Annotated in this window: 46 protein-coding genes and 2 pseudogenes; 23 read left to right on the top strand and 25 right to left on the bottom strand. The window is 68.3% G+C overall.

What is annotated here, in order from left to right; translation table 11 throughout:
- Positions 1–22: 22 nt before the first annotated feature.
- Positions 23–529, bottom strand: coding sequence for a hypothetical protein (locus tag D0D37_RS25215; protein WP_116203045.1), 507 nt, complete (start codon positions 527–529; stop codon positions 23–25).
- 382 nt (positions 530–911) lie between these two features.
- On the opposite strand from D0D37_RS25215, the gene D0D37_RS25210 reads away from it, so the two are divergent.
- From D0D37_RS25210 to D0D37_RS25200, 3 genes are all read left to right on the top strand, one after another.
- Positions 912–1871, top strand: a complete 960-nt coding sequence (locus tag D0D37_RS25210) for a hypothetical protein (protein ID WP_162834462.1) — start codon at positions 912–914, stop codon at positions 1869–1871.
- Positions 1872–1883: 12 nt separating this feature from the next.
- Positions 1884–2459: a hypothetical protein gene (locus D0D37_RS25205; protein ID WP_116203036.1), complete on the top strand. Its 576-nt coding sequence runs from the start codon at positions 1884–1886 to the stop codon at positions 2457–2459.
- 152 nt (positions 2460–2611) lie between these two features.
- Positions 2612–3634, top strand: coding sequence for a zinc-dependent alcohol dehydrogenase family protein (locus D0D37_RS25200; RefSeq protein WP_116203035.1), 1023 nt, complete (start codon positions 2612–2614; stop codon positions 3632–3634).
- A gap of 43 nt (positions 3635–3677) precedes the next feature.
- Here D0D37_RS25200 and D0D37_RS25195 read toward each other — a convergent pair whose 3' ends face one another.
- The 4 genes from D0D37_RS25195 to D0D37_RS25180 all read right to left on the bottom strand — a co-directional run bounded on the left by D0D37_RS25195 (position 3678) and on the right by D0D37_RS25180 (position 8761).
- Positions 3678–5750, bottom strand: a complete 2073-nt coding sequence (locus tag D0D37_RS25195) for a xanthine dehydrogenase family protein molybdopterin-binding subunit (protein ID WP_244223663.1) — start codon at positions 5748–5750, stop codon at positions 3678–3680.
- 112 nt (positions 5751–5862) lie between these two features.
- Entirely contained in the window at positions 5863–6843 is a 981-nt protein-coding gene (locus D0D37_RS25190; RefSeq protein ID WP_116203034.1) for an FAD binding domain-containing protein, read from the bottom strand.
- 9 nt (positions 6844–6852) lie between these two features.
- On the bottom strand, positions 6853–7479 hold the full coding sequence (locus tag D0D37_RS25185) for a (2Fe-2S)-binding protein (RefSeq protein WP_425266968.1): 627 nt from the start codon (positions 7477–7479) through the stop codon (positions 6853–6855).
- A 37-nt stretch (positions 7480–7516) separates the two neighbouring features.
- A complete protein-coding gene (locus D0D37_RS25180; protein WP_208720138.1) occupies positions 7517–8761 on the bottom strand; it encodes an MFS transporter in 1245 nt (414 codons plus the stop codon).
- Positions 8762–8934: 173 nt separating this feature from the next.
- On the opposite strand from D0D37_RS25180, the gene D0D37_RS25175 reads away from it, so the two are divergent.
- Positions 8935–9855, top strand: coding sequence for a helix-turn-helix transcriptional regulator (locus tag D0D37_RS25175; RefSeq protein ID WP_116203032.1), 921 nt, complete (start codon positions 8935–8937; stop codon positions 9853–9855).
- Between the two features lie 73 nt (positions 9856–9928).
- Here D0D37_RS25175 and D0D37_RS25170 read toward each other — a convergent pair.
- From D0D37_RS25170 to D0D37_RS25145, 4 genes and pseudogenes are all read right to left on the bottom strand, one after another.
- Positions 9929–10147: pseudogene (locus D0D37_RS25170) on the bottom strand (alcohol dehydrogenase); the annotation flags it as partial.
- A 61-nt stretch (positions 10148–10208) separates the two neighbouring features.
- Positions 10209–10873, bottom strand: a pseudogene (locus tag D0D37_RS48890) (DUF6192 family protein); the annotation flags it as partial.
- A gap of 1509 nt (positions 10874–12382) precedes the next feature.
- The gene (locus D0D37_RS25150; RefSeq protein WP_116203028.1) at positions 12383–13423 is read right to left on the bottom strand and encodes a tyrosine-type recombinase/integrase; all 1041 of its coding nucleotides are present in this window, start codon (positions 13421–13423) and stop codon (positions 12383–12385) included.
- Entirely contained in the window at positions 13420–13887 is a 468-nt protein-coding gene (locus D0D37_RS25145) for a hypothetical protein (protein WP_116203027.1), read from the bottom strand. The genes D0D37_RS25150 and D0D37_RS25145 overlap by 4 nt, the downstream gene beginning before the upstream one ends.
- Positions 13888–14102: 215 nt before the next feature.
- Here D0D37_RS25145 and D0D37_RS25140 point away from each other — a divergent pair, with 215 nt between their 5' ends.
- From D0D37_RS25140 to D0D37_RS25125, 4 genes are all read left to right on the top strand, one after another.
- Complete coding sequence (locus tag D0D37_RS25140) at positions 14103–14855, top strand: SDR family oxidoreductase (RefSeq protein ID WP_116203043.1); 753 nt, start codon at positions 14103–14105, stop codon at positions 14853–14855.
- A complete protein-coding gene (locus D0D37_RS25135; RefSeq protein ID WP_116203026.1) occupies positions 14852–15625 on the top strand; it encodes an SDR family oxidoreductase in 774 nt (257 codons plus the stop codon). The genes D0D37_RS25140 and D0D37_RS25135 overlap by 4 nt, the downstream gene beginning before the upstream one ends.
- Before the next feature lie 54 nt (positions 15626–15679).
- A complete protein-coding gene (locus tag D0D37_RS25130) occupies positions 15680–16990 on the top strand; it encodes an MFS transporter (RefSeq protein WP_116203025.1) in 1311 nt (436 codons plus the stop codon).
- A gap of 204 nt (positions 16991–17194) precedes the next feature.
- Positions 17195–18175, top strand: coding sequence for a chitinase (locus D0D37_RS25125; RefSeq protein ID WP_208720137.1), 981 nt, complete (start codon positions 17195–17197; stop codon positions 18173–18175).
- Positions 18176–19033: 858 nt separating this feature from the next.
- Here the strand turns inward: D0D37_RS25125 and D0D37_RS25120 are convergent.
- Genes D0D37_RS25120 through fabG form a run of 7 tightly spaced genes read right to left on the bottom strand, consistent with a single transcriptional unit; the run spans position 19034 to position 25390 of the window.
- Entirely contained in the window at positions 19034–19576 is a 543-nt protein-coding gene (locus D0D37_RS25120; RefSeq protein WP_116203024.1) for a GrpB family protein, read from the bottom strand.
- Positions 19577–19612: 36 nt separating this feature from the next.
- On the bottom strand, positions 19613–20707 hold the full coding sequence (locus D0D37_RS25115) for an acyl-CoA dehydrogenase family protein (RefSeq protein ID WP_116203023.1): 1095 nt from the start codon (positions 20705–20707) through the stop codon (positions 19613–19615).
- Positions 20704–21882 (bottom strand): acyl-CoA dehydrogenase family protein, encoded by a 1179-nt coding sequence (locus tag D0D37_RS25110; protein ID WP_116203022.1) that lies wholly within the window; start codon positions 21880–21882, stop codon positions 20704–20706. The genes D0D37_RS25115 and D0D37_RS25110 overlap by 4 nt, the downstream gene beginning before the upstream one ends.
- Positions 21879–23102 carry an acyl-CoA dehydrogenase family protein gene (locus D0D37_RS25105; RefSeq protein ID WP_116203021.1) on the bottom strand — a complete coding sequence of 408 codons (1224 nt, stop codon included), beginning with the start codon at positions 23100–23102 and terminating at the stop codon, positions 21879–21881. The genes D0D37_RS25110 and D0D37_RS25105 overlap by 4 nt, the downstream gene beginning before the upstream one ends.
- Positions 23102–24127, bottom strand: a complete 1026-nt coding sequence (locus tag D0D37_RS25100; protein WP_116203020.1) for a phosphotransferase family protein — start codon at positions 24125–24127, stop codon at positions 23102–23104. Before D0D37_RS25100 ends, D0D37_RS25105 begins: the two co-directional genes overlap by 1 nt.
- A 34-nt stretch (positions 24128–24161) precedes the next feature.
- Positions 24162–24614 (bottom strand): MaoC family dehydratase, encoded by a 453-nt coding sequence (locus D0D37_RS25095; RefSeq protein WP_116203019.1) that lies wholly within the window; start codon positions 24612–24614, stop codon positions 24162–24164.
- 5 nt (positions 24615–24619) lie between these two features.
- Complete coding sequence (gene fabG / locus D0D37_RS25090; protein WP_116203018.1) at positions 24620–25390, bottom strand: 3-oxoacyl-ACP reductase FabG; 771 nt, start codon at positions 25388–25390, stop codon at positions 24620–24622.
- A gap of 124 nt (positions 25391–25514) precedes the next feature.
- On the opposite strand from fabG, the gene D0D37_RS25085 reads away from it, so the two are divergent.
- The 3 genes from D0D37_RS25085 (at position 25515) to D0D37_RS25075 (ending at position 28627) form a co-directional block, all read left to right on the top strand.
- Positions 25515–26693 carry a sensor histidine kinase gene (locus tag D0D37_RS25085; protein WP_162834460.1) on the top strand — a complete coding sequence of 393 codons (1179 nt, stop codon included), beginning with the start codon at positions 25515–25517 and terminating at the stop codon, positions 26691–26693.
- Positions 26694–26703: 10 nt separating this feature from the next.
- The gene (locus tag D0D37_RS25080) at positions 26704–27366 is read left to right on the top strand and encodes a response regulator (RefSeq protein WP_116203016.1); all 663 of its coding nucleotides are present in this window, start codon (positions 26704–26706) and stop codon (positions 27364–27366) included.
- A gap of 103 nt (positions 27367–27469) precedes the next feature.
- A complete protein-coding gene (locus D0D37_RS25075) occupies positions 27470–28627 on the top strand; it encodes a glycosyltransferase 87 family protein (RefSeq protein ID WP_244223662.1) in 1158 nt (385 codons plus the stop codon).
- Here D0D37_RS25075 and D0D37_RS25070 read toward each other — a convergent pair.
- The 4 genes from D0D37_RS25070 to D0D37_RS25055 form a co-directional block, all read right to left on the bottom strand.
- The gene (locus tag D0D37_RS25070; protein ID WP_116203015.1) at positions 28548–29219 is read right to left on the bottom strand and encodes a DUF998 domain-containing protein; all 672 of its coding nucleotides are present in this window, start codon (positions 29217–29219) and stop codon (positions 28548–28550) included. The genes D0D37_RS25075 and D0D37_RS25070 overlap by 80 nt on opposite strands.
- Before the next feature lie 39 nt (positions 29220–29258).
- Positions 29259–30338: a J domain-containing protein gene (locus tag D0D37_RS25065; RefSeq protein WP_116203014.1), complete on the bottom strand. Its 1080-nt coding sequence runs from the start codon at positions 30336–30338 to the stop codon at positions 29259–29261.
- A gap of 102 nt (positions 30339–30440) precedes the next feature.
- On the bottom strand, positions 30441–30884 hold the full coding sequence (locus D0D37_RS25060) for a GNAT family N-acetyltransferase (protein WP_116203013.1): 444 nt from the start codon (positions 30882–30884) through the stop codon (positions 30441–30443).
- Between the two features lie 94 nt (positions 30885–30978).
- On the bottom strand, positions 30979–31515 hold the full coding sequence (locus tag D0D37_RS25055) for a GNAT family N-acetyltransferase (RefSeq protein WP_167493568.1): 537 nt from the start codon (positions 31513–31515) through the stop codon (positions 30979–30981).
- 484 nt (positions 31516–31999) lie between these two features.
- On the opposite strand from D0D37_RS25055, the gene D0D37_RS25050 reads away from it, so the two are divergent.
- From D0D37_RS25050 to D0D37_RS25035, 4 genes are all read left to right on the top strand, one after another.
- Positions 32000–33436 (top strand): APC family permease, encoded by a 1437-nt coding sequence (locus tag D0D37_RS25050; protein ID WP_116203011.1) that lies wholly within the window; start codon positions 32000–32002, stop codon positions 33434–33436.
- Entirely contained in the window at positions 33433–36309 is a 2877-nt protein-coding gene (locus tag D0D37_RS25045) for a glycosyl hydrolase 2 galactose-binding domain-containing protein (protein ID WP_116203010.1), read from the top strand. The genes D0D37_RS25050 and D0D37_RS25045 overlap by 4 nt, the downstream gene beginning before the upstream one ends.
- Entirely contained in the window at positions 36306–37196 is an 891-nt protein-coding gene (locus tag D0D37_RS25040) for an ROK family protein (RefSeq protein WP_116203009.1), read from the top strand. The genes D0D37_RS25045 and D0D37_RS25040 overlap by 4 nt, the downstream gene beginning before the upstream one ends.
- A 352-nt stretch (positions 37197–37548) precedes the next feature.
- Entirely contained in the window at positions 37549–38826 is a 1278-nt protein-coding gene (locus D0D37_RS25035) for a cytochrome P450 (RefSeq protein WP_162834459.1), read from the top strand.
- A gap of 582 nt (positions 38827–39408) precedes the next feature.
- Here D0D37_RS25035 and D0D37_RS25030 read toward each other — a convergent pair.
- Both D0D37_RS25030 and D0D37_RS25025 read right to left on the bottom strand, forming a co-directional pair.
- Complete coding sequence (locus D0D37_RS25030) at positions 39409–40035, bottom strand: alpha-ketoglutarate-dependent dioxygenase AlkB (protein WP_116203008.1); 627 nt, start codon at positions 40033–40035, stop codon at positions 39409–39411.
- Positions 40036–40076: 41 nt separating this feature from the next.
- Positions 40077–40655, bottom strand: coding sequence for an ArsR/SmtB family transcription factor (locus D0D37_RS25025; RefSeq protein WP_116203007.1), 579 nt, complete (start codon positions 40653–40655; stop codon positions 40077–40079).
- 137 nt (positions 40656–40792) lie between these two features.
- On the opposite strand from D0D37_RS25025, the gene D0D37_RS25020 reads away from it, so the two are divergent.
- Together D0D37_RS25020 and D0D37_RS25015 are read left to right on the top strand one after the other, a co-directional pair.
- A complete protein-coding gene (locus D0D37_RS25020) occupies positions 40793–41398 on the top strand; it encodes a polysaccharide lyase family 7 protein (RefSeq protein WP_162834458.1) in 606 nt (201 codons plus the stop codon).
- A gap of 86 nt (positions 41399–41484) precedes the next feature.
- On the top strand, positions 41485–42258 hold the full coding sequence (locus D0D37_RS25015) for a class I SAM-dependent methyltransferase (protein WP_116203006.1): 774 nt from the start codon (positions 41485–41487) through the stop codon (positions 42256–42258).
- Here D0D37_RS25015 and D0D37_RS25010 read toward each other — a convergent pair.
- Together D0D37_RS25010 and D0D37_RS25005 are read right to left on the bottom strand one after the other, a co-directional pair.
- Positions 42251–43180 carry an RluA family pseudouridine synthase gene (locus D0D37_RS25010; RefSeq protein ID WP_116203005.1) on the bottom strand — a complete coding sequence of 310 codons (930 nt, stop codon included), beginning with the start codon at positions 43178–43180 and terminating at the stop codon, positions 42251–42253. The two genes, D0D37_RS25015 and D0D37_RS25010, sit on opposite strands and share 8 nt — an antisense overlap.
- A gap of 12 nt (positions 43181–43192) precedes the next feature.
- Complete coding sequence (locus tag D0D37_RS25005; RefSeq protein WP_116203004.1) at positions 43193–43588, bottom strand: DUF5313 domain-containing protein; 396 nt, start codon at positions 43586–43588, stop codon at positions 43193–43195.
- Between the two features lie 105 nt (positions 43589–43693).
- On the opposite strand from D0D37_RS25005, the gene D0D37_RS25000 reads away from it, so the two are divergent.
- A complete protein-coding gene (locus tag D0D37_RS25000; RefSeq protein ID WP_116203003.1) occupies positions 43694–44137 on the top strand; it encodes a MarR family winged helix-turn-helix transcriptional regulator in 444 nt (147 codons plus the stop codon).
- Positions 44138–44201: 64 nt separating this feature from the next.
- Entirely contained in the window at positions 44202–45086 is an 885-nt protein-coding gene (locus D0D37_RS24995) for a TIGR03854 family LLM class F420-dependent oxidoreductase (protein WP_116203002.1), read from the top strand.
- On the opposite strand, the gene D0D37_RS24990 is transcribed toward D0D37_RS24995, so the two are convergent.
- The gene (locus tag D0D37_RS24990; RefSeq protein WP_116203038.1) at positions 45083–46609 is read right to left on the bottom strand and encodes an MDR family MFS transporter; all 1527 of its coding nucleotides are present in this window, start codon (positions 46607–46609) and stop codon (positions 45083–45085) included. The two genes, D0D37_RS24995 and D0D37_RS24990, sit on opposite strands and share 4 nt — an antisense overlap.
- A gap of 87 nt (positions 46610–46696) precedes the next feature.
- Between D0D37_RS24990 and D0D37_RS24985 the strand changes: the two genes are divergently transcribed.
- The 4 genes from D0D37_RS24985 (at position 46697) to D0D37_RS24970 (ending at position 50441) form a co-directional block, all read left to right on the top strand.
- Positions 46697–47833 carry a DUF1015 family protein gene (locus tag D0D37_RS24985; protein WP_116203001.1) on the top strand — a complete coding sequence of 379 codons (1137 nt, stop codon included), beginning with the start codon at positions 46697–46699 and terminating at the stop codon, positions 47831–47833.
- A 41-nt stretch (positions 47834–47874) separates the two neighbouring features.
- Positions 47875–48951 (top strand): ATP-dependent DNA ligase, encoded by a 1077-nt coding sequence (locus D0D37_RS24980; protein WP_208720136.1) that lies wholly within the window; start codon positions 47875–47877, stop codon positions 48949–48951.
- The gene (gene ligD, locus D0D37_RS24975) at positions 48948–49961 is read left to right on the top strand and encodes a non-homologous end-joining DNA ligase (RefSeq protein WP_116202999.1); all 1014 of its coding nucleotides are present in this window, start codon (positions 48948–48950) and stop codon (positions 49959–49961) included. Before D0D37_RS24980 ends, ligD begins: the two co-directional genes overlap by 4 nt.
- A 195-nt stretch (positions 49962–50156) precedes the next feature.
- Positions 50157–50441: a hypothetical protein gene (locus tag D0D37_RS24970; RefSeq protein ID WP_116202998.1), complete on the top strand. Its 285-nt coding sequence runs from the start codon at positions 50157–50159 to the stop codon at positions 50439–50441.
- The last annotated feature ends 43 nt before the right edge of the window (positions 50442–50484 follow it).

Genomic DNA, 50484 nt, shown 5'->3' with positions numbered 1-50484 from the left:
GGTTGGGTGGGGCAGGCACCGATCAGCGGTCGGCGCGCAAGGAATCCGGCCAGTCGAACTCCAGCGGGTTCGGGCTCGCTTGCCATTGCCCGTCGAGTTCGCGCAGAGCGTCGGTGGCGCGAGTGATGTCGGCGTCGGTCCACGGGAACGGGTCCTGCGCGAGTGCGCCCCAGCCCTCGCGGGCTTGCTCGAAGGGAGTCGCCAGCCGCCGCTCGACGGCTTCGTGGACGACCCCGGCCATCACTTCGGCGACCCCGATCGACCGTTTCGCTGTCCTCAGGACCTTGGCGCTGCGGGCCTTCGCATCGTGGCGGGGCCTGCCTTCGGCCACCCGCATGTTGTCGAACACCGCGCCGGCCGCGATGCAGCCGAACACCCCTCCGCCCAGGCGCAGCTCCCTTTCGACCGCCGCGTGCGCGAGGTCGTGCGGCACTCGCCACTTGCGCGAATACGACGGGAGGACGAGGACCACCCCGTCAGCGCGGTGGATCCACGCCGCGGACTCCCCGCGCGGGACGTGATGGAACATGATGCGCACATTCCGAGTATCTCCATCGGGCTGGCGGGATGGCCACCGAATATCCGCGGGGCTTGCCAGTCGCATCGGCAATCCGGAGCGCGTGAGCGTCATCGTGGCCCACAACCAACGCTCAGCCGGTCAGAAGAAGTGCTCAGCCACCTGCCGTAGTCGCGCATCGCTAAGCACCATGCCAACAAGCACTGGGACATGCCAACTATCGCCTGCCGTCACAGTCGTCCGGTTCCTCCGTGTGGGTGGTCAGCCTTGAATCACGATAGAACATGTGTTCGAATAAATGGGCTGAATGGTTGCCTCGGGGGTGTGGATCTTGACTGGAGTTGTCGAAGTGGATGACCCTCGGTCGTTGCGGAGAGCGACCGAGGGCGGGGAAATGACAACTTATGGCTACCGTGTCGCAGAATTGTTCATAACGCGGCCACGCAAGCAGACGCCGAGGATCGCACTGACTGAGCCGGAGGCGGCTGGCGGCCTGTATCAGGCGGTGTTCAAGGCGGCGAACGATGCTTTAGCTCGGGGCGAGAAGGATGAGGTTCGCCGGCATTACACCCGCATCTCGCAGGTCCGCGCGGACGCGTGGGGGATTCTGCTGACGGTCAAGGGCGGGGATTACGGGGAGCCCCGCGAGGTAATCGATGTCGACGCGGACGAGACCCTTGGCAATCCCCGCTCGATCGGGCAGAGCGACGCGGTGCTCAGCGCCTTCTATTCATTGCTGATCATTCCTCCGTACGGGGAGTCCGGCCTGCTGATCACCGAGGTGAAGGGGCGGTCGCACTTGCAGGGCGCGACGTTGCGCCAGCTGAACTACAAGCTTCGTGACCTGGGCGTTTTCTTGCGGATCACGTCCGACGCGGTGGACGGCCACGCCTGGAGCGAGTTTCTTGCCGATGATGCGGTCGGTGTCACGGGTGTGGAATTGGTGCAGTCCACTCCCTCGCCGGACCGCACTCGGTTCACCAGCGAAAACGTGCGTCGATCGTGGCTGCATCTGGACCTGGAGAATGGTTCGCAGCTCAAGGCGAAGGTGGTGAACGCGCTGCGCGCGATGATCGGCCAGCCGGACCGGCGACCGCGCCTTGTCGGATTGGTAGGGCTGCGCGATTTCGATGACGAAGACTTCGACGAGGAACGGATCATCACCGTTCGCGACGGTAAAGAACGCAAGCTCGACGTACGTTCTTCGTGGCCGCGGTTCACGTACCAGATCGACACGGAAGAACGGCTGACGGCCGCTGAATTCGTAGACGAAGTGGCATCGACGGCGCGAGATGCGCTGACGTTCCTGAACGTGGACGTGGCCGCGAACTGGCGCCCGGTAATCGACGATTGAGGGCCGGCCGGGATGGACAAGCTGCGCAGGTTCAATCCGTGGCCTATTTTTCTCTACAACAGCAAGGCGATGCGCGGACCGGACAGCGACCGGCTGACGTGGGCCGAGCGTGCCCTACTGTACGGTACTCCGACCGTCGGCCTGGTGCTTTTCCTGGCATTCCGTCTCCAGCTCGGCGGGATTGCCCAGCTCCTTTCGGCGACGTCGCTGCTGGTCGGAGCGATGCTCAGCACTTTTGTGTTCCTGGCCAATCTGCGGATCAAGATCCAAGAGGTGCCGGACTACCGTATTCGTTCGGGATTGAAAGAACTGGTCGCTTCGTCCGCAGTCGGTGCGTTGCACGTGTCGTTGATGGCGATGCTGCTGGCGCTCGGCTTGGCGCTGATGGCGTCGTGGCCGCTCCTGACTGCGGACGGGATCCCTGGCAACGTCGCCTCCAGCGTATGTGTCGCGCTGCTGATCCATCTCGTGATCTCGCTCGCCGCCGTCCTGCGCCGGCTGTTCGCTATCTACGAGGACTTGTTCAAGGGAGACTTCCTGGCCAAACCATCGCCGGAGGAACCGCAACCGCGCCGAGCGAAGGAATGAAGCTTGTCGGCAAACGCGTTGGGCGGCTTCTGAGAGTTTTGCCCGCAGTGCTCAGTCACTCTGTCGGGTGGCTTCGGTCTGCTGACCCTGGGTGCGGCGCAAGAAGCGCTTAGCGTCGTGGCCGAGCAGCCCAAGCAGGAGGGAGCGAGCGAATGCGTGGCGTGGTGCTGAACGCCCCTGGCGATGTGCGGGTGGAGACGCGAGAGGATCCGCGGATCGTCGAGCCGACCGACGCGGTCATCAAGGTCTCCGCGGCCTGTGTCTGCGGGTCGGATCTGTGGCCCTACCGCGGCATCGAGGACGTTTCCGGCCCGGCCCCGATGGGGCACGAGTACGTAGGCGTGGTCGAGGAGGTCGGCAGTGCCGTCGAGCAGGTGCGGCCGGGCCAGTTCGTGGTCGGGTCGTTCTTCGCTTCGGACAACACCTGCGAAATCTGCCAGGCCGGTTACCAGAGCCGCTGTGTGAACGCGGTGCCGATCGGAGGCATCGGGTCCCAGGCGGAGCGGCTCCGGGTGCCGTGGGCGGACGGCACCCTCGTCGCGACGCCCGGAAATCCCGAACCAGACCTGATCCCGAGTCTGCTCGCTGCGTCCGACGTGCTCGGGACCGGCTGGTTCGCAGCTGTGGCGGCGGAGGCTGGGCCGGGCAAGACGGTCGCTGTCGTCGGGGACGGCGCCGTCGGGCTGCTCGGCGTCCTGGCAGCCCGGGAACTCGGCGCGGAGCGAATCATCGCGATGAGCCGGCACTCGGACCGGCAGGCGCTCGCCCGCGAGTTCGGCGCGACGGACATCGTGGAGGAGCGCGGCGACGAGGGAGTTGCACGGATCAAGGAACTTACCGGCGGGCTGGGAGCGCACAGCGTGATCGAGGCGGTGGGCACGCAGGAGTCGATGATGCAGGCGATCCGTTCCGCCCGTGCGGGCGGTCATGTCGGGTATGTCGGTGTGTCGCACGACGTGGAGCTGCCTGGCGGAGAGTTGTTCTTTTCCGCAGTGCATCTGCACGGCGGGCCGGCCCCGGTGCGACGTTTCCTGCCGGAGCTGATCGATCTGATCTGGCAGCGACGCATCGATCCGGGCAAGGTGTTCGACCTCTCGGTGCCGCTCGCCGACGCGGCGGAGGCGTACCGGGCGATGGACGAACGCCGGGCGATCAAAGCCTTGCTGACCGTATGAGCGAGGGGCGGCGCATCCGGGACAGGATGCGCCGCCCCTCCGTTCAGAGCAGGGACTCAGCGGTGATCGGGAGGTTCCTGATCCGGCTTCCCGTCGCGTGGAATACCGCGTTGGCGATCGCCGGAGCGACGCCTACGTAGACAACTTCCCCGAGCCCTTTGACTCCGAGCGGGTCGGCTTGCGGGTCGTTGCCGTCGAGGTAGATCGCCCGAAGCTCGGGGACGTCGGCGTTGACGGCGACGAGGTAGTCGGCGAGGTTGGCGTTGACGATGCGGCCGTCGCGCGGATCGGTGACAGTGTGCTCCAGCAGCGCTGCGCTGATGCCGCCCACCATTCCGCCGATTGCCTGGCTTTCGGCGAGTTTCGGGCTGACGATCCGGCCGGCGTCGTAGACGCCGAGCATCCGGCGGACGCGGACGAGGCCCAGCCTGGCGTCCACGGCGACTTCCGCGAAGACCGCACCGTAAGCGTAGAAGGACGATCGGTTCTGCTCTGGCGGGGCGAATCCGCCGATGGCTTCGAGGTGCGGGCGGCCTTGGCGCGCGAGCAGTTCCTGGTAGGTCTCTCCTCGTGCGGGATTGTTCTTGACCGCCAATCGTCCATTGCGGACGATCACGTCAGCGGGATTAACCTGGTGCAGTGGCGAGCGGACGTCGTTGACTGCCAGTGTGATCGCTTGCGTGCGGACTTTGTCGCTGCCGTCGAGGACTGCTGAGCCGACGCTCGCCATGGTCATGGAGCCGCCGTGCGGCGGGGTGGGCGGCATGGCGGAATCGCCCAGCTGGAAGCGGACGGTGTCCATGGTGAGCCCCAGTGCGTCCGCAGCCGCCTGGGTCATCGAGGTGTATGTGCCGGGACCCATGTCGCTGGTGGCGGACTGGACGAGCGCGGTGCCTCGTGCATCGAGGCGGACGTAGGCCTGGGCGGTACCGCGCGCGGTGTCGTAGACCGCGGTGGCCATGCCGGTGCCGATCAGCAAGTCTCCGTCGCGAGTGGATCGCGGCGTCGGGTTGCGCTTGTCCCAGCCGAATTCCCGGGTGCCGGTGGTGTAGCACTCGCGCAGCCGGCGCGTGGAGAAGGGCAGCCCGGTCGACCCGTCGGCGGCCGGTTCGTTGCGCTGGCGTATGGCGATCGGGTCCAGACGCAGTTCGTGCGCGAGTTCGTCCACTGCGGACTCGATCGCGAACGACGCGGTCGCGTAGCCAGGACCGCGCATCCAGATCGGTGTGTTGACGTCGAGCGGGACAGTGCGGTAGTCGACTCGGACGTTGGGCATGCTGTACAGCATTTGCCCGGGTGCCATCGCGGCTTCGGTAAACGTCTCGTACGACGAGGTTTCCGCCGAGATGTCGTGGATCATCGCGTTCAGGCGACCTTGGCGGTCAGCACCTGCGCGGACGCGATAGTCATAACGGGGCCGGAATCCGGTGCTGGAGTACAACTGCCGGCGGGTGAGCACGAGCTTGACCGGTTTCCCGGCCAGCCGTGCCGCCAGCGCGCTGACGATCACGTGCGGCCAGGCACGCAGCCCGCTGCCGAAGGCACCGCCCACGAATGGGGAGAGAACCCGCACCGAGGTGTCCGGAATGCCGAATACCGCCGCGAGTTCGCGTTGTGTGCCGCCGATCCATTGGGTCTTGTCCCACACAGTCAGGCGGTTGCCGTCCCACTGGGCGATGGTCGCGTGCGGCTCCATCGGGTTGTGATGATTGCGCGCCATCTCGTAGGTCGTGTCCAGTTTGACCGGCGCAGCGGCGAACGCACGGTCAGCGTCTCCGCGCGCATAGCTGGTCGGGGCGGTCGCCTGGCCGGTGCGCAGGTCGGTGGCTGGTTGACGCGCCTCGTACTGCACTTTGACCATTCGTGCGCCGTGCTGCGCCGCCTCGAGCGTGCTGGCGAGGACTACGGCGACCGGCTGGCCGAAGAACCTGACCTGATCGTCCTGGAAGACGCGCAGCCGGTTGCCGTCCGGGTTGTTCGCGTTCGGACTGTCGCGATACGGCAGTTTCGGCGCGTTGCGGTGGCTGATGACGGTCTGCACGCCCGGTTGGGCGAGGGCGGCGCGGTCGTCGATCGACGTGATGCGTCCGGCACCGACGCTGGCGTTCACGATCACGGCGTGCAATGCATCTTGGACAGGGTGCTCAGCCGCGTAAGTGGCGCGCCCGGTGATCTTCAGCCGTCCGCCCGGGACGTCGGCGTGCCGACTGCGCGCTGTGGCTGGAGGCTCATCGTCCTTCTCCTACGATCCGGAGCTGCCGTTCGACCGTTCGTTTGAGCAGGTCGACCTTGAATCCGTTGTGCGCGAGCGGGCGTGCCCCGTCCGCTGAGCGCGCGGCCGCGTCGGCCCACAGCTGGGCGGACGGCTTCTTCCCGACGAGGAATTTCTCGACGGCGTCGAGTTTCCAGGGAACGGTGCCGACCCCGCCCGCGGCGACCTTGGCGGCGTTGATGGTCCCGCCTCGGATCGCCAGGGCGACCGCGGCCGAGGTGAGGGCGAATTCGTAGGACTGGCGGTCGCGGACCTTCAGGTATCCCGACCGCAACGGGCGCGGGTGCGCCGGAACCTCGACCGCGGTGATCAGCTCGCCGGGCGAGATCGCGTGCTCCCGATCAGGCGTAGTACCCGGTGGGAGGAGAAAGTCCCGCAGAGCAACGCTGCGTTCGCCCTGCGGGCCGAAGAGATGCACGGAGGCGTCGAGTGCCGAGAACGCGACAGCGACGTCCGAGAGGTGTGTGGCCACACAGTGGTCGGAATCGCCGAGGATCGCGTGGCTGCGGTTGATGCCTTCGAGCGCGGAGCAGCCAGAACCGGGGGAGCGCTTGTTGCACGCGGCAGTCACGTCGCGGAAGTACGTGCAGCGTGTGCGCTGCATGATGTTGCCGCCGATGGTGGCCATGTTCCGCAGCTGGGGCGACGCGCTGAGCTCCAGGGCCTGGGAGACCACCGGGAAGGTGGTGCGCACCCGAGGGTCAGCCGCGGCGTCCGACATGCTGACGAGCGCGCCGATGCGCAGCCCGCCGCCCGGCGTGACGGCGACATCGCGCAGGGACAGGCCGGCGATGTCGACGAGAGCACCGGGCCGTTCAACGGTTTCGCGCATGAGGTCGACCATCGTCGTGCCGCCGGCGATGTACCGGCCGCCGCGTTCCCCAGCGGCAATGGCCGCGTTGAGGCCGGCGGGTTTCGTGTAACTGAAAGGTTCCATGTCAAGCCCTCATTTACCGGATTTACCGGCGGCCTGCTGGACCGCGTCGACGATCTTGACGTACGCGCCGCAGCGGCAGATGTTGCCGCTCATCCACTCCCGGATCTCCTCGCGGGAGCCGGTGTGTCCTTCGCGGATGCAGCCGATGCCGGACATGATCTGGCCAGGCGTGCAGTACCCGCACTGGAACGCGTCGTGGTCGACGAAGGCTTGCTGCAGCGGGTGCAGCCGGTTGTTCTCACCCGGGGCGAGGCCTTCGGCCGTGGTGACTTCCGCGCCGTCGAGGCGCACCGCGAGGGTGAGGCATCCGTTCACGCGGCGGTCGTTGACCAGGACTGTGCAGGCACCGCAGGCACCGGCGTCGCATCCCTTCTTCGTGCCCGTGAGGCCGAGGTGCTCGCGCAGGAGATCGAGCAGGGAGGTGCGGTTGTCGACCGTGACAGTGCGGCGGTTTCCGTTGATGGTAAGGGAAACCTGGCTGCTGCCGGCGTTTGGGGCGGCGGCAGCCGATTCCGTGCCGAGCAGAGCCGGCCCGGCGACGGCCACCGCTCCGCCAAGCGCGGTGGCCGCTACGAAGGTGCGCCTGGTGACGGCGGTCGACGCGTCCTCGTCGGCGGAAGGCGCGGGGTCTTCCATGGACATGGCGGTTCTCCTCGGCAGGTAGGTGGGCGGGTTATGCGTGAACGTGGTCGCTCAGTTCCGGTCGGCCGTCCGGGTCTGGCGCGGCCGGGATACGGCAGCGTGCTGTAGTCGCGGCCAGCAGTCCGACCGGCAGCAGCGCAGACCCGGTGATCACTGCACCGAGCGCGGCGGGCCCGATCAGTCCCCACGAGGTCGACAGCGTGGCACCGGCGAGTGCTGCTCCGATGGCGGTGCCCAAGTTGAACGCGGCGGTCGCCAGAGACGACGCGAGCGTTGAGCTGTTCCCGGCCTGGCGCAGCGTCTGCGCGATCAGCACCGGGTTGGCACCGAGGCCGGTCGCGCCGAGCAGAACGACCAGCGCGACCACGATGGTGGAGTGACTGGCGGTCAAAGCCAAGGTGATCAGCGCGAGGGAACTGAGAGCGAATGCTGCGGCCACCGTCGTGAACGGTCGCTGTTCGCCGAGGCGGCCGCCGAGCATCGTGCCGCCCAGCGCGCCGATTCCGAAGCCGACCAGCACCAAGGGCACCAGAGCGGCGGGGATGCCTGCTCGCTCGGTCAGCAGCGGGCTGAGGTAGCTGTACGCCCCCAGGAATCCGGCCTGGGCCAGCATGATGGCGCCGAGCACGAGCCAGAGTCGCCAAGGCCGCAGCGTGGCGAGTTCCCTACGCACCGAGACGTCCGAACCGTGCGTGTCGAGTTTGCTCGGCATGATGCGCAGGAGCGGCACGATGGCCAGCAATGCGAGTACGGCCAGCATCCAGAAAGGCCCCCGCCAACCGGTGAATTGACCGACGAAGGTGCCGAGCGGAACGCCGGCGATCACCGCCAGGCTCAGGCCGCCCGACATGACCGACAGCGCGCGAGTGCTCGCCCCCGGCGGCCCTGCGATTGTGGTGGCGACCACCGCGCCGACCGCCCAGAAAGTTCCGGTGGCCAGCGCGGTGATTACACGGGAGATGGTCACGACCGCGAACGAGTCGCTCAACGCCGCGACGACGTGCCCGACGGCGAAGCCAACCAGCGAGAGAACCAGCGTGGCGCGCTGCGGCAGCCGCAGAGTGGCCAATGCCATGACGGGCGGCCCGATGATCATTCCCGCCGCGAAGGCGGACACCAGAAGCCCGGCCTGCGCTACGTTCACTCCCAGGTCCGCGGCCGCCTCCGGCAGCAATCCCGCGATCATGAACTCGGTGGTGCCCATCAGGAAGATGCCTGCCGCGATCACATAGACCAGGGTGGGCGTCCGCGTCCCGGCGGGCCGCGATGTACTCAACGTCTTTCGTCCTTCCGGCTGGTGTCCGTTCGGGTTCCGGTCCGGCTCCCGATGTCCGGTTTCCAGGGAACCCCGCGCGGCGCGCACGTGGGAGGCGAAGGTCAGAGGGGTGCTGTCAGCACCCCTCCCGCAATGCCTGGCAGCGCGGCTTCGCGTGTCGTAGCGTCGGCGGCATGGGCAAGCAGAGCCATGCGGAGATCGGCGAATTCCTGGCGTCGAGGCGTGCGAAGATCACTCCCGAACAGGTAGGCCTTCCCATCTACGACGCCGCCAAGCGGCGCGTGCCCGGGCTTCGCCGCCAGGAAGTCGCGACGCTGGCCGGGCTTTCGGTCGACTACTACACGCAGATCGAGCGCGGGAAAGTCAACTCGGTCTCCGAGAACGTGCTCGACGCCATCGCCCGTGCGCTTCAGCTTGACGACGCGGAACGGTCCCATCTGTTCGACCTGCACCGGCACGCGACGATGAGTCCGCAGCGATCCCGGCCGCGCCGGACCAAAACCACGCGCCCGATGCTGCAGCGAATGCTCGACTCCATGAGTGTGCCCGCGTTCGTGCGCAACGCACGCCACGACTTCGTCTGCGGCAACATGCTGGCCTACGCTTTCTATTCGCCGCTCTACCCGGATGAACAGCATCCCGACCCCAGGCAGCCGGTCAACTTCGTGCGGTTCTGCTTCCTGGATCCGCGCGCTCGCGATTTCTACCCGGACTGGGACGGCATGGCTGACAGCGCGGTGAACTTGCTGCGCACCGACGCCGGACGCGACCCTTACGATCGGGAGATCTCGGACCTGGTCGGGGAGTTGTCCACTCGCAGCGAGGAATTCCGGGCGCGCTGGGCCAAACACAACGTCCGCCTGCACTACACCGGGACCAAGACGTTTCACCATCCCGTGGTCGGCGACATCACCGTGGACTACGAGACAATGCCGTTGCCCGCGGATCCGGGCTTGGTGCTGACGGTCTACAGCCCGGAGCCCGGCAGTCCCTCCGCAGACGCGATGACGCTTCTCGCCGCCTGGGCGGCGACCAACCTCGCGGGCTCGGACGAGATGCCTGCCGAATCGGACGAGCGCCGACCTCGCGCCTGAACGCCGCTTCCGGCACCGCGTCGACGGCGGTGCCGGAAGCGGTCCGCCCTTGCCAGGCAAAGGGGGGGCAGCATTACGCGGCGAGAGTCGAGACGTCGATGACGAACCGGTGCCGCACGTCCGACGCGAGTACCCGCTCGTAGGCATTGTTGACCTTGTCCGTGCCGATGACCTCGATTTCCGCGCCCAGGCCGTGCTGGGCGCAGAAGTTCAGCATCTCCTGAGTCTCCCGGATGCCGCCGATCGCCGAGCCAGCGTAGGACTTGCGACCGAAGATCAAGGAAAACGCGTTGACCTTCGTCGAAGGACACGTCATCAGTGTCGGCGGCGGTCTCCAACCAGTCTGCGGTAGCCCGGACTCGTTCGAGATTCTTTTTGACAGCGGATCGCTCGCGTGCAGTGAAATGATGGCCCTGAAGGGACGGTAGCATCCGTCCGACCGTCGCTACGAAGCCGGCGCAAGCGCTGACAAGTTCAATGAAGTCCTGAGCGCTTTCCAACTGAGCGATGGCGGGGGTTCGGTGTCGAGCGACCTCGCTTGCGGTCTGCGCTCGCCGTACCTGAGCGCGATTCACAAGGTGCCTCGCGGTCGAATCGTCCATGACGGCGGACGCGACAGCAGGGCGATTCAGGAGGCCAACCGCGATTCTGGTCGCAACGTCGTCGTCCTTGGTCAATCAGTGACCCGGTTGATCTTCTCCTGCGGAGTGACCGGAACCAGCGGTTCCTGACCTGCGGCGCGCTTGGCGGAATCGATCGTCCAGCGGCGCTCACCGGTTCCTGGGAGCGGCGGCGGCTTTCCGATGATGCGGAACCGGTCGTCGCGTCCGGCGAGAATTTTGTGAATGTGATGAGATACGTCGGCGTTGCGTTTTTCCTTCGGCCACCGGGATGATACCCAGCGATAGGTGTTCAATGTTGTGAACGGAATTCCGATGTCGTCGGCATAGTGGCTCAAAGCTTCCTCGATGTGCACGTCCTGGGCTGACGCTGCCTGCGAGCCACCGCGCGAAGGCATGGGCTCGATCTCGAGCGCTGCGTCGCCGAGTTGGAATTGGATCTCGGACTTTTGCCGGATCAGTGTCCTGCCGGTTCGGACGAGTTCTCGGTATCGCTGTTTGGTGACGTCTCCGACCTTGCCTGCCATGTCGTCTCCTCACGCGGATGGTGTCCGGTCTCCGCACTTCGTCGTGCGGCGAGGGCGTGCACTGACGGGGCGGAAGGGTGTTCGGCGGCGTCAGTATGCACCTGTGCCGATGGCCTCGCAAGGAATGTTTTCGCAGGTCAGAGTGGGTATGATGATCCGTTGTCGGCAGGTGTCACCGTGACGTTTGAGGCGAACGGCTCCTGCGCCAAGCGCGCGTCCGGCAGCGATGCGAACAGTATTGTGCTCCGGTCCTGCGATCGAGTCCCGCAATCCAGGTCGATCCGCATTCGGGGCAAGTCTGCCGTTCGCGTTGCTCTTCGCGGAGCGCCGATACGCGTCGCCGGCTGCGTTGGGTCCAGCGCCAATGTCGGCCGCGGCACGCGTCGCTGCAGTAGACCGCGTCGCGGCGAGACGAGGCCAGGAGGATGCTGCCGCACGCGGGGCAGGGTCGCAATGGCCGCGCCTCGGCGGGTTTGGATGTTTCATGAGCAGGGGACGGACTGCGCACGGTATTAGGATACGCCACGGTGGCAATGAAATAGTCGAAGCTTGTCGGAAATTCTGGCCTCGCCGGTGATGCCGGTAAATTCTCGACGTGCTATTCGTGTTGCGATGTCGTCGGAAGTTCCTTGGCCGTTGACTGCTTCTGCATCGGTCAGGTCTTCTGTATGGAATTTTCAGTGCGGTTATGGCCGCTAGTTTACGTCAGGTCACCTGTTTGCATCTGCTTGCCCGTGTTCTGAGGATGCTTGCCTTTGGTTCAGAGCGCGTCCCCGACCCGGATCTTCCTGGCGGCTTCGTAGGCCCGTTCGGCGGCGGCGCTGGCTCCGTACCTCCGGCCATCTGTGCGGTCGTCCACCCGTTGAGCAGCATTAGGTCGCCTTCGCTGCCGCCGGACTTGAGGAAGGTGTGGGACTGGAAGTGCCGGCCGAGGTGCGCGTGAAGATTGCGGCCGACCACGCCGTGGGCGTCTGCGGCGTTGCCCCGCCTGCGGAGCATGATCTTGATGCCGTTCGGCGAGAGCGGCGTGCTTCGGCGATGGTTGCTGAGCCACAGTCTGGTAGTGGTGTCGGCATAGGGGCGGTGCGCGCGGACGCGGAGGCAGCGGCCGAGGGCTTTGCCGGTCGCGGTGCCCACTCGTTGATCGACGCCTACCAGGCCGGCGGGGCGAGAGTCAGGGCTCGGGTGCGCATGTGAAAATCCTCCAATAGGAGTGTCGCTGAGCGCTGTGCTAGCTCCCGGGCCGCGTCCGGCGGCACGAAAAAGGGCTGAACCCGCAGGTCCAGCCCCTATCGGTCGGGACAGGATTTGAACCTGCGACCCTCCGATCCCGTGTCGGAGGGTCGCAGGCGGGCCTGTGTCGGCCGTGCTTAACGCGCGCTACTGTGGTCCATTCGCCGCTAGCGGATGCGGTTCGCCGGTGAGTGCAACGAGTGCAGCCGCGACTTCCTCGATGGTTGCGCTGACATAGGTCAAGGTGTTGCCCGTTCGGGTGCTGGCTTGGACGTGGCCCGCGTAAGCAGCGGCCACGGCGTAGCCGAAGTTGCGTTCGACCCACGTGAGCGTCGTGTACCGGAGCCAGTGCGAGGTGACTCCCAAAGTCGAAACCCACGGAAGGATGTGGCCGATTCGCTTCCAGATCTGGTCGTAGTAGGTGATCGGAATCGGCCTTCCGTTGCGATGGCGGAGCAATTGTGCGGTCCTGTCGTGGTCTGGGGCCCGGTAGCGCTCGTGGGCAATGAGCGCGTCCATCAGGCTCGGCGATACTGGCTGGTCGCGCACGGTGTTTCCCTTCTCTCTCAGGCGGACGGTGAGTTGTTTGGCATCGAGGTCGCAGGGGCGCAAGGCTTTCGAACCGCCTCGCCGGCACGCGGTTTCGATGTGGAGCCGGATGATCAGCGTGGTCAATGCCGGGTCGACGCCGGTCGTGGCGGCGACCTCGTTGATTTCGGAAAGCTGCGCTGTTGTCAGCGGCCGTCGAGTGCTTTTCTGTTTTGCCGGCCGGCGCAGGTCTCGTGCCGGGTTATCCTCTTGGGGAATCAGGCGATCGGCGACAGCGCACCGGTAGAGGAATTTGATCGCATCGATGAAGTTCGCTCGTGCGCCGAGGCCGTCCCGTGAGTTGGGGCGAAGCGCCGATCGTTCCTGCACTTCGATCGAGAGATTCATGATTTCCGACGCAGTCGGCTCGTCGATGAGCCGAGTGGGCCACTCGGCTTTTGCGACGTCCAGGTAGACGGCCCACATTTCCCGGGAACTGGCTGATGCGGCTTTCAGAACCTTCGGCACGTATTGCGTGAAAGTCGGCATTTCCTTTGGTCTGGTGCCAAGGTCGGCGAGGTCCTTCGGCGAGACTCCCATGGTCGCCAAGAGCGCCTTTGCGGCAGTGACGATGTCGACGGAGCGGTCGGGCCCAGTCATGCCAGCTCCCCGGGGAAGAAGCGCTGATTCGTTTCGGAGAGAAGCTGTTCGACGAGCGGCATGGGATAGATCAGGAGCAGATCCGCGGAACGGCTGGCGGCCAGCAGCAGAGGATCGCCGGTGCGTATTTCGCACCGCGACCGCAACCCAGCGGGCACCTTCACGCGGGGCCCGCCGATTACGGCGAAAGCCCCCTCCGGGTCGCGGCGGACAACGACCGCCGTGTCGTCGCGCGACGCGACGGACAGCCTCGTGCCCGCACTCCACTCGAGCGTGTGCAGGAGCCTTCGCTCGGCGAGGCGCCCGGATCGGTCGATCCGGGCGATCGTGTAACTCCACGCGGCTTCGGGAAGACGAGCGTGGATCGTCGGCAGCGCTGCCGGTGACGGCGCAGAGGTTATGCCCGAGCCGGTCGCGCATGCCCTCGCGGGCGGGATCAGCGGAGTGAGTCGAGGCTCAGGCATCCGACCACCTGTGAGTCTGGCCTTGATGCCCAGCAGTGTTCGTCAGGCGTGCCCTGACGAACTTTCGTGAATACGCAGGGTTGGATCGGCGGCTACTCCGTGTGTTGTGACGGTCGAGGCAGCGGCTCGAGGTTGCGTGGGGACGTATCACCGATATTCTGCGGTAAGCAACCGCTTAGCGGTGGCTGTCCAGCGGCGGACAAGGAGACGGTGTGGTGGAGTCGTTCAAGGATCGCGTTGCCCTGGTCACCGGGGCCAGCCGGGGGATCGGGCTGGCTATCGCGAAGGGGCTTGTCGAGCGCGGGGCGAAGGTGGTCATCACGGCGCGCAAGCCGGAGCCGCTCGCTGAGGCCGTCGAGCTGCTCGGCGGGCCGGACGTCGCGGTCGCGGTGCCCGGCAAGGCCGACGACGCCGTGCACCAGCAGGAGGCGGTCGCCGCCGCGGTCGAGAAGTTCGGCAGTCTCGACATGCTGGTCAACAACACCGGCATCAACCCGGTTTACGGCCCGATGGTGGACATCGACCCGGCCGCGGCGAGCAAGATCTTCGCGGTCAACGTGGTCGCGCCGCTGTCGTGGATCCGCGTCGCGCGGGACGCGTGGATGGGCGAGCACGGCGGGTCGGTGGTCAACGTCGCGTCGATCGCGGGCATCCGCACCTCGCCGGGCATCGGCATGTACGGCGTCAGCAAGGCCGCGCTGATCCGGCTCACCCAGGAACTCGGCGGCGAACTCGGTCCGAAGATCCGGGTGAACGCGGTGGCTCCGGCGGTGGTCAAAACGCAGTTCGCGACCGCGCTTTACGAGGGTCGCGAGGAAGAAGTCGCGGCGGCGTATCCGATGAAGCGGCTCGGCGTGCCGGAGGACATCGCCGGTGCGGTGGCGTTCCTGCTGTCCAATGAGGCGGGCTGGATGACCGGGCAGACGGTCGTTCTCGACGGCGGCGTGACGCTCGGCGGCGGTCTGTGAGCGCCGGGGTCGTCATCACCGGTGGCGGCGGCGGGATCGGGGCGGCATTAGCGCGGCGGTTCGCAGCGGACGGTGCTCGCGTGGTCGTCGCGGATCTTGACGGTGACCGTGCGGCCGAAGTCGCGGCGGAGGTCGGCGGTACGGCGTTCGCTGGTGACGTGGCAAGCGAATCCGGCGTGGCTGACCTGATCGGCTCCGCCCGCGAAACGCTCGGTGAGATCGACGTTTTCTGTGCCAACGCCGGGGTCGCGCCGTTCGGTGACGCCAACGCGGACGAGGACGCGTGGTCGCTGGCGTGGGACGTGAACGTGATGGCGCATGTCCGCGCGGCCCGGTTGCTGCTGCCGGCGTGGCTGGAGCGCGGCGAGGGCCGGTTCGTCGCGACGGTGTCCGCGGCGGGCGTGCTCACCAGCCTCGGCTCGGCACCGTATTCGGTGACCAAACACGGCGCGCTGGCGTTCGCGGAATGGCTGTCGGCAACGTATCGGCACCGTGGGATCACCGTGCAGGCGATCTGCCCGCAGGGCGTCCGCACCGCGATGCTGGAGGAGACCGGTGAGCGCGGCAAACTGCTCATGGGCGCGACCGCGATCGACCCGCCGCAGGTGGCCGACGCGTTGTTCGCCGCCATGGCCGAGGACCGGTTCTTGGTGCTGCCGCACGCCGAGGTCGCCGACTTCTATGCCTTGCGCGCCACCGAAACCGACCGCTGGCTCGGCGGGATGAACAAGCTGCAGCGGAAAATGGAGGAGCTGCCCGGCGACGCGTGACCCGATATTCTCCCCTGGGCGGCACGGGGCCGCAGGGGAGAACAAGGAGCCGGAATGACCGCACCCGCGCGAGCCGACATGTCGCGCATCGCCACCGCCAGTTTCATCGGCACCGCCATCGAGTTCTACGATTTCTACATCTACGGGACCGCGGCGGCGCTGGTGTTCGGGAAGGTCTTCTTTCCGACGTTTTCCTCGACCGCCGGGGTGCTGGCCTCGCTCGGCACCTTCGCGGTGGGATTCGTCGCCCGTCCGGTCGGCGCGATCCTTTTCGGACACTGGGGCGACCGGATCGGCCGCAAGTCGATGCTGGTCACGTCGCTGCTGGTGATGGGACTGTCCACAGTGGCCGTCGGGCTGGTGCCGGACTACGGCACGCTCGGCCTCTGGTCGCCGATTCTGCTGGTGGTGCTGCGTTTCGTGCAGGGCATCGGCCTCGGCGGCGAATGGGGCGGCGCGGTGCTGATGTCGACGGAGTACGCGCCGCCGGGCAAACGCGGGCTGTACTCGGCGTTCCCGCAGCTCGGCCCGGCCATCGGGTTCGTGCTCGGCAACTTGCTGTTCCTGGTGCTGGACGCGGTGCTCCCGCCAGCCGCATTCCTTGCCTGGGGCTGGCGGCTGCCGTTCCTGTTCTCCGCGGTTCTGCTGGCAGTCGGGTTTTACATCCGGATCAAGATCGCCGAGACGCCGGTTTTCCAGGCTGCTTTGGACAAGGCCGAACAAGCGAAGGTTCCGTTGTTCGAACTTCTTCGGAAACAGCCACGAGTCTTGGTGCTGTCGACGTTGTCGTTCGTGCTCGCACACGCGCTTTTCTATACCGTCACGACGTTTTGTCTTTCGATGGCGACAACTGCGCTCGGCATCCCGCGCACGACTGTCCTGATCAGCCTCCTCATCGCGGCCACGGTAATGGGCGTGGCGACCTTGGTGTTCGCGATGAAGTCCGACCAATGGGGCCGCCGACGGCTGAGCGCGGCAGCCGCGGTGTCCGTTGTGGTGTGGGCGTTTCCGCTGTTCGCCTTGCTGCAGACGGGAAACCCGGTGCTGCTGACGCTCGGCTTCGTCGGCGGCTTGGCGTGTTTCGCGATGCTGTACGGGCCGATGGGGGCGTTTCTGCCGGAGCTGTTCCGGGTGCGGTACCGGTATTCGGGCGCGTCGATCGCGTACAGCGTCGCCGGGGTGATCGGCGGCGGGATCGTGCCGTTGATCTCGACCAACCTCTGGGCGTCGACCGGTTCGACGGTGCCGGTTTCCCTGGTCCTGGTCGTGCTCGGGATACTCAGTTTCCTGTGCGTCCTGGCGCTGCCGGAGACCCGGGACCACGACTTCTCCGACGGGCTCGGCGAGGAGGCCCGGCAGCCCTGATCCACTGTGCACCCCACCCGGGCGGGGGACAAACCTGGCCCGGGCGTGCCTTTTCCGGCCCGGTGCGCCGTTCGGGCTGCGGCTCTTGACACGCTGATTTGGTCTAGTCCAGTGTGTGACGGCACCCTTCCGGGTGCACTCCTCCCGGGTTGATCCCGCCGCCTCAAACCGGAGGTGTTCCGTGGTGCTCGTGGGAGGAACACGATGAAATCAGTGCGTCGGCTGGCCGCGCTCGCGGCGGCGGCAGGGGCGGCTCTCGCGACGGCGGCCGGGGTGGCCACCGCCGCGCCCGCGTCCGCCCCGCAGCTCGCGGCGGCTCCGGACCCGGTTCTCGCTTCGCCGTACCTGTACCAGTGGGCGGGGCAGACCAGCGCGTCGGCGGCGATGTCCGCGACCGGGATCAAGACGTTCACGCTCGCGTTCATGCTGTCGGACGGTTCGTGCAACCCGAAGTGGGACGGCGACCGTTCGCTGACCGGCTCGGACAAAACCCTGATCAAGAGCATCCGCGACGCGGGCGGCGACGTCGTCCCGTCCTTCGGCGGCTGGTCCGGCACGAAGCTGGGCGCGAAGTGCTCGTCGGCGACGGCGCTCGCGGGGGCGTACCAGAAGGTGATCGACGCGTACGGCCTGAAGGCGATCGACCTCGACATCGAGAACACCGACGAGTTCGAGAACGCGACCGTCCAGGACCGGATTCTGAACGCGGTCAAGATCACGAAGCAGAAAAACCCGGGTGTGCGCGTCGTGATCACGATCGGGACCGAAACGTCCGGCCCGAACGACTGGGGCAAGCGGCTGATCAAGCAGGCGAAGGCGATCGGCGCGCCGGTGGACGTGTGGTCGGTGATGCCGTTCGACTTCTCCAGCGGCGGCGACATGGCGGGCAAGACGAAGTCCGCGGTGGACGGTCTCGCGGGACAGTTGAAGTCGACGTTCGGCTGGGACAGCGCCACGGCGTACCGGCACGCGGGCCTGTCGTCGATGAACGGCAAGACGGACAACCCCGGCGAGGTCGTCTCGGTCGCGGACTTCACCGCGATCCGCGACTACGCAGCCGGCCACCACCTCGGCCGCTTCACCTTCTGGGCCGCGAACCGAGACTGCTCGGGCGGCGGAGAGTGCAGCGGAATCTCCCAGCCGAAGTACGCGTTCACGAAGATCGTGGCCGGATATCACGGCTGATTCGGCCGGACCTGACTGGGCTGACGGGACCGGGACCGGGCTGACTGGACCGGGACCGGGCTGACGGGACCAGACCGGGCCGACCGGGCGGGGACCGGGCCGACCGGACCGGACTGGGCTGACCGGACGGGGACCGGGCCGACTGGACCGGACTGGGCTGACCGGACCGGGACCGGGCCGACTGGACCGGACTGGGCTGACCGGACGGGGACCGGGCTGACGGGACCGGACTGGGCTGACCGGACCGGGACCGGGCTGACGGGACCAGACCGGGCCGACGGGACCAGACCGGGCCGACCGGACTGGACCGGGCTGGACCGGGCTGACCGGGCCGGTCTGGGCCGTCCTGGCGGGGGACTGATCTGACCCGGCCTGAGTCCGCGCTCGAGCTTGGCGACGAGGCCGCCGTTCCGAGGGGTGCGGCCTCGTCGCCACCTGCCGCGCGACCGGGCGCTGCGCTGCAGGGGAGCCTCGAACGAGGCAGGGGCGGATCCGGGAGCGAGTCGGGTCTGAGCCGGATCGGTGGGTCTCGTCGGGCCAGGCCGATCCGGGTAGCGCCGTCGGTCCAGGGGAGTGATCCATGGCTGGGTTGGTGCCGTCAGGCCGCGGCGATTGCCGAGAGTTCCAGACCCCGGTGGAGAGCCGGGGTCTGGGTACGCAGAGGCCGGGCACGGTCGCGTGGTGGGGGAGCGACCGCGCCCGGTTTCACTGCGGCCGGAGCGACAAGGCCGGTTCTTGATGCTCGGCGCAGGGAAGCAACCAGCCGGACCCGCGCGGCCGCGTCGACCCGGTAACTGGCCGACGGGATTCTCGATCTCTGGCACCGGATCATTCGTCCCGAAACGTCAGGCTCAGACGTCACCCGCCCAGCACTCGCCGTACGAAGTCCGTTTTCCCCGCCGTGTACTCCTCCCGATCAGTCACCTCCCGAGCCAGCCGTCGCTTCACCTCGGCGTACTCCGCCGCCAACCCAGGATCCGCCCGTAGCGCGTCCCGGAACTGCAACTGCGCCCGCCACCGTGGATGTCCCTCCGGCAGCAGATGCAGATGCGCCACCCGACGCTGCCCCTCCGCATCCGGCAGCACGAAAAACCGTCGCCAAGGTGCCGCAACATCCAGCTCCGGCGGCACGAAACACCACCCACGCGCGGAAAGCACCGGCACCACCGCCGAGACCGTCTCCGTGGACAGATCCCGCATCGGTGCCATCACGTCGAGCACCGGTTTGGCTGCCAAACTGGGCACCGCCGTCGAGCCGACGTGCTCTACTTCCCCACGGGCGAGCCACGGCGCGAGCAGTCGCGAGAGTTCCGCGCACAGTGCGGAGCCCCGCGACGCCCACGTCGGATCCGGGGGCTGGATTTCCGGCCGTTCATCGGCCCAATCCGGGGTGACGGACATGCCAGCCACCGTAACCCCGGCCACCGACAAAAAACCTCAAGCAGGCAGATCCACCAGATCAGCCAGCCGAGCCCGATGCCGCCCCGGCGTGCCGAAAGCGATCTGGTCGCTCTTGGCCCGCTTGAGATAAAGATGCGCCGGGTGTTCCCACGTCATCCCGATCCCGCCGTGCAGCTGCACCGCTTCCTCCGCCGCGTGCACCGCGATCGGCGACACCCGCGCCTGCGCGACCGCCACCGCGATCGGCACGTCGTTCCCGGTCGCCAGCGCATCCGCCGCGTACCGAGCCGTCGCCCGTGCGTTCACCAGTTCCGTGTACAGATTCGCCAGCCGGTGCTTCAGCGACTGAAAACCCCCGACCGGACGGCCGAATTGGTACCGCCCCTTCAGGTACGTCACGGTCTCGGTCAGCGCCCACTCGGTGATCCCGGTCTGCTCCGAAGCCAGCAACCCAGCGGCGGTGGTCAAAGCAGACTCCAACGCCTCCGCAGCGGCCGAACCAGTGCAAATCACCTGTGCCGCAGCGGAATCCAGCGTCACGTCGGCAACCCGGCGCGTCAGGTCCAGCGACACGGCCTCGGTCACGGTCGCCGCGGAAGCGTCCACGGCGTAAAGGCCAGGGCCATCAGGACCGACAGCCGGAACGATCAGCAGATCGGCGACCGAAGCATCGACCACTGTGGACACTCGCCCGGTCAATGTTCCGTCAAGAAACTCAACAGTGGCAGGGAAAGCGGAACCCGGAGCAGTCGACAACGGCACCGCCAAAGCGCCGATGACCGAACCCGAAGCCAGCTGGGGGAGCAGGTCCGAGCCCGCGGCGAGCAAGGCGGCAGTCGCGAGTACTGCACTGCCCAGGTAAGGCACCGGCGCGACGCTCCGGCCCAGTTCCTCCATGACGACCGCGACCTCGCGCGTCGAAGCCCCGTGTCCGCCAAGGGATTCCGGCACCATCAGCCCAGCGGTGCCGAGGTCGGCGGCCAAGGTCTTCCACAGCGCAAGGTCGTACGGCGTGTCCGTCTCGACCCGCGCAAGCAGGGCAGTCGGCCCGGCCCGGTCGGTCAGCAGGGCCCGCACCGAGGACCGCAGATCCTCTTCCACGTCCGAGTACAGCAGGTCCGGCGTGCTCATCGCGGCAGGTCCTTCCAGGCGACGTCCTTGTCCACCCGCGGCTCGGACGGCAGCCCCAGCACGCGTTCGGAGATGATGTTCCGCAGCACCTCCGAGGTACCGCCCTCGATCGAGTTTCCCTTGGCGCGCAAGTACCGGTACCCGGCGTCGCGGCCGAAGAAGTCGACCTGTTCCGGACGGCGCATCGTCCAGTCCTCGTAGCGCAGGCCCTCTTCGCCGAGCAGTTCCAGCTCAAGGCCGGACAGCTCCTGGTTCAGCTCGGCGAACGCCACCTTCATCGCCGAACCCTCCGGACCGGGCGCGCCCACCGCGAGCTGCTGCCGCTGCCGTTCTCCGGCCAGCCGCAGCGATTCGGCTTCGACCCAGTGCTGCACGAGCCGGTCGCGCAGTTCCGGCGTGCGCAGTTCGGGACGGTCCCGCCAGGTCTTCGCGACGAGCCCGATCATGCCGCCCTCGCGCGGCATCGCGGTGCCGCCGATCGCGACGCGCTCGTTCATCAGCGTGGTCTGCGCGACCTTCCAGCCCTCGCCGACCGCGCCGATCCGCTGCGAGTCCGGAATCCGCACCTCGGTCAGGAAAACCTCGTTGAACTCCGCCTCGCCGGTGATCTGCCGCAGCGGCCGGACCTCGACGCCGGGCGCCGTCATGTCGCACAGGAAGTACGTCATGCCCTGGTGTTTCGGCACGTCCGGGTCGGTGCGGGTGACGAGGATGGCCCATTGCGCGAGATGCGCGCTGGACGTCCACACCTTCTGCCCGGTCACGACCCAGTCGTCGCCGTCGCGGACCGCGCGGGTGGCCAGCGCGGCGAGGTCGGAGCCGGCGCCCGGTTCGCTGAACAGCTGGCACCACACCTCCTCGCCGGTCCACAGTGGACGGAGGTAGCGCTTCTTCTGCTCGTCGGTGCCGAACGCGAGGATCGTCGGCGCGGCCATGCCGAGCCCGATCAGGATGCGGCGCGGGTTGTTGTCCGGCGCGCCGGCCGCGGCGAAAGCGGCCTCGACCTCGCCCTGCAGCGCACGCGGAGCACCCTGTCCGCCAAGGCCTTCGGGGAAGTGCACCCAGGCGAGCCCGGCGTCGAAGCGAGCCCGCAGAAAGTCCAAAGTGGACAACTCCGCCGGGTCGTGCGAGGCAAGGAAAGCGGCGACCTGCGCCCGCAGTTCCTCGGCGGTCACTTGCCCGCCTCCGTCCGGTACTTCTTCAGCTCGCGCCGCGCCAGCGAACGCTTGTGCACCTCGTCCGGACCGTCGGCGAGCCGCAGCGTGCGCACCCCGGCCCAAATCTCCGCCAGCGGGAAGTCCTGCGAAACGCCGCCCGCGCCGTGGGCCTGGATCGCCTTGTCCAGAATCCATTCGACGGCCAGCGGAGTCGAAATCTTGATCGCCTGGATTTCGGTGTGCGCGCCCTGGTTGCCGACGGTGTCCATCAGCCACGCGGTCTTCAGCACCAGCAACCGCTGCTGCTCGATCCGCACGCGCGCCTCGGCGATCCAGTCCTGCACCACGCCGGCGTCGGCGATCGGACGGCCGAACGTCTCGCGCGACAACGTGCGGCGGCACATCGCCTCCAGCGCGCGCTCCGCCATGCCGATCGCGCGCATGCAGTGGTGGATGCGGCCGGGGCCGAGGCGGGCCTGCGCGATGGCGAACCCGGAACCCTCGTCGGCGATCAGGTTCTCCGCGGGGACCCGCACGTCCTCGAACAGCACCTCGGCGTGCCCGCCGTGGTCGCCGTCGGCGTAGCCGAACACCTGCATGCCGCGCACGACGGTCAGCCCCGGCGTGTCGCGCGGGACCAGGATCATGCTCTGCTGCTTGTGCGCGGGCGCGTCCGGATCGGTCTTGCCCATCACGATGAAGATCTTGCAGTTCGGGTTCATCGCGCCGGTGATGTACCACTTGCGCCCGTTGACGACGTACTCGTCGCCCTCGCGGCGGATGCTCGTCGCGATGTTGCGCGCGTCCGAGGACGCCACGTCGGGTTCGGTCATCGCGAACGCGGAGCGGATCTCCCCGGCCAGCAACGGTTCCAGCCACTGCTTCTTCTGCTGCTCGGTGCCGAACATGGTCAGCACTTCCATGTTCCCGGTGTCCGGCGCGGCGCAGTTCACCGCGGCGGGCGCGAGATGCGGGCTGCGGCCGGTGATCTCGGCGAGCGGCGCGTACTGCAGGTTGGTGAGCCCCGCGCCGTGGTCGCCGGGCAGGAAGAAGTTCCACAGCCCGCGCTTGCGTGCTTCGGCCTTCAGCTCGTCGACGATCGGCGGCGGGGACCACGGATCGGTGCGCGCGGCCAGTTGCTCGTGGAAAACGGCCTCGGCGGGGTAGACGTGCGAATCCATGAATTCGAGCAGCTGCCCGCGCAGTTCCTCGGTACGGGCGTCGAACGCGAAGTCCATCAGTTCTCCTTGGTGAGCGTCTTGCTGCCCTGCTCGATCAGGGGGGCGACGGCGGCGCCGATCTGGTCGAAGCCCTCGCCGACGGTTTTGCCTTGCTGGAAACGGAAGTAGATGCCCTCGAGGATCACCGCGAGCTTGAAGTACGCGAAGCTCACGTACCAGTTCAACGCGGACAGATCGCGGCCGGAACGCTGTGCGTAGCGGGCGATCGTCTCGTCGGTGTCCGGGTAGCCGGGCGCGCTGCTGGCGTTGGACACCATTGGCAGCGACAGCTGGTCCCGCTGCGCGTAGGTGATCATCAGGCCGAGGTCGGTGAGCGGATCGCCGAGCGTGGACATCTCCCAGTCCAGCACCGCGGTGATCCGGTCTTCGCCGTCGACGAGCACGTTGTCCAGCCGGTAGTCGCCGTGCACGATCGCGGGCGGGCCGGACGTCGGGATCGCCGCGGCGAGCTGGTCGTGCAGCCGGTCCGCGCCCGGGAGGTCGCGGCTGCGCGAACCGTCGAGCTGCTTCTTCCACCGCCGCAGCTGCCGTTCCAGAAAGCCGTCCGGACGGCCGAAATCGCCGAGCCCGACCGCTTCCGGATCGACCGCGTGCAGGTCGACGAGCGTGTCCACCAGCGAATCGGCGATCGCCCTCGTCCGCCGCGGGCCGAGCTGCTCCAGCTCCTCCGCGGTCCGGTACGGCGTGCCCTCGACGAACTCCATCACGTAGAACTGCGCGCCGAGCACGTCCGCGTCCTCGCACAGCAGAACGGTTTCCGGCACCGGCACCGGAGTTCCGGCCAGCCCGCTCATCACGCGGAACTCGCGCCGCATGTCGTGCGCGGTCGGCAGGACGTGCCCGAGCGGCGGACGGCGCACGACCCAGCGCCGCGTGCCGTCGGTGACGAGATAGGTGAGGTTGGACCGCCCGCCCTGCACCACGTCCGCGGCGAGCGCGCCGGAGACGAGCCCGGGCCGCTCGCGGTCGAGATGGGCGCGCAGCCTCGCGAGATCGAGGCCGGGCGGGTCGGTTTCGGTCATCGGAAGGACTCCAGTTCATGCGGGGTCAAGGGGTTCAGAGGATGAGCCGGGAAACCATCTCGGCGACGCAGGCGGGTTTGTCCTCGCCCTCGATCTCGACGGTCCAGCGCACGACGGCCTGCTTGCCGCCGGGCACGTCGGTCAGTTCGACCAGATCGGCGGTCCCGCGCACCCGCGAGCCCACCTTCACCGGCTGCGGGAAGCGCACCTTGTTGAGGCCGTAGTTGATGCCCATCTTCAAGCCGTCGACCCGGTAGATCTCCGGCAGGAACGCCGGGATCAGCGACAGCGTGAGGAACCCGTGCGCGATCGTCGTGCCGAACGGGCCCGCGGCGGCCTTTTCGGCGTCGAGGTGGATCCACTGGTGGTCGCCGGTGGCGTCGGCGAACAGCTGCACCTGCTCCTGGGAGACGGTGTGCCATTCGCTCGTGCCCAGGGGCTTGCCGACCGCTTCGGCGAGTTCGGCGACATCGGAGAACACGCGCATCGCGATCAGTCCTTCGGTCCGCCGGCGACGTAGATGACCTGGCCGGACACGAATCCCGCGCCCTCGCTGACCAGGAACGACGCGACGTTCGCGATGTCCTCGGGCGTGCCGACGCGCTGCACCGGGATCTGCGACGCGGCCGCGGCCTTGAAGTCCTCGAAGCTCATGCCGACGCGCTCGGCGGTCGCCGCGGTCATGTCGGTGGCGATGAACCCGGGCGCGATCGCGTTGGCGGTGACGCCGAACTTGCCCAGTTCGATCGCCAGCGTCTTGGTGAAGCCCTGCATGCCCGCCTTGGCCGCGGAGTAGTTGACCTGCCCGCGGTTGCCCAGCGCCGAGGTGCTGGACAGGTTGACGATCCGGCCCCACTTCTCCTGCGTCTGGTACTTCTGCACCTCGCGGGTCATCAGGAACGAACCGCGCAGGTGCACGTTCAGCACCGAGTCCCAGTCCTGTTCGGTCATCTTGAACAGCAGGTTGTCGCGGGTGATGCCGGCGTTGTTGATCAGCACGGTCGGCGCGCCGAGTTCCTCGGCCACGCGGGTGACCGCGGCTTCGACCTGCCCGGCGTCGCTGACGTCCAGCGCGACGCCGACCGCGCGGCCGCCGTCGGCGACGATCGCCTCCGCGCCTTGTTTCACCCCGGCCTCGTCGAGGTCCAGCAGGCCGACGGCGAACCCGTCGGAAGCGAGGCGGCGGGCTACGGCGGCGCCGATGCCACGGCCGGCGCCGGTCACGATGGCCACACGGGAAGCGGTCACGGGGGATCTCCTCATCGTCGAGAAAGCGGTTCGGCAGCGCGCTAAGCGTACGCTTAGTACGAGAATTTCGCGAGACCTCGGAAGGGCGGTTCGCCGCGTGCGGCCGGAATGTCGGCCCGGACGAGTAGGATCGCCGCCGATGAAGAGCACGAGCGCGCATTTCGCCGCGGCGGGACGCGCGCTGGGTCAGGCGGTCGCCGGAGGCGGCGGCCCGGTTGTCGCGCCCGGCCGCACGCACCAGGCGCTGATCGGGTTCGCGGCGGTCGTCGCCGGAGTGCTCGCGTTCTTTCCCGCCGACCGCGCGAACGAGGGCGCGCGGGTGCTGGCGGCCGCGTTGACCATGTTCGCGGTCGGGCTCACCCTGGTCCGTCCGCTGTGGGCCTGGCGGGTGCTGATCGTCGTCGTGGGCTGCGCGGATCAGCTTTACGGGATCCACGCCCGGTTCGGCTGGCCGTGGAGCGAAGGCCTCGCGTTCGCGGCGATCCCGGTGCTCGCCGCGGTCGGCCGCAACCACCGGCCGGGCGTGCTGGCGTGGGTCTGGCTGATCTCCACCGGGGTCAGCGCCCTGCTGGCGAACGTGGGCGGCGAACTGGTCGTGATCTCCGTGCTGCTCGCGGTGCCGCTGGCGTTCGGCTGGCTGGTTTCGCGGCTGCGCGGCGCCGAACGCGACCTCGAGGCGGAGTCCACCCGCCGGGCGGTGCTGGAGGAGAGGACCCGGATCGCCCGCGAGCTGCACGACGTGGTCGCGCACCACATGTCGGTGCTGGCCATGCGCGCGGACTCCGCCCGCTACCGGTTCCCCGGCCTCGACGACGGGCTGCGCGAGGAGTTCCAGTCGATCCAGGACACCGCCCGCAACGGGATGACCGAAATGCGCAGGCTGCTCGGCCTGCTGCGCGCCGGGCAGACCGGCAGCGAAACCGAGCCCCAGCCCGGAGCCGAGCAGATCGGACAGCTGGTGGAACGGGTCCGCGCGGCGGGCACCGACGTGCGGTTCGAACTGCGCGGGGATTGTCGACGCTTGCCCGAGGGAGTCGGGTTGTCGGCCTACCGGATCGTCCAGGAAGGGCTCAGCAACGCGGTGCGGCACGCTCCCGGCGCGCCGATCGAGGTTGCCGTGCACGTCGATCCGGGACAGCTGCGGCTCGTCGTGCAGGACACCGGTGCCGTCGCGAGCGCCCCGGAGGACACGGCGGGCCGGGAGAAACACGGGCTGCTCGGGATGCGGGAACGCGCGGCAGCGCTCGGCGGTACGTTTTCCGCGGGACGAAGGGACGGCGGCGGGTTCGCCGTCGTCGTGACCGTTCCGCTCGACTAGGGGGAAAGCCATGGCGGTGACGGTGGTGATCGCCGACGACCAGACCATGGTCCGGCAGAGCTTTCGCGCGGTGCTGGACGCCCAGCCGGACATCGAGGTGACCGGCGAAGCGGCCACCGGGACCGAGGCGGTGGCCGCGTGCCGTGCGCTGCGCCCGGACCTGGTGCTGATGGACATCCGGATGCCGGACCTCGACGGGCTGGCCGCGACCCGGCTCATCCTCGGCGACGGCCGGGACCCCGGGCCGCGGGTGCTCGTGCTGACCACGTTCGACGCGGACGAGTACGTCTACGGCGCGCTCGGCGCCGGCGCCAGCGGATTCCTGTTGAAGGACTCCCCGCTGGACGACCTGGTCGTCGCGGTCCGGATGGTGGCCGCGGGCAACGCGCTGTTCGCGCCCGCGGTGACCCGCCGGGTGATCGAGGGGTTCGCCGGGACGCGGCCGCCGGCCCAGGACGTCGGCAGGCTGTCCGAGCTGACCGCGCGCGAACTCGAAGTGCTGCGGCTGATCGCGCGCGGACTGTCCAACGCGGACATCGCGAGGCAGCTGGTGATCGCGGAGCAGACCGCCAAGACGCACGTCAGCCGGGTGCTGGGCAAGCTCGGGGTCCGCGACCGCGCACAGGCGGTGGTGCTGGCCTACGAGGCGAAGTTCGTGGTGCCGGGCCAGTGATACGCCGGTAGCACCCGCCGCGCGGGCACGCTACCGGGGGAGCAGGCGAAGACCGCTCCGCGGACCGACGATTCCGAGGCGCCGGTCTCCCTAGTTTTCCCTGGTGCGCCAAGAGAAAAAGATTGTCCTGGGGCTGGCGGCGGCGATCGCCGCGCTGACCGGGATTGCCGTCGTCCGCTGGGTCGGCGGCGCACCGCTCGGGGTGGACAGTGCCGTGTACCGCGCCGGTGCGCTGGCCGTGCTGCGCGGACAGCCGCTCTACGAGCCCTTGCTGGCGCTCGACCCGAAGTCCGCGCTGGAACTGCCTTTCACGTACCCGCCGAGCGCGGCGTTGCTGTTCCTGCCGCTGGCCGCGCTTCCGGCGCACTTCGCGTGGTTGCTGCTCGCGGTCGGCTCGGTGCTCGCGCTCTGGTCGGTGTCGCGTCGCTTCGCCCGCGAGCGCCCACTCCTGACGCTCTGTCTCCTGCCGGTGCTGGAACCCGTATGGCGGATGATTTCGCTGGGCCAGATCAACGGCGTGCTGATGGCCCTGGTGGTGCTGGACGCGCTGCCGGTCCGCGACCGCAGATCCGGCGGGATGCTGATCGGACTGGCCGCGGCGGTGAAGCTGACCCCGCTGATTTTCGTCCCGTACCTGTTCCTGACCGGCCGCCGCGCCGACGCGTGGCGCGCGCTGGCGACCTTCCTCGGGGCGAGCGCGGCCGGGGCGCTGATCCTGCCGGGGGACTCGATCCGGTACTGGACCTCGGCCATGCTGGACAACCGCAACGCCGGAGCCGTCGACTGGGTGCTCGACCAGTCCCTGCACGGGATGTTCGCGAGGTTCGGCGCGACCTCGCTCGGCTGGTACGCGGCGGCGGCCGCGCTGTGCCTGCTGGCGGGTGCGCTGCTGGTCCGCGACTTCCACCGGCGCGGCGACCCGCGAGCCGCGCTCCTCGTGACGGCTGGGTGCGGGCTACTGGTAAGCCCGCTTTCGTGGACGCACCACTGGATTTGGGCAGTGCCGCTGGTCGGTCTCCTTTCCGGCAGACGGGTCGCGTTGATCTGCGCCGGAGCGGTTTTCAGCGGAGTCGCGCTGGCCGTGGTTCCCGAGGGCGGGCACCGAGAACTGTCGTGGAATCCGGTGGAGACGGTGCTCGGCAACGCCTATGTGCTGAGCGCGTTGGCCGTAGGCGCGGTGCTCATCGTCCGGCTGGCTCGGGGACGGGGGCCGCTTGCCGTGCGGGAGCGGCTAGTGCGGCCAGCGCGACAAGTTCGGTGAGCGCCATCCCGCGTTCGACAAGGCCGAGCGGAATGAGCAGCCACCAGCGTTGGTCAGTCAGCGTGGCGACAGCGACCGCGCCGAGGATCACCGCGAACCACGCGAGCGACGCCACGGCGAGCGCGCGGGCGAGGAACCGGCGGCGCGGTGCGTCCGGAAAGGCCGTGCGCGCCGAGATGAGCACTGCGAGCGGGAGGCAGACGAAGGCGACGACACTGGCGATCCGGTGCAGCGTGCCGCCCGCTCCGGAAGCCGCTGCGTTGGCCCAGTCGGTCTTCGGGAACGCGACGATCACCAGCAAACCGCCTGTCCAGAACGCTCCGAACACCGCCGCGAGCACCGGCAGCCGTCCCTGCAGCCGCAGCACCGCGAGCGTGACCGCCGAACCGGCCGCGACCAGCACGACAGCCAGATCGAACACCCACTTGTGGTCCGACAGCCCGTATTCGCTGATGGTCCGCCAGGTCGCGCTGATCTCGTCGGTCGGCGGCACCACCTGCAACAGCAGCATCAGCACGGCGCCGAGAGCGAGCGCGGTGATCCCGGCGAGCGCGAACACGGCGGGGCGGCGGTCCGCGGACACGGTTGTCATGTACTCAGAGTGACACGCGCCGGATATGTCCCCGGTGAGTCAGGCCGCCCGGCCGGACCCGGTGACCTGCGCGCGCACCGTGCGCAGCGCGTTGTGGTCCACAGTGGACGGTTCGGCGGACAGCCAGCCGCCGATCTCGTGCAGGAACTGCTCCGGCGTCATCGGCGGACCGGGTTCGCCGTCCGGTTCGGCGGTGGTGACCTCGCCGTCGCGGCTGGGGTACACGATCATCGCGCCGCGCAGCGCGACGCCGGGCAGCAGTTCGCGGTAGCGGTCGAGGCTTTCTTCCAGCCGGGTGCCGCCGCCGCGGAACGGGCGCCCGTTGCGCAGCAGCCGGCCGTCCTCGGCGGTCTCGTAATGCCCGGGCAGCCACAGCTTCGACTCGACCAGCACCAGGCGTTTCCCGCACAGCACCGCGTGGTCGACGTCGGCGAACACCGAACCGGGCCACGCGAGACCATGGAAGATGCGCGCGCCGGGCAACCGGGTCAGGTACCGCTCCAGCAGGTCGGCGGTGAGCCGTTCGGCCAGCTCGTCGGACTCGGCGCCGGGGGAGCCGAACACCGCGCTGCCGCCGAATTCCTCGGCGAACTCGTGCCGGGCGCGGCGGGCGGACAGGAAGCCGCGGGCGAGCCGGTGCACGAGCAGCGCGGTGCCCGAGGTGAGCGCGAGCCAGACGATCAGCACCGGCGGCGTGAAGTCGACCCCGGCGAGCAGCGGCAACAACACGAACACCGCGCCGGCGATCGCCGCGACGACCGGCGTATGCCCTGGCCCGCGCCGCCGCCCGTGCCGCATCCGCGGGTCCGCCGCGGCGAACGACCACCACTCCAGGCTTTCCGGATCGATGTCCGGCGCTTCCGGGCAGTAGCCGGGCTGCTCGCCGAATCGCCGTCGCGGCCGGGGTTTGGGCACCGAAGCAGCAGGAACGCCGGCGTCGTAACGAGCGCGTTCGTTGGGGTCGGCGAGGGTGTCGTAGGCCTCGCGCAACAGCTGGAAGGTGCCGACCGTGCCGCCCGCGTCCGGGTGCAGCGTCTTGGCCAGCCGACGGTAGGCGGCCTTGATCTCCGTGGGGGACGCGGTTTTCCCCACGCCGAGTACCGCGTAGTAGTCGGGCACGGTTCGGGTTCCACCTCCGGACGGCTGCCCGCGCAACGATATGGGGTCGCCGGGGCGGACTGCCATCCGCCTCCGCGGCGCGCCGGAGTGAACGTGTTTCCGCTAGTTTCGGGCTAGCCACTCCTCGCGGCCGACGGCGTACTCGACGGCGTGGCGGTCGTCGCCGGGCGCGAAGTAGTCGGGGTTGTCGTCGGCGATGAAGTCGCGGATGTGCCGGAGCCCGATGGAGGCCATCGTCGCCTGGGAGGCTTTGTTGCCCGCTACAGTCCCGGCGAAGATGCGGTCGAGGCCGACCTCGCGGAACCCGTGCCGGAGCAGTTCGAGCGAGCCTTCCTTAGCGAGTCCTTTGCGCCAGTACCGGCGAAGCAGCCGGTACCCCAATTCGGCCTCTCCCGGTGCGTCGCCGGGGCGCAGGGCCCAGTAACCGGCGAAACCGGCTTCGACGAACCCGGCCCAGCAGCCGATGCCCGGAGCGGTGTTCGCGAGCAGCTTCCGAAGCGCTTCAGCCGACTGCTCCCGGGTGCGCACGCCGCCCAGGTAACGCATCACTTCCGGGTCGGCGGAAAGTTCGACCTCGTGCTCGAGCTGTCCGCGGACAACGGGACCAGCCGGAGGCGCTCAGATCGGTTGGGACATCACGCTAACTCTTCGCCAGCCACTCTTCGCGGCCGACGGCGTACTCAACCGCGTGCAGGTCGTCTCCCGGGGCGAAGTACTCAGGATCGGCGATGAAGTCCCGCACGTGCTTGAGCCCGATGGAAGCCATCGTCGCCTGGGAGACTGTGTTGCGGGCTGCCGTCCTCGCGTAGATGCGGTCGAGGCCGACGTCGCGGAACCCGTGCCGGAGCATTTCCCGCGCGCCCTCCTTGCCGAGTCCCTTGCGCCAAAAGCCGCGAAGCATCCGGTATCCCAATTCGGCCTCTCCCGGTGCGTCGCCGGGGCGCAGGGACCAGAAACCGGCGAAAGCGGCATCGACGAAGCCAGCCCAGCAACCGATCCCGCCACCGGCGTACGCGAGGGTCCGCCGAAGCTCGTCCGCCGCCTGCTCCCGGGTCAGCACCCCGGCCAGATAACGCATGACCTCCGGGTCGGCGGAGAGTTCGACCAGGTGCTCGAGATGTCCGGCGGACAACGGGGCCAGCCGGAGGCGCTCGGTGCGCAAGATCGGTTGGGACATCAGGCGAAGGCTCCCGGCCAGGTGGACGATGGGAAGCAGTCTCGCAGCCGGGCGGGCCGCCCGTCAGCCGGTTTTCGGCGGTGCCTCCCGGTCCGTGGCGCCATCTCATGCCGGGGACTCAAGGCGGCGCTGCGGGATCCGGCTGTCCGTGAGGGGAACCCTGAGGGACTCTGAGTCCCTCAGGGTTCCCCTCACGGACACGAGCAAGCGGCCACGAGGCATGGGGCGGGCGTTTCGGCGAGGTTGGCGTCCTTGTGGACGGTGGGCAATGCCGAGGCCGCACGGCCTGAGTCCCTGGCATTGGTGGTGCCGTCCGGCGGGAACGCCCGCCCGCGCCGGGAGATGCCCGGTCCGCCGGACCCGCGCCCCACCGTCCCCTTCTCCCACTCCCGCACCGGTTTCGGCAACTTTCCGGACGCAGCCCTTCCGCACCCCGTTCTTCTTATGTTAAGAAGCTTTACTAACTATTGGATGGAGGCACGACGTGAGCTCACCCACCCGCCCGGGGGACTCCGCGACCCTTCCGGGGAACGGTCTCGAACGCCGGATCGGGCCGCTGCAGGCGACCGCGATCAACATGACGCAGATGTGCGGGATCGGCCCGTTCGTCACCATTCCCGCGATGGTCGCGACCATGGGCGGCCCGCAGGCGATGTTCGGCTGGATCATCGGCGCGATCATCGCGCTCGCCGACGGGCTGGTGTGGGCCGAGCTGGGCGCCCCGCTGCCCGGGGCCGGCGGCACCTACATCTACCTGCGCGAAGCGTTCCAGTACCGCTCGGGCCGGCTGATGCCGTTCCTCTTCGCCTGGAGCGCGGTGCTCTTCATCCCGCTCATCATGTCCACCGGCATCATCGGGCTGGTCCAGTACCTGGGCTATCTGGTGCCGGGCGTGACCGACGCGGGCGGCGTCACCCCGCTGGGCAAGGTCATCGGCATCGGCCTCGTCGTGCTGATCGTGCTCGCGCTGTTCCGCCGGATCGGCCAGATCAGCAAGCTCACCACGGCGCTGTTCCTGATCATGCTGTTCGCCGTTCTCGCGGTGATCATCGCGGCCTTCACGCACTTCGACGCGCACCAGGCGTTCGACTTCACCCCGGGAGCCTTCAACTGGGGCGGCTCGTTCTGGTCCGGCCTCGGCGCGGGCCTGGTCATCGCCGTCTACGACTACCTCGGCTACAACACGAGCGCGTACCTCGGCGGCGAGGTCCGCAACCCGGGCCGCACGATCCCGCGTTCGATCATCTTCTCCATCCTCGGCATCATGACGCTCTACTTCCTGCTCCAGGTGGGCGTGCTCGGCTCGCAGCCGCTGGAGTCGATCAAGAACGCGACGTCGGTGGCGTCCTCGGTGCTGGAGCAGGCGTGGGGTTCGGTCACCGCCAAGATCGTCACCGTCTTCATCGTGATCGCCGCGGTCGGTTCGGTGTTCGCCGGTCTGCTCGGCGGGTCGCGAGTGCCGTTCGAGGCTGCGCGCGACAAGGTGTTCCTGCCGGTGTTCGGCAAACTGCACCCGAAGCTGAACCTCCCGACCGCGGGCGTGCTCGCGATGGGTGCGATCACCGCGATCGGTTCGCTGTTCACCTTGACTGACGTGATCAACGCGGCCGTCACCGTGCTGGTGATCATCCAGTCGCTCGCGCAGGTCGCGGCGATCGTCGTGCTGCGCCGCCGTCAGCCGCACCTCAAGCGGCCTTACCGGCAGGTGCTGTACCCGGTGCCGACGATCATCGCGTGCCTCGGCTGGGTTTATGTGTACGTATCGGCCAGCTGGCTTTCGATCTGGCTCTCGATCGGCTGGATCGCCCTCGGGGTCGTCGCCTTCCTGATCTACGCCTCGAAGGAAAAGGTGTGGCCGTTCGGTCCCAAGGAAATCCGCGAAGCGTTCGCGGCCCAGCCGGTCTCGGGGGTGGAGTCGTGAGGAAACCGCTGATCGCCGGGATCACCGCGCTCGTCCTCGTTCCCGGTGTGGTCACCGCGGTGTCGACCACCGCTTCCGCGCAGCAGCCGGAAACGGCGGCGTCTCGTCCGCAAGGGCCGTCGACGATCGGCCTCGGCGGCTGGCAGGTGCTGACGACCGCGCAGGTCAAGGACGGCGGCACAGCGGTGTCGAAGCCCGGTTACCCGACGCGCGGCTGGCTGAAGGTGAAGCCGGACGACGCAGGCGCACCGGGCACCGAGATCAACGCGCTGGTGCAAAACGGCAAGTGCGCCAACGTCTTCTATTCGGACAACATGCGCAAATGCTTCGGCTACCAGACGAAGCGCGGGCCGGTCACCACGAAGCAGTTCATGGACCCGTGGTGGTTCCGCACCGATTTCGACCCCGGTTTCCGGCCGGGCAAGAATGCGAAGCTGACCATCCCGGGCGTCGTCGGCGAGGGCGACGTGTGGGTGAACGGCACGCTCGTCGCGGGCAAGGACGTGGTGAGCGGCGCGTACGCGGGCCACACCTTCGACGTCACGAAGCTCCTGCGGCCGGGCAGGAACACGCTCGCGGTCAAGATGTACCCGAACGACCCGAACTCGATGTACACGCTCGACCAGGCCGACTGGGCGCAGATCGTGCCGGACAACAACACCGGCCTGCAGTATCCGCCCACGTTGCAGTTGTCGGACGCGCTGAGCGGCGACAACGCGCACGTCGTGCAGGACAACGCGGCGGATCTGTCGACGTCCTCGCTGACCGCGAAGGTCGACGTCACCAATGACGCGGGCACGCCGCAGACCGGCGAGGTCACCGCGACTGTCACGCCGCCCGGCCGCGGCGCGCCGATCGTGGTCAAGCAGAACGTCACGATTCCCGCGCACGCCAAGCAAACCGTGACGTTCACGCCCGCGAAGTTCCCGCAGTTGAAGATCGTCAAGCCGCAAGTGTGGTGGCCGTACTCGATGGGTGCACAGCCGTTGTACACCTTGGGTACGACAGTTTCGCAGGGCGGCGTGGTATCGACGTCGTCATCGGACACGTTCGGGATCCGGACGGTGACGTCGAAGCTGATCGGCAAGTCCCCGGCGCTGCCGGACGGCGCGCGGAAGTTCGCGGTCAACGGCCACGACTTCGTGTTCCGCGGCGGCGGTTTCGCGCCGGACCTGTTCCTGCGCTACGACAAGGCCGACATCGCACATCAGCTCGCGCTGATCAAGAACCTGGGCCTGTCCGGCGTCCGGCTCGAAGGCCACGACATGCCCGCGGACTTCTACGAGCAGGCCGACCGCGCCGGACTGCTGGTGCTCGGCGGATTCCTTTGCTGCGACGCCTGGCAGCCGGAACATCCGGAGAAACTGACCGACCGCGACTACCGGATCATGCACGATTCCGCGTACTCGATCGCGCAGGCCGAACGCAGCCACCCCAGCGTGATCACCTACGGTTGGAGCGACAACGAGCCGATCCCGCGGCAGGAAACCGAGACGCTGAGCGCGTTCAAGGCCGCCGACTGGGACGTGCCGGTGATCGCGTCGGCGGAGTACAAGAGCACCAAGACGCTCGGCCCGTCAGGGGAGAAGGAAGGCCCGTACGACTGGGTCCCGCCGACCTACTGGTACGACTCGTCGACCTTCGACAAGACCGACTCGAGCCGCACGAACGCGGGCGGTGCCTGGGGTTTCGCCAGCGAGCAGAGCGCCGGGCACACCGTGCCGACGCTGGATTCGCTCCGGCGGTTCCTGTCGCCGGAGGAGCAGGCGAAGCTGTGGCAGGACCCGGCGTACAACCAGTACCACGCGAACTACGAGTCCGGGCACGGTGGCTACAAGTTCGGCACGCTGTACACCCTGGACGAGTCGATCGCCCGCCGGTACGGCAAATGGGATTCGCTGGAGTCCTATGTGGAGTCCGCGCAGATCGCGAACTACGAGAACACCCGTTCCCAGTTCGAAGCGTTCCTCGCGCACGCCAACGACAAGAAGAACCCGTCGACCGGCGTGGTGTACTGGCAGCTGAACAAGGGCTGGCCGACGCTGCTGTGGTCGCTGTACAACAACGACGGCGACCAGCCGGGCGCGTATTTCGGTGCGCAGAAGGCGAATAAACCGCTGCACGCGTTGTACACCTATGACACCGGCACGGTCGCGCTGTCCAACCTGGGCGCTGCGCGGCAGCACGGAATTTCGGTACAGGCCAAGGTGTACGACACTGCTGGCAAGGTGCTCGACGACCAGACCGCACCGGCGGTTTCGCTGGACAGCCAAGGCGTCGCGACCGGATTGCTGAAGCCGAAGGTCCCGGCGGAGACGAAGGCACCGGCGAAGGCGCAGGTGTATTTCGTGGAGCTGCAGGTGCGGCAGGCCGGGAAGGTCGTGGACCGCAACGTCTACTGGATGTCCACGCAGAAGGACGTCGTGGACTGGGCGAAGACGCTGCAGAATCCGCAGGCGACGATGAGCCAGTACAGCGACCTCACCGCACTGCGCGATCTGCCGAAGTCGCAGGTCAACGTGACCGCCTCGACGCGTCCGTCGCGTGGACCGGACGGCACGGACACCGCGACGACAGTCACGGTCGCCAACCCGTCGAAGACGTCCGCGGTCAGTTTCTTCCTGCGCGCGGACCTGCGCCGCTCGACCGACGGGTCGCAGCTGCCAGCCGCGACCTGGGACGACAACGACATCACGTTGTGGCCGGGCCAGTCGCAGACGCTGACCGTCCGCTACCGGGCCGCCGACCTCCGCGGCGCGGCCCCGACCGTCAGCGTCGACGGGTTCAACACCGGCCGGGTCGTGGTACCGGCCGGTCCGCACCGGGACAGCCAGGGCGCTGTCCCGCCGGTCATCGAGGGGACCCGCGAGTGACATCGGAAGACCTGATCCTGGGCATCGACTTCGGCGGCACGAAAGTGGCGCTGGGTCTGTCCGACCGGACCGGCACGCTGCGGGCCACCCGCCGCCTGGACACCGACGCCGAAGCGGGTGCCGAACAGGTGGTCACCCGGGCGCTGGCCGCTGCGACCGAACTGGTCGGTGACGCCCGGATCGCCGCGATCGGGGTAGTGAGCCCGGGAATCGTGCTGCCGGACCGGATCCTGCTGGCCCCGAACGTGCCCGGCTGGGAAGAACTCCACCTGGCCGAACTGGTGTCGGCGGCCTTCCCGGCCGTTCCGGTGGCCGTGGGCACGGACGCGAAAGCCGCTGCCCTGGCGGAATGGACCTGGGGAACGTTGAAGGGCGCGGACCCGGCGGTCTTCTTGTCGCTGGGCACCGGCATCGCCGCCGCGGTCCTGGTCGGAGGCCGGTTGCTGACCGGTGCGAACGGGGCGGCCGGGGAGATCGGATACAACCTGCGCACCCCCCAAGACGCCGACGGATTCGCCAGCGGAGCGGCGCCGCTGGAAGAAGCCGTCGGAGGCCGGTGGCTGGGCACGCGGGCGACCGCGCTGCTCGGCCGCCCGGTCACCGCGGGGGAGTTGTTCGCCCTGGCGCGGGAGAACCCCGACGCCAAGGAACTCGTCGCTTCGGCGTTGGACGAGCTTTCCATGCACGTGGCCAACCTGGCGATCGCCTACGACCCTTCGCGAATCGCGGTGGGCGGCGGGTTGGTCCGGTCGGCAGATGTGCTGCTGCCCGCGCTGCGAGAACGGCTGACGGCCGCGGTGCCGTTCCCACCGGAACTGGTGCCCGCGCGGTTCGATCAGGACGCCGCGCTGCTGGGCGCGGTGGCGCTGGCGTTGCGGGAAGAATGAGACTCCGTGACCGGCGGGGTTGTTGCGACGCTTCGCCGGTCACGGGCACCAAGTATTTGCCGCGGTTCTTGCGGGCCCCGGCCCGATCCTGGCGTGGGGCGACGGCGGCTTGGCGCGATCGCCCGCGATGCGTCTGCCAGCGTATGTCCTTGGCGACTTCCTCCTGCGCAGCCGCGATTTCCTCGGCCGTGGACCCAGCGAGGTCGCTGTCCGTGGCGTATTCCTATCGGGACAGCAGGTCGCGAGCGCCTGTTCTGCGCAGGGTGCGTGATGGGCACCGGCGCTGGTCACAGGGTGACGGGCGTCTCCGCCGAGGACCGGTGCGCGGGGTGCTTGCGGTACTGTCGCCGGCATGGGGAGTCTCCGTTCGCGCGTCCTCGCTTGGGCCGGCCGCCGGTACATCGCCCGCCAGCAGAAGCGCGGTTTCGATCTCGAGAAGATGGCGCTGCTGCCGGACTCGGCCCTGGAGCCGCTGCGCCGCCAGGGTCTCGACCCGGTCCCGGACCTCGGCCGGCTGCGCGGCGAGGCGCCGATCAGCAAGCTGGACCTGCCGTTCGGGATGAACGCCTGGCTCGTGACCGGGTACGAGGAGGCCAAGGCCGTCCTCGGGAAGGGCACGGAGTTCAGCAACGACTTCACGAACCTCGTCGGCAACGCGGGCGTCACGGAGGACCAGAACCCGGGCGGTCTCGGATTCGCCGATCCGCCGGTCCACACCCGGCTGCGGAAGCTGCTGACGCCGGAGTTCACGATGCGCCGGCTGTCCCGGCTCACGCCGCGGATCGACGAGATTGTGGCGGGCCAATTGGACGCGATGGCCGCCGCCGACGGTCCGGTCGATCTGTGGGAGCAGTTCGCGCTGCCGATCCCGTCGCTCACGATCTGCGAGCTGCTCGGCGTGTCCTATGAGGACCGCGCGGACTTCCAGCGGCTGAGCACCGCGCGATTTGACCTGTTCAGCGGCGCGGGCGCGTCGCTGGGCGCGATCTCGGAGTCGCTGGGATACCTGCTGGAAATCGTGCGCAAGCAGCGCGAACAGCCCGGCGACGGCCTGCTCGGCATGCTGATCAAGGAGCACGGCGACGAGATCGACGACCGCGAACTCGCCGGTCTCGCGGACGGCATCCTGACCGGCGGCCTCGAGACCACGGCGAGCATGCTGGCGCTGGGCGCGCTGGTGGTGCTGCGCGACCCGGCCGCGTTCGAGGCGGTCCGGGGCGACGACGATTCGGTGCACCGGTTCGTCGAGGAGCTGCTGCGGTACCTGACGGTGGTGCAGATGGCGTTCCCGCGGTTCGCGAAGCAGGACCTGGACGTCGCCGGCGTGCACATCAGCGAAGGCGACATCGTGCTGGTGTCGCTGTCGGTCGCGGACCGCGACCCGGTGCTCGGCAAGGGCGACATGGACCGCTTCGACCCGACCCGCGACCCGTCCTCGCACCTGGCGTTCGGGTACGGCATCCACCGCTGCATCGGCGCGGAACTGGGCCGGATGGAACTGCGGGCGGCCTATCCGGCGCTGGTCCGGCGGTTCCCCAACCTGCGGCTGGCGGTGCAGCCGGAGGAACTGGCGTTCCGGAAGGTGTCGATCGTGTACGGGCTCGACTCGCTGCCGGTGCTGGTGGACTGACGCTCGATCCCGGGGCCGCCAAGGGGGCCGCCTCGGGCAGGCCGGAGACTGGTGGCGCGCAGGATTCGAGCACGGCTGCGGCGGGGTTGCGGGATCGAACCCCGACCGCCGGATGCTATGGATATGCCCAGCGGACGGCTTGGGACAGCGGCAACACCGACCGCGATGACAACCGCGCGATGACAACCGCGCGATGACAACCGCGCGATGACAACCGCGCGATGACAACCGCGCGATGACAACCGCGCGATGACAACCGCGCGATGACAACCGCGCGATGACAACCGCGCGATGACAACCGCGCGATGACAACCGCGCGATGACAACCGCGCGATGACAACCGCGGGAAGACCGACAGCGCGATTACAACTGCCCGATGACGACAGCGGGAAGACCGACAGCGCGATCACCGACAGCGGCAATGCCGACAGCTCGCCCACCTCGACGGCGCGCTCGCAGCGCACACGACGGGCACGCTCGAATCGACGGTGTCACGCTCGGAACCCATCAACTCGAACCGGGCCAACTCAGCGCCCGGCACCGCGCCCCTCTCCCAGCAGCTCCCTCGCCGCACCTCTCACCTCATCGCACTCCTCTCGGCCGGAACTGCACGCTGATCCGCGGCCCCACCGAACGGGCCGTCTTCGGGATCGCGTGTTCCCACGTCCTCTGGCACGACCCGCCCATCACGATCAAGTCCCCGTGTCCCAGCGGGTACCGCAGCGAGTCCCCGCCGCCCCTCGGCCGCAGCGCCAGATGCCGGGCCGCGCCGACGGACAGGATCGCCACCATGGTGTCCTCGGTCCGGCCGCGGCCTAGGTCGTCGCCGTGCCAGGCGACGCTGTCCTGGCCGTCGCGGTAGTAGCAGAGCCCGGCCGTGCGGAACGGTTCGCCCAGTTCAGCCGCGTAATGCGCGGACAGCGCCTCCCGCGCCTCGGTCAGGACCGGATGCGGCAGCGGCGCGTGCTCCCGGTAGAAGCACAGCAGCCGAGGGACGGCGACGACCCGGTCGTACATCTGCCGCCGCTCCGCGTACCACGGGACCTCGGCCGCCAGGTGCTCGTACAGCTCGTCCGAGCCGTCGAGCCATCCCGGCAGCACGTCGATCCACGCGCCTTGCCCGAGTTCGGTGCGCTGCACGGTGGACAGCGGGCCCACCGTGGCCGGCCCGCTGGCACCGAACAGCGAGCCCTGAAATGCCTGACTCATGCCTCCAAGCTACACGACGATCGAACACCTGTTCGGATGAACTACTCGGCGGGCTTGGGATGCGCGGTGACGACGAGCCGGTGCAGGCGGGCGTCGGGGGCGGATTCGTTGTGGTAGCGGGACACAAGGTCGGTGATCAGAGTGGTCAGTTCGTCGGTGAACGACGAACGGTCACGGGCGGAGGCGAAGGCGATTTCCGTGTCCAAAGTCAGCGTCGAGAGCGGCTTGCCCGCGCGAGCCGCGCGTCGGGCCAGTCCGGCGACCTCGCGCAGGGTCCGACCGGCGACGGCCAGCAGGTAGCTCACCGAAAGGCGGTCCGGCGTTACCTGGGCGGCTCCGGCCGCGCCGAGAGCGGCGGGGGAGACCAAGTAGGCACCGGCGGTGGCGGCGAAGAGCCGTTCGGTGAGGCCGCCCCACTGCCGGGTCCCGGCGGGTTCGACCAGGCCGTGCGATTCGAGCGCGCGCAGGTGGTAGTTGACCTTTTGCCTGGTCAGGCCCACCTTGGCGGCCAGTGCCGCGGCGGACGCCGGTTCGGTCAGCGCGGCCAGCAGGCGGGCGCGCACCGGGTCCAGCGCGGCCGCCGCGACGGCGGGGTCCTCGATCACTTCGACGTCCTGCATCCCTTGAGCCAAGCAGTGACAAACAAAGTCGTCAAGGGACGGGCTCTTGTCCGCGACCGGCCGGGGACTTAGAGTGAGCACCCAGTGGTCTGGACCTGTACCGCTACCGCCGCCCTGAGTTCCACGGAGGTTGGCACGTGCGCACGAGAACCCGGATCGGCGGAGTCCTGGCGGCGGCGGTGTGCGGGCTCGCGATTCTCGCCCCGGTCGCGGACGCCCAGGTCGGCGGCGGCACCTGGAAACCCTGGTCGCCGGGGTACAAGGAGCAGCAGAAGGGCTGCGGCCAGGTCAGCGGGCTCACCTTCAAGCTGACCTGCTCCGACGGCAGCGGCGAGCAGCGGGCCGAACGCCGCTACGACACCTACACCGGCGGCACGCACCAGTTCGAGGGGTCTTTCAAGATCACCAGCATGGGCGGTTCGCGGATCAGCCTGAAACAGACGTTCCGCGATGGTTCGAACGCCGGGCCGTATTTCCTGCTGGCAGTAGAAAAGGGCGGTCGGCTGTACACCGTGGAGAACGGCCAGACGGTGGCGACCGGTGCGACAGTCGGGACTTCGGTGCGAGTCAACACGATCAACGAGGTCGGCAGCTCGCACAAGGTGTACATCAACGGTTCGCTGAAGCAGACGGACGACAGCCCCTCGGGCAGCTATTACGACAAGTTCGGGTCATACCGGACGGCGAGCGGGGCCGGGCCGATTACCGTGCAGTGGAGCGGAATCAAGTTCTGGACCAGGTGATCGCTTGCCCGCCGGACGGGTGCCCGGCATCCGTCCGGCGGGAATTTCCGTTGCCGCGGCACGGGAATTCGGTCACTGTTGCGGCCATGACTTTGGTTGAGCACTACGACACCGAGACCGCTGAGAACACGCGGCTGGTCAGATCGCCGCACGGCAGACTGGAATTCCGGCGCACCCAAGAACTCGTGCGCAGAGCGATACCGTCGACGGGGCAGAGAGTGCTCGATGTCGGCGGGGCAACCGGGGTGCACGCCCGTTGGCTGGCCGCGGACGGACATTCGGTGCACGTAGTCGATCCGGTGGCCGGTCATGTCGCGGAGGCAGTCGAAATCGAAGGCGTCACGGCAGAAGTCGGCGATGCACGAGCTTTGCCCTGGCCGGACAATAGTGCGGATACAGTGTTGCTGATGGGCCCTCTCTATCACCTGACCGAATCCGACGACCGTGCGCAGGCGATTGCCGAAGCCCGGCGCGTGCTTCGGCCTGGAGGACTGCTGTTCGCCGCTGCGATCAGTCGTTATCTCTCGGCCCTGGAAACCGGAACAAACGGTCAGCTCACCGAGCAATTAAGCACTGCGGTTGAAGAGGTCATCGGTACTGGACGCTACGACGGCCACGTCGGCTTCGTACCCGCGCATTTCCACACCGCGGACGAGCTTCGCGACGAGCTGGAAACCGCTGGCCTGTCCGGGATTTCCGTGTACGGCGTAGAAGGCCCCGCTTGGCCCGCACTGGACGTCGCCGGTCTCGAAGAATTCGACGCACGCGTGGACGCGGCCCTTCGCTGCGCCCGTCTGGTCGAACAGGACCCGCTCCTCATCAACGCCAGCGCGCATTTCCTTGCCGTAGCCGTCAACTAGCCCATTCGTCGAGCGAGTCCCAGGCTGTGAGCGTCCGACGACTGGTGAACCGGCGATGCTCACCGCTCAGCGGATCATCGAATTCCAGCACTTTTGCCAGCAGCTGCAACGGTTTCGTGAAGTCGTCCAGCGGCTTCTCGTGCAGCTCCGGATAAAAGTCGTCGCCGAGAATGGGAGTTCCCAAAGAACACATGTGGACCCGCAGCTGATGCGTGCGTCCGGTGGCGGGGGTAAGGCGATAGCGGCCCAGCCCGTCCCGGTGCTCCAGAAGCTCCACTGTGGACTCCGAATTCGGTGGCCCGGGAAGCTCCTGCGCGGCCAGCACGCCGCGCTCCTTGATGATCCGGCTGCGCACGGTCCGGGGCAGCTCTAAGGCGGGATCATAAGGCGCGATCGCCTCGTATTCCTTGTATACCAACCGATCACGGAACATCGTCTGATACGCCCCGCGCGCGGACGGCGTGATCACGAACATCACCAGCCCGGCCGTCACGCGGTCGAGCCGATGAGCGGGGGACAGCGCGGGCAGATCCAGCGAACGGCGCAACCGCACCAAAGCGGTTTCCAAGACGTGCCGTCCACGCGGGATCGTCGCCAGGAAGTGCGGTTTGTCGACCACCAGCAGGTGTTCGTCGCGGTGCAGGACGGTGACGTCGAACGGCACCGGAACCTCGTCCGGCAGATCGCGATGGAACCAGATGAACGAGCCGGGGACGTACGCCGCGTCGATCCCGAGCGGACCGTCTTCGCCGTAGATCCGCTGCTCGTGCAGCATTTCCTCGATCCGCGCGGGGGCGACCCGGGGCAGGCGTTCGACCAGGTGCTCCAGCAGCGTCGTCCACGGGCCCTCGTCGGGCAGCCGCAGCCGGGCCGGGTCGAGGCCGTGCCGGGGCGGGATCGGGGCCGGGCGCTTGCGTCTCATCGGCTCCCGAGTCTAGTCGGGCGGGTTCTGCCGGTACGCCGCGATGTAGCGGGCGGTCGCCTCGGCACCTGCCTCGGCGGCCTTCTCGCGCCGGATCCGCTTGCCGGTTCCGGGCGGAAAACCGTTGCGGGACAACCGGTGGTCGATGCTTTCCTCCATGTAGGCGCACGAGTAGAAGTACGACACCAGCGCGGCCATCAGCACGATCGCCAGCCGCAGCCCGAGCGGGGCCGGCAGCAGCAGCCAGACCAGGCACAGCGGCGCGATGCCCACCGTCGCGCGCAGGACGTGCCGCGCCTTCCAGTGCTGGGACGTCGCGTCGTGCAGCAGCCAGTCCTGGTAGCGCTCGGGGAGCCGTCCGCTCACGGCGTACCAGAACCAGCGGAGAACGCCGGGCCGTTCGGTCACTAGTGCCTCCTTGGGATCTGCGGCCAGAGTACCCTAATGATTAGTACACTAACTATTAGTGTGGTGCAGCCCGCGCTAGAGTGGGCCCGAGCACGAGGAGGACGAGTGGCCGAGATCGACCTTGGCGAGGACCCGCTGAAGCTCGACCGGCAGGTGTGCTTCGCGCTGTCGGTCGCCTCGCGCAGCGTCATCGCGATTTACCGGCCGCTGCTGGAGCCGCACGGGCTGACCCATCCGCAGTACCTGGTGATGCTGGCGCTGTGGGAGCAGTCGCCGCGGTCGGTCAAGGATCTCAGCACGGCGTTGCGGCACGAGCCCGCGACGCTGTCGCCGCTGCTCAAACGGCTGGAGGCGGTCGGGTACGTGACCCGCGGCCGCAGCCGGGCCGACGAGCGCCAGCTGACCGTCGAGCTGACCGAGAAGGGGCGGAATCTGCGCGCCGAGGCGGAGAAAATTCCGTATCGCGTCGTCGAGCGGCTCGGCATGGAGGTTTCCGAGCTGGAAGCCCTGCACGCCGCGCTCGGCCGGGTGATCGAAGCGACCGCCTAGCGGGAAGAACCAGCGTCCGGATCCGGTTCTGCTCAAGGGAACGTGCCGACTGAGCGGAGCGAGCGTGGACAAGATCCGGGTGGGGGTGGCTCCGGGACTCGGGACCGGGCCGGCGGAATTCTCCGGGTTGGCGGAGCTGACGGAGGCGGCGGGCGTCGACTCGCTGTGGCTGTCGGAGGTGATCTATTCGCCGGACGTCGACCCGTTGATCGGCATGGCGCACGCGCTGGCCCGCACCGACCGGCTCAAACTGGGCACGGGCGTGGCGATCCTGCCCGGACGGAACCCGGTGCTGGTCGCGAAACAGCTGGTCACGCTGGCCGGATTGGCTCCCAAACGCGTGCTGCCGGTGTTCGGCCTGACGCCCGCGCAGCCCGCGGAACGCTCCCTGTTCCCGGTGCCGGACGGCCGTCGCGCCGCGGTGTTCGACGAGTCGCTCGCGTTGCTGCGCCTGTTGCTGGAACAGGACAACGTGTCCTTCGACGGCGAGTTTTTCCAGGTCGACGGCGTGACGACCGGGCCGCGCCCGGCAAAGCGGCTCGACGTCTGGGTCGGCGGAGCTGCCCCGGCGGCGTTGCGTCGCGCGGGCCGGTTGTCCGACGGATGGCTCGGCAGTTTCCATACGCCGGAGCAGTCCCGGGCGGCGCGGCTGGCGATTCAGGAGGCTGCTGCCGAAGCCGACCGCGAGATCGAATCGGACCACTTCGGGCTGAGCATGGTCCTGGCGCTGCACGGGATTCCGGAAGGGCTGCGGACGGTGGCCGAACGGCGCAATCCAGGCCGTTCGGCCACCGAACTCGTGCCCACCAGCTGGGCCGAGGCGCGCCGGATGATCGAGCAGCACGTCGAGGCCGGACTCACGAAATTCGTGGTCCGGCCCGGATACTCCGGCGACTACCGGCAGTTCCTCGACGATTTCGTGCGCGAACTCGTTCCGTTGCAGAACTAGAACGTCAGCTGCTCGGTCTTGCGGGGCATGAGCAGCAACGCGACGACACTGATCACCGAGACGGCCACGATCGCGAGGAACACGTTGTGCGTGGCTCCGGCGAGGGATTCGCGCACGTACGCCGTCGCCGGCGAGTTGTCGTGTGCGCCGCTGAGAACGCGGCTGGTCGCGTCGACGCTCGCCGGAAGGTGCCCGGCGACCTCCGCGGGCGGGTTGGCGAACCGGCCGGCGAGGGTGGCGTTGGCGATCGCGCCGAAGATCGCCGTGCCGACCGCGCTGCCCAGCGAACGACTGAACATGTTGGTCGCGGTCACCACGCCGCGGCGCTCCCAGCCGACAGTCGACTGCACGGCCACCACGGTGGGACTCGACGAAAGCCCGAGGCCGACACCGACCACGAACACCGCCGCCGCGGCCATCCAGACCACCGAGTCCAACCCGAGGAACGTCGCGAGAATGGCCCCGATGAGCAGGAATCCGCTGCCGATCAACGCGGTGTCGCGGAATCCGATCCGCAAGTAGACCTTTCCGGACAGCGACGCGGCAATCGGCCAGCCGATCGTCAGCGCGGCCAATGCGAAGCCCGCGGTGAGCGCGTCCGTGCCGAGCACGCCTTCCGCGTACGTCGGCAGGAACGAGCTGAAGCCCAGCAGCACCGCGCCCGTCACGAGGGCGACCAGGTTTCCGCCGATCAGCGTGCGCCGGGTGAACACCCACAGCGGCAGCACGGGTTCGTCCGCGCGCCGTTCGACCAGGACGAACGTGACCAGCATCAGGACGGCGACGGCGAAGATCGCCACGCTCGGCGCGGACGTCCAGCTCCACGCGACCCCGCCTTCCAGCAGAGCCAGGATCAGCAGTGCGCAGCCGAGCGTCAGCAGGGTCGCGCCGGCGTAGTCGACCTTGTGCCGGGTGCGTTTCACCTGCTCGGTGAACTTGCGGTAGAGCATCCACGCGGCGAGCGCGCCGAGCGGCAGGTTGACGAAGAAGATCCACCGCCAGCTGAGGTATTCGGCGAACACGCCGCCGAGCGTCGGCCCGATCACCGAGGCGACCGCCCACACGCCGGCGAGGTAGCCCTGCACCCGGGCGCGCTCCTCGACCGTGTACAGGTCGCCGACCATCGTCATGCTGATCGGCTGGACCGCGCCCGCGCCGATGCCCTGCACCGCGCGCGCCGCGATCAGCACCGGCATGCTCCACGCGAACCCGCACAGCACCGAGCCGAGCAGGAACGCGGCGATCCCGAAGAACATCACCGGGCGGCGGCCGAGGACGTCGGCGAACTTGCCGTACAGCGGCACGGTGACCGCCTGGGTGAGCAAGTAGATCGAGAACAGCCACGGGAACTGGGAAAACCCGCCGAGGTCGCGGACCACGGAGGGGACCGCGGTGGCGATGATGGTGCTGTCGAGGGCCACGAGGCCGGTGCTCAGCATGACGGCGGCGAGGACGGGACCCCGCTCGGAACGAAGGCCTACGGCGGCGCGTTTCGCCGCGGGCGGACTGCTCGTGCTACCCATGCTGGGAATGAACTCCTTCGCCTCGGCAAGCATTCCCCAGCCGATCGATCGGTGCCCGAGGGTCGGCCGGACCGCCATCATGGAGGGATGGACAGGTGGGTGCGGCCGATCGGCCGGGGCTGGGTCGTTCAGGGCGAGGTGCCGGGACCGGATGTCGACGAGTTCGCTGAACCCGAGGCCGTGACGAGGGCGCTCGCGGCGGTGGAGGGAGACACCCTGCTGGCCGCGCAGCATCCCGCGCGGACTCCCGAGGCGCTGGCGGCAGGGCTGGACGTCGAGGCGGCGCTGCCGGAGGCGCGGGCGACGCTCGAACGGCTGCTGACCGGGCATTACCGGCCGGAAACCGGGTTCGTCGCGGCCTACCGGATTGGCGAAACCATCGCGGGCGTGCTGTGCGTGGTCGACGTCCGGGAGCTGACCTCGGCCGACGCGCACGTGAAGCACACCGAGGAGGTCTATCCGGAGGTGGTCGCCGAGCGCGCGGCCGTGCTGGACGGCCTCGGTTGCGCGACGAGCGCCGCGCTCCTCGTACCGGTCGGCGACGGCGCGGACCTGACCGCGGCGGTCAAGGAAGCAGCGAGTTCGGCGGATCCCGATGTGTCCACTGTGGACCGAGCCGGGCTGCCGCACGAACTCTGGGTGGTAGGCCCGGGCCAGATGCAGGAACGGCTGCTGGAAGCCGCGTCCGCGAGCGATCTGCTGGTGGCGGACGGAAATCACCGGGTCGCGGCCGCGGCCGGAAGCGGGCAGCTGCTGGCGTTGATCACGGCCGGGTCGCAGCTGGAGATCCGCGCGATCAACCGTGTGCTCCTCGGAACTGGACGCACCGCCGAGAGCCTGTACGCCGCCTGGCAGGAGGCAGGACTGGACGTGACCTGGTCGGACGACGCGACCCCGCCGTCGTGCCCCGGGACAGCGGTGGTGCTGGCCGGATCGCGCGTGCTGCGGGTGCGGCTGCCCGGATCGGATCCGCTGGTGATCGACCACGAGGTGGTGGAGCAGTTGCTCCTCGGCTCGGCACTCGGCCTCGACCCGGACGGCCCGCACGTCCGCCCGCTGCTGCCCGGCAGCCCGGTCCCGCCGGACGCGGACGCGGTGGTGCAGCTGGCCCCGGTGCCGTTCGAAACGGTGCAAGCGGTGCACGCCGCGGGACGGCGGATGCCGAGGAAGGCTACCTACTTCACGCCCAAGCCGCGGGGCGGGCTGGTTCTGGCGCGCTGGTAAAAAGGTGCAGGTCAGGGTCTGTTCCGCTTAGGATCGCGCGGGTGGAGCTACCTCTGATGCCGCCGGTGCGGCCGATGCTCGCCAAAGCCGTGCACGAGGTGCCGCGCGACGGCGGGTTCTGGTATGAACCGAAGTGGGACGGCTTCCGCTGCGTGGTGTTCCGCGACGGCGACGAGATCGAACTCGGCTCGCGCAACGACCGCCCGCTCACCCGGTACTTCCCGGAGCTGGTCGAGCTGCTGCGGGACGCCCTTCCGGACAAATGCGTCGTCGACGGCGAGATCGTGCTGGTCACCCCGCGCGGCTTGGACTTCGGGGCGCTGCAGCTGCGGCTGCATCCGGCGGCGAGCCGTGTCCGGAAGCTGGCAGAAGAGACTCCGGCCAGCTTCGTCGCGTTCGACCTGCTCGCTCTGGGGGAGCAGGACCTGACCGCGGAACCTTTCGCGACGCGGCGGCGTGCGCTGGAAGGGATCTTCGCGCCCTCGAGCGGCTTGCAACGGGTGCACCTGACCCCGATCACCACCGACCCGGACCTCGCCGAGGACTGGTTCACCCGGTTCGAAGGCGCAGGCTTCGACGGCGTCATGGCGAAACCTGCCGATCTGCCGTATGAACAGGACAAACGCGTCATGCTGAAGGTGAAGCACGAGCGCACCGCGGACTGCGTCGTCGCCGGTTTCCGCTGGCACAAGGACGGCAAGGGCGTCGGATCGCTGCTGCTCGGCCTGTACGACGACGAGGGGTCGCTGCACCACGTCGGCGTCGCGAGCAGCTTCACCGCGGTCCGGCGTCGGGAACTGGTCGAGGAGCTGGCTCCCTGGCGAGAAAACGCACTCGACGGACATCCGTGGCGCAGCTGGGCGGAATGGCAAGCCGAGGAGGTCCGGCGACCCGGCGCGAACAGCCGCTGGGCCCCGGACAAAGACCTGTCGTGGGAACCACTCCGTCCGGAACAGGTCGCCGAAGTCCGCTACGAACACCTGCAAGGAGGCCGCTTCCGCCACGGCGGACGATTAGTGCGCTTCCGCCCGGACCGGACTCCGGAATCGTGCACCTACGCACAACTCGACGAAGCCCCGCCAGCCGAACTGGCGGATCTTTTCGGGGAGGCCCGATGAGCGGGGTAACGCTGGAACTGGACGGCGTAGAACTGACGATCTCCAGTCCCGACAAGGTTTACTTCCCGGAACGGGGTGAAACCAAGCTAGATCTCGTCCGCTATTACCAGGCCGTCGCGGGCCCCTTGCTGGACCGCCTAGGCGGACGGCCGCTCCTTTTGGAACGCTATCCAGACGGCGCAGGCGGAAAATCGTGGTTCCAAAAACGCACGCCGAAGAACGCCCCTTCCTGGCTGACCACAGCCGTCGTCTCCACCCCGAACGGCACCACCAGCGACGCCCTTGTGGCCGCTGACCTGGCGCATGTCCTGTGGGCGGTAAACCAAGGCTGCCTGGGTTTCCATGTATGGCCCAACCGCGCGGCGTCGCTGGATATCGCGGACGAACTGCGCATCGACCTTGATCCGTCGCCCGGAATCGGCTTCCCGCAACTGCGCGAAGCGGCGGTACTGGTGCGCGAATTCCTTACTGAGCTAGGGATCGAGGTCCACGTGAAGACCTCGGGCTCGCGGGGCCTGCACCTGTATTCCATGCTGGAACCGCGATGGGACGGCTACGAGGTACGAGCGGCCGCAGTAGCCTTGGCGCGCGCCTTGGAACGGCGGCATCCGGACCTCATCACCGCCCAATGGTGGAAAGAAGAACGCGGTTCGCGGGTTTTCGTGGACTTCAATCAAAATGCGCCACACAAGACCGTTTTCGGCGCTTGGTGCGTGCGACCGAGGGTCGGTGGACAGGTTTCCACGCCGATCGCCTGGGACGAACTGGCGACAGTGGAGCCGGATACCCTGACCCTGTCGACAGTCCCGGCGCTGGTCGCGGAACGAGGCGATCCGTGGGCCGGGGCGAATGAGCGGCCGCAGTCGATCGAGGCGCTGCTGGAGATGTCGCGGGAGGATATGGCTCGTGGCTTAATGGACGCGCCGTGGCCGCCGGTGTACCCGAAGATGCCGAACGAGCCGCCTCGAGTCGCACCGAGCCGGGCGAAGAAGGTGGCTGCCGAGGACTGACTCGGTACGACACGCGTCACAGGCTGGTATCCTGGAGGCTACGGTGATTTGATCGTGCTGCCTGCTTTGCGGCGGAAGCGTTCAGGTGCCACGGTCAGCCGCGCTAAGGATAAGGGGCCTTAGCTTGCCCAGTGGAAACATTGGTCGGGCTGACGCGTCCGTGTCTGCCTGACCAGGCAGGCAGGGAGTGCGACCATGGCAATGGGCCCGGCCGAGTACGCGGCGATCGTCGCCATCACCGGCACAGTCGTCGGCGGCATTGTCCGCCCGCTCTGCAAATGGCTCACGGTGAGGACACTCGCGGCGAAGGCCCGCCCGGAGGACCTCCCCAAGATCGCTGAAGCCCTTCACCCGCCGATGCAACTGCGGCCAGTGCGCCCAGCCGAGGGAAAGCGGGCCCTCACAACAGACCCCGCCAAGGACCCCGACGCGACCCGCGAGCCCTCCGACGTCCGTGAGGGGAACCTTCACGGACTCTGATTCCCTCAGGGTTCCCCTCACGACCGTCGGAGGGCTCGCGGGT

This window comes from Amycolatopsis circi (genome assembly GCF_003385235.1).
GTDB lineage: Bacteria > Actinomycetota > Actinomycetes > Mycobacteriales > Pseudonocardiaceae > Amycolatopsis > Amycolatopsis circi.
Note: the sequence above shows the minus strand (reverse complement) of the source record. Positions and strands in the feature narration are given on the sequence as shown.

Bases quoted from the DNA above. Each gene is read 5' to 3' on its own strand.
- D0D37_RS25035 (WP_162834459.1), top strand. From the start codon at position 37,549: ATGGGGAGTCTCCGTTCGCGCGTCCTCGCTTGGGCCGGCCGCCGGTAC.
- D0D37_RS25125 (WP_208720137.1), top strand. From the start codon at position 17,195: ATGAAATCAGTGCGTCGGCTGGCCGCGCTCGCGGCGGCGGCAGGGGCG.
- D0D37_RS25150 (WP_116203028.1), bottom strand. From the start codon at position 13,423: ATGACTGGGCCCGACCGCTCCGTCGACATCGTCACTGCCGCAAAGGCG.
- D0D37_RS25120 (WP_116203024.1), bottom strand. From the start codon at position 19,576: ATGTCCGTCACCCCGGATTGGGCCGATGAACGGCCGGAAATCCAGCCC.
- D0D37_RS25215 (WP_116203045.1), bottom strand. From the start codon at position 529: ATGTTCCATCACGTCCCGCGCGGGGAGTCCGCGGCGTGGATCCACCGC.
- D0D37_RS25025 (WP_116203007.1), bottom strand. From the start codon at position 40,655: ATGCAGGACGTCGAAGTGATCGAGGACCCCGCCGTCGCGGCGGCCGCG.
- D0D37_RS25130 (WP_116203025.1), top strand. From the start codon at position 15,680: ATGACCGCACCCGCGCGAGCCGACATGTCGCGCATCGCCACCGCCAGT.
- D0D37_RS25210 (WP_162834462.1), top strand. From the start codon at position 912: ATGACAACTTATGGCTACCGTGTCGCAGAATTGTTCATAACGCGGCCA.
- D0D37_RS25145 (WP_116203027.1), bottom strand. From the start codon at position 13,887: ATGCCTGAGCCTCGACTCACTCCGCTGATCCCGCCCGCGAGGGCATGC.
- fabG (WP_116203018.1), bottom strand. From the start codon at position 25,390: ATGAGGAGATCCCCCGTGACCGCTTCCCGTGTGGCCATCGTGACCGGC.
- D0D37_RS25070 (WP_116203015.1), bottom strand. From the start codon at position 29,219: ATGACAACCGTGTCCGCGGACCGCCGCCCCGCCGTGTTCGCGCTCGCC.
- D0D37_RS25105 (WP_116203021.1), bottom strand. From the start codon at position 23,102: ATGGACTTCGCGTTCGACGCCCGTACCGAGGAACTGCGCGGGCAGCTG.
- D0D37_RS25205 (WP_116203036.1), top strand. From the start codon at position 1,884: ATGGACAAGCTGCGCAGGTTCAATCCGTGGCCTATTTTTCTCTACAAC.
- D0D37_RS25015 (WP_116203006.1), top strand. From the start codon at position 41,485: ATGACTTTGGTTGAGCACTACGACACCGAGACCGCTGAGAACACGCGG.
- D0D37_RS25010 (WP_116203005.1), bottom strand. From the start codon at position 43,180: ATGAGACGCAAGCGCCCGGCCCCGATCCCGCCCCGGCACGGCCTCGAC.
- D0D37_RS24970 (WP_116202998.1), top strand. From the start codon at position 50,157: ATGGCAATGGGCCCGGCCGAGTACGCGGCGATCGTCGCCATCACCGGC.
- D0D37_RS25085 (WP_162834460.1), top strand. From the start codon at position 25,515: ATGAAGAGCACGAGCGCGCATTTCGCCGCGGCGGGACGCGCGCTGGGT.
- ligD (WP_116202999.1), top strand. From the start codon at position 48,948: ATGAGCGGGGTAACGCTGGAACTGGACGGCGTAGAACTGACGATCTCC.
- D0D37_RS25185 (WP_425266968.1), bottom strand. From the start codon at position 7,479: ATGGAAGACCCCGCGCCTTCCGCCGACGAGGACGCGTCGACCGCCGTC.
- D0D37_RS24990 (WP_116203038.1), bottom strand. From the start codon at position 46,609: ATGGGTAGCACGAGCAGTCCGCCCGCGGCGAAACGCGCCGCCGTAGGC.
- D0D37_RS25060 (WP_116203013.1), bottom strand. From the start codon at position 30,884: ATGCGTTACCTGGGCGGCGTGCGCACCCGGGAGCAGTCGGCTGAAGCG.
- D0D37_RS25055 (WP_167493568.1), bottom strand. From the start codon at position 31,515: ATGTCCCAACCGATCTTGCGCACCGAGCGCCTCCGGCTGGCCCCGTTG.
- D0D37_RS25095 (WP_116203019.1), bottom strand. From the start codon at position 24,614: ATGCGCGTGTTCTCCGATGTCGCCGAACTCGCCGAAGCGGTCGGCAAG.
- D0D37_RS25030 (WP_116203008.1), bottom strand. From the start codon at position 40,035: ATGAGTCAGGCATTTCAGGGCTCGCTGTTCGGTGCCAGCGGGCCGGCC.
- D0D37_RS25190 (WP_116203034.1), bottom strand. From the start codon at position 6,843: ATGGAACCTTTCAGTTACACGAAACCCGCCGGCCTCAACGCGGCCATT.
- D0D37_RS25080 (WP_116203016.1), top strand. From the start codon at position 26,704: ATGGCGGTGACGGTGGTGATCGCCGACGACCAGACCATGGTCCGGCAG.
- D0D37_RS25100 (WP_116203020.1), bottom strand. From the start codon at position 24,127: ATGACCGAAACCGACCCGCCCGGCCTCGATCTCGCGAGGCTGCGCGCC.
- D0D37_RS24985 (WP_116203001.1), top strand. From the start codon at position 46,697: ATGGACAGGTGGGTGCGGCCGATCGGCCGGGGCTGGGTCGTTCAGGGC.
- D0D37_RS25200 (WP_116203035.1), top strand. From the start codon at position 2,612: ATGCGTGGCGTGGTGCTGAACGCCCCTGGCGATGTGCGGGTGGAGACG.
- D0D37_RS25175 (WP_116203032.1), top strand. From the start codon at position 8,935: ATGGGCAAGCAGAGCCATGCGGAGATCGGCGAATTCCTGGCGTCGAGG.
- D0D37_RS25115 (WP_116203023.1), bottom strand. From the start codon at position 20,707: ATGAGCACGCCGGACCTGCTGTACTCGGACGTGGAAGAGGATCTGCGG.